The 44,033-nt window shown below is 67.4% G+C and carries 31 protein-coding genes, 3 tRNA genes, 1 other RNA gene and 1 pseudogene (1 of these 36 running past the window's edge); 4 read left to right on the plus strand and 32 right to left on the minus strand.

Annotated elements, in window-relative coordinates:
* Together Q5923_RS03675 and Q5923_RS03680 are read left to right on the plus strand one after the other, a co-directional pair.
* Positions 1-404, plus strand: the 3' end of a protein-coding gene (locus Q5923_RS03675; protein WP_303132214.1) for a hypothetical protein. It extends 562 nt beyond the left edge of the window; the window shows 404 of its 966 coding nt (coding positions 563-966); its start codon lies beyond the left edge, outside the window; the stop codon is at positions 402-404.
* Positions 405-454: 50 nt separating this feature from the next.
* Positions 455-529 (plus strand) — tRNA-Glu (locus Q5923_RS03680).
* Positions 530-842: 313 nt separating this feature from the next.
* Here the strand turns inward: Q5923_RS03680 and Q5923_RS03685 are convergent.
* The 14 genes from Q5923_RS03685 to glgB all read right to left on the minus strand — a co-directional run bounded on the left by Q5923_RS03685 (position 843) and on the right by glgB (position 23,841).
* Positions 843-1,862, minus strand: coding sequence for a transketolase family protein (locus Q5923_RS03685; protein WP_303132216.1), 1,020 nt, complete (start codon positions 1,860-1,862; stop codon positions 843-845).
* Entirely contained in the window at positions 1,855-3,546 is a 1,692-nt protein-coding gene (locus Q5923_RS03690; protein WP_303132218.1) for a UTRA domain-containing protein, read from the minus strand. Before Q5923_RS03690 ends, Q5923_RS03685 begins: the two co-directional genes overlap by 8 nt.
* 173 nt (positions 3,547-3,719) lie before the next feature.
* A tRNA-Leu gene (locus tag Q5923_RS03695) sits at positions 3,720-3,804 on the minus strand.
* A gap of 51 nt (positions 3,805-3,855) precedes the next feature.
* Positions 3,856-4,839 (minus strand): phosphatase, encoded by a 984-nt coding sequence (locus tag Q5923_RS03700; RefSeq protein WP_303132220.1) that lies wholly within the window; start codon positions 4,837-4,839, stop codon positions 3,856-3,858.
* Positions 4,827-5,285: a septum formation initiator family protein gene (locus tag Q5923_RS03705; protein WP_303132222.1), complete on the minus strand. Its 459-nt coding sequence runs from the start codon at positions 5,283-5,285 to the stop codon at positions 4,827-4,829. The genes Q5923_RS03700 and Q5923_RS03705 overlap by 13 nt, the downstream gene beginning before the upstream one ends.
* A 531-nt stretch (positions 5,286-5,816) precedes the next feature.
* The gene (mazG, locus tag Q5923_RS03710; RefSeq protein ID WP_303132224.1) at positions 5,817-6,707 is read right to left on the minus strand and encodes a nucleoside triphosphate pyrophosphohydrolase; all 891 of its coding nucleotides are present in this window, start codon (positions 6,705-6,707) and stop codon (positions 5,817-5,819) included.
* Positions 6,708-6,788: 81 nt separating this feature from the next.
* The gene (locus Q5923_RS03715; RefSeq protein ID WP_009278353.1) at positions 6,789-7,682 is read right to left on the minus strand and encodes a ChbG/HpnK family deacetylase; all 894 of its coding nucleotides are present in this window, start codon (positions 7,680-7,682) and stop codon (positions 6,789-6,791) included.
* Between the two features lie 329 nt (positions 7,683-8,011).
* Positions 8,012-11,476 carry a transcription-repair coupling factor gene (mfd, locus tag Q5923_RS03720; protein WP_303132227.1) on the minus strand — a complete coding sequence of 1,155 codons (3,465 nt, stop codon included), beginning with the start codon at positions 11,474-11,476 and terminating at the stop codon, positions 8,012-8,014.
* 473 nt (positions 11,477-11,949) lie between these two features.
* Positions 11,950-15,234 (minus strand): 4-alpha-glucanotransferase, encoded by a 3,285-nt coding sequence (locus Q5923_RS03725; protein ID WP_303132229.1) that lies wholly within the window; start codon positions 15,232-15,234, stop codon positions 11,950-11,952.
* 22 nt (positions 15,235-15,256) lie between these two features.
* Positions 15,257-16,732, minus strand: coding sequence for a glycogen synthase GlgA (glgA, locus tag Q5923_RS03730; protein WP_303132231.1), 1,476 nt, complete (start codon positions 16,730-16,732; stop codon positions 15,257-15,259).
* Between the two features lie 9 nt (positions 16,733-16,741).
* Entirely contained in the window at positions 16,742-17,836 is a 1,095-nt protein-coding gene (gene glgD, locus Q5923_RS03735; RefSeq protein WP_009278349.1) for a glucose-1-phosphate adenylyltransferase subunit GlgD, read from the minus strand.
* Between the two features lie 2 nt (positions 17,837-17,838).
* On the minus strand, positions 17,839-18,987 hold the full coding sequence (locus Q5923_RS03740) for a glucose-1-phosphate adenylyltransferase (protein WP_009278348.1): 1,149 nt from the start codon (positions 18,985-18,987) through the stop codon (positions 17,839-17,841).
* A gap of 31 nt (positions 18,988-19,018) precedes the next feature.
* Positions 19,019-21,448 (minus strand): glycogen/starch/alpha-glucan phosphorylase, encoded by a 2,430-nt coding sequence (locus Q5923_RS03745; protein WP_009278347.1) that lies wholly within the window; start codon positions 21,446-21,448, stop codon positions 19,019-19,021.
* 65 nt (positions 21,449-21,513) lie between these two features.
* The gene (glgB, locus tag Q5923_RS03750; protein WP_303132234.1) at positions 21,514-23,841 is read right to left on the minus strand and encodes a 1,4-alpha-glucan branching protein GlgB; all 2,328 of its coding nucleotides are present in this window, start codon (positions 23,839-23,841) and stop codon (positions 21,514-21,516) included.
* 310 nt (positions 23,842-24,151) lie between these two features.
* On the opposite strand from glgB, the gene nth reads away from it, so the two are divergent.
* Both nth and Q5923_RS09555 read left to right on the plus strand, forming a co-directional pair.
* Complete coding sequence (nth, locus tag Q5923_RS03755) at positions 24,152-24,844, plus strand: endonuclease III (RefSeq protein WP_303132236.1); 693 nt, start codon at positions 24,152-24,154, stop codon at positions 24,842-24,844.
* A gap of 51 nt (positions 24,845-24,895) precedes the next feature.
* Positions 24,896-25,168: pseudogene (locus Q5923_RS09555) on the plus strand (DUF6485 family protein); the annotation flags it as partial.
* Positions 25,169-25,296: 128 nt separating this feature from the next.
* On the opposite strand, the gene Q5923_RS03760 reads toward Q5923_RS09555, so the two are convergent.
* From Q5923_RS03760 to pgi, 18 genes are all read right to left on the minus strand, one after another.
* Complete coding sequence (locus Q5923_RS03760) at positions 25,297-26,148, minus strand: PLP-dependent transferase (RefSeq protein WP_009278344.1); 852 nt, start codon at positions 26,146-26,148, stop codon at positions 25,297-25,299.
* A gap of 182 nt (positions 26,149-26,330) precedes the next feature.
* A complete protein-coding gene (gene rbr, locus Q5923_RS03765; protein ID WP_009278343.1) occupies positions 26,331-26,876 on the minus strand; it encodes a rubrerythrin in 546 nt (181 codons plus the stop codon).
* Between the two features lie 87 nt (positions 26,877-26,963).
* The gene (locus tag Q5923_RS03770; RefSeq protein ID WP_303132240.1) at positions 26,964-27,869 is read right to left on the minus strand and encodes an adenine glycosylase; all 906 of its coding nucleotides are present in this window, start codon (positions 27,867-27,869) and stop codon (positions 26,964-26,966) included.
* On the minus strand, positions 27,859-28,341 hold the full coding sequence (locus Q5923_RS03775) for an Rrf2 family transcriptional regulator (protein ID WP_062531571.1): 483 nt from the start codon (positions 28,339-28,341) through the stop codon (positions 27,859-27,861). The genes Q5923_RS03770 and Q5923_RS03775 overlap by 11 nt, the downstream gene beginning before the upstream one ends.
* Before the next feature lie 47 nt (positions 28,342-28,388).
* Positions 28,389-29,087 (minus strand): HAD family phosphatase, encoded by a 699-nt coding sequence (locus Q5923_RS03780; RefSeq protein WP_303132243.1) that lies wholly within the window; start codon positions 29,085-29,087, stop codon positions 28,389-28,391.
* A 244-nt stretch (positions 29,088-29,331) separates the two neighbouring features.
* Positions 29,332-29,408, minus strand: a tRNA-Asp gene (locus Q5923_RS03785).
* Between the two features lie 157 nt (positions 29,409-29,565).
* Positions 29,566-30,408: a hypothetical protein gene (locus Q5923_RS03790; RefSeq protein ID WP_009278339.1), complete on the minus strand. Its 843-nt coding sequence runs from the start codon at positions 30,406-30,408 to the stop codon at positions 29,566-29,568.
* A 55-nt stretch (positions 30,409-30,463) separates the two neighbouring features.
* On the minus strand, positions 30,464-31,072 hold the full coding sequence (gene recR, locus Q5923_RS03795) for a recombination mediator RecR (RefSeq protein WP_009278338.1): 609 nt from the start codon (positions 31,070-31,072) through the stop codon (positions 30,464-30,466).
* A gap of 2 nt (positions 31,073-31,074) precedes the next feature.
* On the minus strand, positions 31,075-31,383 hold the full coding sequence (locus Q5923_RS03800; RefSeq protein WP_009278337.1) for a YbaB/EbfC family nucleoid-associated protein: 309 nt from the start codon (positions 31,381-31,383) through the stop codon (positions 31,075-31,077).
* Positions 31,384-31,509: 126 nt separating this feature from the next.
* Positions 31,510-33,930, minus strand: a complete 2,421-nt coding sequence (gene dnaX, locus Q5923_RS03805) for a DNA polymerase III subunit gamma/tau (protein WP_303132246.1) — start codon at positions 33,928-33,930, stop codon at positions 31,510-31,512.
* Between the two features lie 458 nt (positions 33,931-34,388).
* Entirely contained in the window at positions 34,389-34,880 is a 492-nt protein-coding gene (locus tag Q5923_RS03810) for a GtrA family protein (RefSeq protein WP_303132260.1), read from the minus strand.
* Between the two features lie 72 nt (positions 34,881-34,952).
* Entirely contained in the window at positions 34,953-37,415 is a 2,463-nt protein-coding gene (locus tag Q5923_RS03815; RefSeq protein ID WP_303132248.1) for a glycoside hydrolase family 3 C-terminal domain-containing protein, read from the minus strand.
* A 138-nt stretch (positions 37,416-37,553) separates the two neighbouring features.
* Positions 37,554-38,222, minus strand: a complete 669-nt coding sequence (locus Q5923_RS03820; RefSeq protein ID WP_303132250.1) for a DedA family protein — start codon at positions 38,220-38,222, stop codon at positions 37,554-37,556.
* A 124-nt stretch (positions 38,223-38,346) separates the two neighbouring features.
* Positions 38,347-38,442: signal recognition particle sRNA small type (ffs, locus tag Q5923_RS03825), an RNA gene on the minus strand.
* Between the two features lie 133 nt (positions 38,443-38,575).
* Positions 38,576-38,977: a hypothetical protein gene (locus Q5923_RS03830; protein ID WP_009278332.1), complete on the minus strand. Its 402-nt coding sequence runs from the start codon at positions 38,975-38,977 to the stop codon at positions 38,576-38,578.
* Positions 38,978-39,124: 147 nt separating this feature from the next.
* On the minus strand, positions 39,125-39,964 hold the full coding sequence (locus Q5923_RS03835; RefSeq protein ID WP_303132253.1) for a BspA family leucine-rich repeat surface protein: 840 nt from the start codon (positions 39,962-39,964) through the stop codon (positions 39,125-39,127).
* Positions 39,965-40,421: 457 nt separating this feature from the next.
* On the minus strand, positions 40,422-42,734 hold the full coding sequence (locus Q5923_RS03840; protein ID WP_303132255.1) for a C69 family dipeptidase: 2,313 nt from the start codon (positions 42,732-42,734) through the stop codon (positions 40,422-40,424).
* 239 nt (positions 42,735-42,973) lie between these two features.
* On the minus strand, positions 42,974-44,033 hold a 1,060-nt coding region (gene pgi, locus Q5923_RS03845; RefSeq protein ID WP_303132257.1), incomplete at its 5' end, for a glucose-6-phosphate isomerase.

Raw genomic sequence — 44,033 nt, forward strand, 5'->3', positions numbered from 1 at the left:
CGCGCCACACCAGCGCGCTCGCCCTGGCACGCCTGGAGGACGAGGAGGGCTTCGAGGCGCTCGACGCCAGGCTCGGTCGCAGGGGGGACTCCTGGTCGGCCCTCGGCAGGGTGATCCTCCTCTACAAGCTGGGACGCCTCGGTGCCGCGCGGCGCGCGCTCCTGGGCTACAGCCGCCTGAGCGAGGGGGCGGCCTATGCGCTGCTCCGCCCCGTGCTCAAGGAGACCTACATGCCCGACCGGCCCTGCGCGCAGCCCTACAGCTACGAGGAGGCGTCACTGGCCGTCCACGAGGCCGACCCCGTCATCGTGGACGTGCCCGACCTGCCCGCCTGGGCGGAGGACATCCCCGAAATCGAGGGCGCGGCGCGCGACTATGCGCGGAAGACCGGCTACGACTGGTAGACGGGGACGCGGAGGGGACGCGCCTGCGACTTTGCTATACTTTGGCCCGCGTCCCCATCGTCTAGCGGTCAGGACATCGCCCTTTCAAGGCGACGACACGAGTTCGAGTCTCGTTGGGGGCACCATCGCAAGCGAAGCGAGCCCGCCTGGCAGCTGCCGGCGGGCTCGACTTTTTGCGCCTCTGGTCACATTCCGGTTGCGGGAGGCTGGCGACGATGCAGTGCACCTCGAGGCTGCACCAGCGTCCATCCAGGCAAATTAGTGTACACAAACTTGGTGCATTATGGAAAAATCCCAGGTAACTAGTTGCAGTATTTTTGCATTTCCCAGTTTGTGTGCACTAATCGCACCGTCAGTCCCCCTCATCCGATGCCACCGAACGAGCCGCCGGCACCCTACAGCCCAACCAGCCGCGGGCGCGCCGTCAGGCCGCCGCCACTACAGCGACGCCAGGCGCCCGAGCACGGACGCCGCCACACCCTCGACGTCCAGGCCGCAAAGCGAGAGGACCCTCTCCCTCGTGTCGGCGGCCTGGTATGCGTCCGGCATGCCCAGCCTGAGCAGGGGCACGCCCAGGCCACGCTCGGCGAGGAGCTCCGAGACGGCTCCGCCCAGACCCCCCACCACGCTGTGCTCCTCGAGCGTCACCACCAGGCGCGCGCCGGCGACCTGCCGCAGCAGCGACTCCCCAGGGAGCGGCTTCACCATCAGCAGGTCGAGCACGCGCGCCTCGACGCCCCGTGTCGCCAAGGCCTCCGCGGCCCCCACCGCCGTCGCCGCGATGGTCCCGCTCGCAACCATCACGACGTCGGGGCTCTCCGCCCCACGCAGCGCGTCCAGTCCCTCGAGAGAGTCCACGCCGTCGGGATGCAGATTGGCCAGGGGCTCGCTCATGCGCACGTAGGCCGGACGCGGGTTGGCGGCAAGCCAGCGCAGCACCGCCGCGAACTCGGCGTTGTCCGCCGGACTCGCAACCACCATGCCGGGGATGCACCGCACGCAGGCGACGTCCTCCAGGGCCATGTGGCTCGCCCCCAGGATCGCCGAGTCGCAGCCGCAGCTCACGCCCACCAGCATCACCGGCGAGCGCATGATGCCCAGGTTCACGCGGATCTGGTCCAGGACGCGCGCCGTGATGAAGGTCGCATACGAAGGCGCGAAGGTGCAGAACCCCTCGTTGGCCAGGGCGGCCGCGACCTCGATTTGGTTCTGCTCGGCGATGCCGCACTGCACGAAGGCCTCGGGGCAGAGCTCGCGGAGGCCGCCCAGGTTGAGCCGGCGCCCGTAGTCGGACACCACGACGGAGAGCTCGTCGCCGCCACGGGCGAGCCCCTCCATCACCTCGCCGAAGACCGCCTTGTGAGACATGCCGGCGAAGCGCGCCGCCTCCTCGGGCGAGACCAGCATTCCGCCCTCGCCCCGGCCGCCTGCCAGCGCGCCAGCGCCTCTCTCACTCATCGCAGATCTCCCTCTCGCGGGCGTCCAGCTCCTCCATGGCACGCACGTACAGCTCGTCGTCCAGGGCGCAGTCGTGCCACTCCACCCTCATCTCGGCGAAGGAGAGGCCCTTGCCCTTCACCGTGCGCGCCACCACGACGCGAGGCCGGGCCGAGCGTGCCCTGAGGGCGGCGCGCAGGGCCATGACGTCGTGACCGTCCACCTCGCACACCTCGAAGCCAAAGGAGGCGAACTTGCGCTGGATGGGTCCGTTGTCCAGGATGTCTGAGGTCGACCCGTCCAGCTGCATCCCGTTGGCGTCCACGATCACGGTCAGGTTGTCGAGCCGCCTGAAGGCCGCGAACCCCGCCGACTCCCAGATGGACCCCTCGTCGCACTCGCCGTCGCCCACCACGCAGAAGACCCGCGAGTCCAGCCCCCGCCTCCTGAGCGCCAGGGCGAGCCCGGCGGCATAGCCCAGGCCCATGCCCAGGCTTCCGCCGGAGGTCTCGATCCCGCGGGCGGGGTCGCGGTGAGGGTGCTTGAACAGTACCGCCTCGGGACCGAAGAGCCCCCGGTCAAGGTCGTCCTGGCAGATGAGCCCCGCCTCGAGCATGGCCGGGTACAGGGCGATCGAGCAGTGCGCCTTCGACACCACGAGGCGGTCGCGCCGCTCCCAGGGGGTGCCGTCGCGACCCGTGCGCATCACGTCCCCAAGGAGCACGGCCACGAGCTCGGCCATGGAGAGGGCCCCGCCCATGTGGAAGGGGGTGTCCGAGTATCGGTGCGCGATCTGCGCCACGCCACGACGGACGCCGAGGGCGCCCAGCTCGAGCCTGCGGCGCAGCGCCCTCCCGTCGGCCGCGCCCACAGGGGGGATGCCCCCGCCCAGGAGCACCGCGCCGTCGTCCTGGAACGAGATGCCCGCCACGGACTGCCCCGGCCCCAGCCAGGTGAGGCTCCACTCTATGGGCGTGCCGTCCTCGAGCTGGATGTTCTGCTCCAGGACCAGGATGGGGTCTCCGTCGTCGCAGCCCAGATAGGCGGCGTGCTCCTCGTCCACGGGACAGGAGAGGTAACGCACGCTCGAGCGCAGGATCCTGCGGCCCGAGCAGCGCTCGACGGCGTCGAAGAGCGACTCGCGCGCGAAGTCCGCCTCGTCCAGGCCCGGGCAGGCGCAGAGGTTCGACCAGCTCTCCTGGCAGAGGAGGGGCGAGCCGCCCGACGAGCGCAGCCGACGCATGAAGAGCGCGGGGCTCGAGGGGGCGATGCCCAGCTCGCTGGCCACGCTGCGCGGTGCCTCCACGACCTCCTTGGCAAGCACCTCGGTAACGTAGGCCACGCCGCGCTCGTGCAGGAGGGTGGCAAACGAGAGGGGCCTCAGCACGCTGGGGCGGGCGAGGCCGCCCTCCGTGACGAAGGTGCCGCTCCCCTTGCGGCTGACGAGCAGCCCCTCCTCGACCAGGGTGCGGATGGCTCGCCGGACGGTGCCGCGGCTGAGGCCGTAGCGCGCCATGAGCTCGGACTCGGACGGGATGGCGTCGCCCTGCCGCCACTCCCTCGTGGCGATGGCCTGGCGGAGCGCCGAGGCGAGCTGCGCGTGCAGGGGGCCCTCCGAGGCGAGCACGGGCTGCGTCAGGCTGCAGCTGACGTCCGGCGCGGAGGGGTCGGGAAGCGTCGGAAAGCCAAAGCGCTGCTCTCTCACGGAATCCTCTTTCGCTTTGGTCCATGACATGGATAGGTCGAATACAGGACAACTACTGTACAGGTAACTTGTGTACAGGATAGTCCACGACGGCCAGAACCACGAAAAAGGAGGAGCTCCAGGCGAGAGGGACGGCGGCAGGGCGCTGCGCACGCCCGCACGCAGGCGATGGCTGGTAGGGGCGGTGGGGTTCGAACCCACAATCCTTGCGGCGAGGGATTTTAAGTCCCCTGCGTATGCCAATTCCGCCACGCCCCCGAAGGCCACGCGAACGCGGACCGCGACGCGATCCGCGCGACAAGGGAAATCTTAGCGCAGCGAGGCCAGGCGCGGACGCCAGCCCAGGGGGGATTCCTCGGCCGCGCGCACGGCCTCGGCACAGATAGCCAGGCCGAAGAGGAGGTCACTCTCGCTCACCGTGAGGCGTTCGAAGCCCGTGGCCGCCATGAGCTCCGCCACCGCCAGCGCCCCGCCCAGAATCACCCCGGCGCGCTTGGGCTGCAGGCCAGGCAGACCCGCCCTCTCGCCCAGGGAAAGCGCGGCGAGGCGCGCGGCAAGGGCCTCCACGTCGTCCCGACCCAGCTCGCGCAGGTGCACGCGCAGGGGGTCGTAGGGGGCAAGCGAGTCCCGCACGGCGACCAGGCTGGTGACGGTGCCGCCGGTGACCACCAGGCGACTGGCACGGTCGCGCAGGCCCTCGCCTTCGAACGCCGTCTCGAAGGGTCCGCGGCAGAACGCGCGGGCGGCAGCGACCTGGTCGTCGGACGCCGGGCCGTCCCCTGGCAGGAAGCGCTCGGTCACGCGGCGGCATCCCACGTCCACCGAGGTCACGGCCTCGAGGCGCAGGCCCCTCTCGCCCAGGCTGCCCACGGCGAGCTCGGTGGAGCCGCCGCCGTTGTCCGCCACCAGGATCCGCTCGTCGGGGAAGTCCTGCGCAACGCCCAGGAAGGTAAGCGAGCCCTCGACGCGGCCGGCGATGACCTCGGGCAGGAGGCCACGTGCGATGAGGTCGCCCTCGAGCTCGGCCGAGTTGGAGGCGTCCCGCGCGGCAGAGGTGAGCGTGCAGCAGACGACCCGCGCCGCGGCCTGTCGGGCGTTGGCGAGGTAGCGGTCCACGCAGTCGAGGACGCGCGCCCTGGCGGCATCGCCGATCCTGCCGGTTGCAGAGAGGCCCTCGCCCAGGTTGCATATGGTCGAGGTCTTGGCCATGCGCCTCACGCGGCCACCCTCGACGTCGCACACAGCGAGGCGCACGGTCACCGTGCCGACGTCGATGCAGGCTACTCGTCCCATACTGCCTCCGGGTCGTAGCCAAAGACGAAGTCGAGGGCCTTCGTGGGCCACGCCCGCGTGTCCTGGTACTCGACCGGGGCGGAGGGGTCGGCCTTCCCCTGGCCGTCCAAGCCCTCGACGGTCACGCTGGTCTCGCCCTCCTGGACGTACCCGCGCTTGCGCGCCTCGTCCTCGATGCCCTCCTTGGACGTCAGGCTCTTGAGGTCGCCCTGGAGAGAGTCGTTCTTCTCGCTCAGCTCGTCGTACCTCCTCTGCAGGTCCTCGCCGCTGCGACGCGCGGCGTAATAGCCCTTGACGGGACCATAGAGCGAGGCTGCCACGACGACCAGGACGACCAGGACGACAAGGGCCACCCTGTGCCCCAGCAGGCGGTTGCCCAGGCCGCGGGCCGAGTCGGCCACGTCGGCGGGGCTCAGCTCGCACAGGGCGGAGATTCGCCTCGCCAAGGCGGAGGGCTCCTCTTCGGAAGCTCGCGCCTCGTCGCGCGAGGCAGCGCGGGGCTGCATGCGAGACGGGCGCTCGTCGGCGGGCCTGGTCGCCCTGCCAGCTCCGCGCGCGCCACCGTCCCGGACGCCACGAACGGCCAGGGCGCCCGCGGAGACACGCCCCACGGTCGGCGGCACCTGGCTGGCGTCACGGCCCGCATCGCGCGGCTTCGAGCGACCCCCCTCCTGGCGGAGGGGCCTGGGATCGCGCGCGTGACCGCGCCTGCGCCCCGACGCCTTCGCATTATGACCGGAGGCGTCGCTGGCGCGACCCATGGGATTGGTGTCGCCTGGGTTCTGGGATATGGCCATGCTTGCCGTCGCTTCGTCTCAACTTCGTCTTTGGCAGCCGCGGCCGTCGGCCGCTCCCTCAGTTATATCAGAGGAGGGCGGTGACCCGTCCGCACGGGACGACGCTCCGCAAGCTTCGCAGACATCGCGTGAGGATGAGGCGCACGCGGCAACGGGGCGGCGGCACGCAGGGCGACGCCCCTACCTGCGGGCCGCGCGCTCCTCTCGCTTGACCTCGTCCCAAAGCTCGTTGAGGACTCGGGTGCCCAGTCCGTCGAGTGCGAGGGAGCGCTCGCGCGCAAGCTCCTCCATGCGCGCCCAGCGGCGACGGAACTTACGGTTGGACGCGGCGAGGGCCTCCTCGGCGTCTACGTGGGCGTGACGGGCCACGTTCACGAGCGAGAAGAGCAGGTCGCCGAACTCCTCCGTCGCCTCCCGGCTGCCCGGCTCCTCCGCCTCGAACTCGACGCGCTCGCTGGCGAACTGGTCCCACACGTCGGAGATGGACTCCCACTCGAAGCCCGCCTTGGCAGCGCGCTTCGAGATCTTCTGGCACTGCATGAGGGCGGGCAGGGAGCGGGGCACGGAGTCCAGGAGGCCCTCGGGCGCGGCGTCGGAGGAACGGCCCTCTCGCTCGGACCTCTTCACGTCGTCCCAGATGTCCAGCACCTTGCCTGCGGAGTCCACGGCGCCGACGGCTGCGGCGTCCCCGAAGACGTGGGGATGCCGACGGACGAGCTTCTCGTTGAGCTCGCGACAGACGTCGTCCACGTCAAAATCGCCCTCGTCCCGGGCGATCTGCGCGTGGAGGAGCACCTGCTCGAGCACGTCCCCGAGCTCCTCGCGCAGGTGGGGCATGTCGTCGGCGGCTATGGCGTCGACCGCCTCGTAGGCCTCCTCGATCATGTTGCGCGTGATGGAGGAGTGGGTCTGGACCTTGTCCCAGGGGCAGCCGTCGGGCTGGCGCAGTCGCCAGATGGTGCGCACGAGGCGATCGAACTCCGGATGTGACGCCGGCGCCCCGGGGCGGGTGGCCGTCTGGGCGTCCACCTCGTCGGCAAGCCTACTCAGGTCGCTCTGCTCCTCTGCCATGTCTCGCTCCCCGTGCCTCGTGGCCCACCGCTGTTTGTCAGTAATTGTGCTTCTGGTCTTCACATTCCGCATCAGTGCTGGTCACAGTCCAAATTTGTCTCTCAGTCGACGAGAGTCGTCGTCACACGAGACCGTACGGCCCTCCGCAAGGTCCCTCTCCCCTACGGACAGCTCCCCGAGGAGTCGACGTTCCGGACCGGCCTCCTTCAGGTCGCGGTAGTCGATGAGCCTCAGGTCGTCGCGCGACTCGAGCCAGGCGCGCAGGGCGGGGTCGACGAGCGCGTCGACCTCCTTCGTTCGGTCCGTGGTCAGGGAGCTGCTGTGCAGGATGAAGTCGTCCAGGTAGCCGGGATGGCAGACGAAGACGACCGTCTCGCCGTCCGCCATGGACTCGACCGTCTGCCTAATGGCTGCGGCGGGATCGTAGTCGGGGCTCATGCTGCGCATGACCATGCGCACGGGCGTCCCACCGCAGTCCACGGTCGCGGCCGGATCGAAGGAGACCGGCTGCTCGAGCAGGCCATGCGTGCGCGCGACGTGCGAGACCGCCCGATCGAGGTTGGGCGAGAGGACCGCGTGCGCCTCGAAGTAGTCGGGGTCCCTGCCCGTGAGCTCGCGGAAGCGGGAGAGCTGCGCCTCGAGTTCGACCACCGCCTCCTCGTAGGTGACGAAGTCCTCCCCGCGCTGGTAGCTGGCGCGGTACTCGCGACTACTCCTGAAGTTGCCGTCTGGCCCGAGGAGGCTGGGAACGAGAGACGCGTCCGCGACTGGCACACCCAGGCAGACGTTGCTGTGCTGCCCCAGGGCCACGTCGGCACCGGAGTCGCGCAGCCACGCAAGCCCCCGCTCTGTCTCGGGCATGTTGGGCATGACGCCCACGGAGCGAGCGAGCCCCTCGGCCGCGCTGCGCACGAGCCCGACGTTGACCGCATAGGAGTATCCCAGGTCGTCCGCACGAATCAGCAGCTGCTTCATGGAGGCTCCTCTCGCCCGTTGATTCAACGAGCATACTCCCGCAGGGAGCACGACAGCCCGCAAGTCATGGCCTCACGAAGAGCGGCCGACGACCCCGCCAAGCTTGTCGGTACTTCCTTGGGAAAAAAGTACCGACAAACTCGTGGTGGCAGCCCACTCGGACCAGAAATCTTCCGTTTGTCGGCACATTTCGAGGCGAGAGGTACCGACAAACCGCAGCCGGCGGCAGCCCTTGCCCCTCGACGGCAGCCCTTGCCCCTCGGCGGCGGCCCTTGCCCCTCGGCGGCGGCCCTACAGCCCTGCCGCCCACTGCGGCATGCCCCTCTCCCCTACTCGCCCTCGTCGTCCCCGCCCACGGCCTCGAGCACCCGCAGGGCCACGGGCAGCAGCTCCTCCTTGCCCGTTCGGAAGGGGTAGCTGAGCTTCCTGCTCTTGGGATACACGATCGCCCGCTCGGCCTTGAGCTTGGCCGCCGCCGAGCGTGGAACCTCGATCCCCTGGTAGGTGATGCGTCCGTTTGCCAGGGAGATGCTCGTCACGCCCAGCCTCTGGCAACGGATGCGCACCCGCGCCCGGTCGAAGAGGTTCCTGCCGGCAAGCGGCAGGGCGCCATGATCCTCCTCGAGTTCCTGCTGCAGGGCGTCCACGTCCGCGAGCTCCGCCGCCACGGCCAGCCTGCGGTAGGCCAGCACGCGCCTGTCCACCTCGGGCAGGTACTCCTCCGCCAGGTAGAAGTCCGCCGGCAGGTTGATGTTGACCTCCGCCTGCGAGACGTCGGCAGCCTCCCCGCGCGCCTCGCTCACCGCCTCGCCGAGCATCTGCGTGAAGAGGTCGAAGCCCACGCTGGAGAGGTTGCCGTGCTGCTCGCCGCCCATGAGCGACCCGGCGCCGCGGATCTCGAGGTCGCGCATGGCGATGCGCATGCCGCTGCCCAGGTCCTGGTACTCGTTGATGGCCGTGAGGCGGTCCGTCGCCTCGGGCGTGAGGGGCATCTCGCCCGGGAACATGAAGTAGGCGTAGGCCTGGACGTGGCCGCGGCCCACGCGACCCTTGAGCTGGTAGAGTTGGGCCAGGCCCAGGCGCTGGGAGTCCTCGATGATCAGCGTGTTGGTGTGCGGGTTGTCGATGCCGCTCTCGATGATGGTCGTGGCCACGAGCACGTCTATCTCGCGCTCGCTGAACTCCATCATCACGTCCTCGACCTGGGCTGCGCTCATCTGACCGTGCGCCACGCCCACGCGCGCCTCGGGGGCCGCCTCCTGAACGCGCGCGACGGCGTCCTCGATGGTGGTCACGCGGTTGCTCACGTAGTAGACCTGGCCCTTGCGCTCAAGCTCGCCGCGGATCGCGTCGCTCACCACGTCGGGGTCCCACTCCCCCACCGTGACCTTGACGGGCAGGCGCCCCGGTGGGGGCGTGAGGATGAGGCTCATGTCGCGCACGCCGCTCATGGCCATCTGCATCGTGCGCGGGATGGGCGTGGCGCTGAGCGTCAGCACGTCCACCTGCTCGCGCATGTTCTTGAGCTGCTCCTTGTGCTGGACGCCGAAGCGCTGCTCCTCGTCGATAATCACGAGCCCCAGGTCATGCGGGTTGACGTCGGCGGAGAGCAGGCGATGCGTGCCGATGAGCACGTCCACCGTACCTTCCGCGAAGCCCTCGAGCGCCTGGCGCTGCTGGGCCGGCGTCACGAAGCGCGAGAGCACGCGCACGTCGAGGTCGAAGGGAGAGAAGCGCGCGAAGAAGGTCTCGAAGTGCTGCTGCGCCAGGATGGTGGTGGGGCACAGCACCATGACCTGGCGGTCGTCCTGGCAGCACTTGAAGGCGGCACGCAGGGCGACCTCGGTCTTGCCGAAGCCCACGTCGCCGCAGAGCAGCCGGTCCATGGGCTGCGACGACTCCATGTCGGCCTTGATGTCCGCGATGGCGCTGGCCTGGTCGGGCGTCACGTCGTAGGGGAAGCTTGCCTCCATGTCCTGTTGGGCGGGCCCGTCGGGCGCGAAGGCGTGACCCTGCACCGCGGAGCGTCGCGTGTAGAGGTCGACCAGGTCGAAGGCGAGCTTCTTCGCGCTCCTGCGGGCCTTTCCCGTGGCGCGCGACCAGTCGGCGGTGTTGAGGCGGGTGAGGCGCGGGCTCGAGCCGTCGGGGCCCACATAGCGCGTCAGGCGGTCGACCTGCTCGAGGGGAACATAGAGCTTGTCCTGGCCCGCGTACTCGAGCAGGAAGTAGTCGCGCTCGCGGCCGCCCACCTCCTGGCGCACGATCTGGCTGAACAGGGCTATGCCATGCGTGGAGTGGACCACGTAGTCCCCGGGCTTGAAGGGAAAGCTCACGCTGGTGGGGTCCACGCGGCGCGCCCTGCGGCCGCGCTTCGCCATCCGCGACGTCAGGTCAGACACCGAGAGCACGGCCAGGCGCGCCGAGGGCACCACGATGCCCGCGGGCACGGGGGCGTCGAAGAAGGTGACCATGTTCCGGGCCAGGGGGGCGGTCCTCTCGCCTGCGTCTGGCGACGTCACGGGGGTGGAGTTCTCGGGAGCAGTGGCAAGCGACTCCACCAGGGGGATCGAATCGTCCGTGAACGAGAGCTCGAGCGCCTCGCGAGCCGCGCGGTCCGGCACGGCGAAGACCACTGACATGTCGTCGTTGAGCAGCTGACGGACGCGGCCCAGGAGCTTGGAGTCCGAGCCGGCGATGGCGGGCTGTCGCACCTCGAGCTCCGCCAGGGCCGAGCCGCCCACCCGCTGGATGGAGCTCAGCGACAGGCGCTGCTGACTGCCGAAGTCGAGCTCGCGGGGAGAGGTGAAGAGGCCCTCGAGGGGCACGCGCGCGGCGTTGGCCAGGGCCGTCGCCTCGTCGTTCGCGCGCTGGCAGTCGTCGAAGAGAGCGCGGGGCTCCGCCAGGACGACCAGGGCGTCCCGGCAGACGTGCTCGATGGGCGAGGCGCTCGAGCCGTAGAGCTCCACCAGATAGCGGTCGAGCGTGGGGTCGGCCGAGCCCTGGCGGATGAGCTCGAGGTCCGCCGCGACCTTCGAGCTCTCCTGCGCGCGGCGGAAGAGCGCGTGTCCCGCGGCCTCGATGGTCCTGGGGGTCAGGGCGATCTCCCTGCAGGGAGAGACGCGCACCTCCCGGAGCTCGCCGATGGTCTGTCCCGTGGAGGGGAGCATGCGTCGCACGCGGTCCACCTCGTCGCCGAAGAACTCGATGCGCACGGGCGAGCTGGCCTGGGCGGGGAAGACGTCCACGGCATCGCCATGGACGTGGAAGCTGCCCGGCACGCCCACGTCGCCGGAGTCTCCGGCGTCCGCATAGCCCATGGAGACCAGGAGCCTGCCCACGTCCTCGAACTCGAGCTCGTCTCCCACGGCGAAGCTGGCGGAGGCGAAGTAGCCCGAGCCCACGGGGGGCACGCGCCGCAGGAGGGCGTGCGCGCTCGCCACGACCACGCAGGGCTCGCCGGCGCTCAGGCGGGCGATGGCGTTGCAGCGGGCGCCCACCACGGCGTCGTCGGCCGGCTTGTCGGACCAGGGCCAGTCCCGGCGCTCGGGGTAGCGGCTCACCAGCTCGCCCCCCAGCCATGCCGAGAGGGCGCGGGCGGTGCGGTCGGCGGCCTCCTCGCCAGAGACGACCAGGAGGCAGGGTCGTGGGTCGCGCACCCAGAGCGAGGCGGCCACGAGGGGGCGTGCGCTCTGGGCCACGCCTAGGGTGGCGTCGCGTCCCGCGTCCAGCTCGCGCAGGAGGGGGGCGAGCTCGGGCGCTCCGAGGAGCTGCTGGGAGACGCGGTTGATGAACATGAGGGACTCCTCTCGGGGATTCTCCCCGCAATATTGGTGGTACGGAGGCGCGGGAACGCTGCGAGACGTTCGAGCCGCGTCCGCAGTTCGCCAGAGCGTCGAACGCGTCTCGCTCGCCCGCCAAAGTGCCCGGCGCGTCGCAGTTCTTCTCCAAAGCGCCCGGCACGTCTCGCTCGCCCGCCAAAGCGCCCGGCGCGTCGCAGTTCTTCTCCAAAACGTCCAACGCGTCTGTCGCGATTTTCTCACCTGGGCTTTTGTGGTGAGCCCAGACGCGTTGGGCGCGCTCGCGGCCGATCCAGACGCGTTGGGCGCGCTCGCGACCGATTCGGACGCGTTGGACGTACTCGCGACCGATCCAGACTCGTTGGACGGGCTCGCGGCAAACACGGACGCACCAGGCGCGCCCGTCGCGGGAGACAGGCGAGAGGGACGCCACCACGCCGGCAGCGCCCCTCCGGGACATGCGGCCACGACTATGCGCGGCCGCTCCTCTCGGCCAACTCCTTGAGCAGCTCGGCGGACGCCTCGACGTCGGCCTGCCGAGCCTGCCAGCTCCAGTTGCCCTCAGCGACGCCGGGCACGTTCATGCGCGAGCCGTCGTCCAGCATGAGGACGTCCTGCAGCGGAACCATCACCACCTCGGCGTCGGTGTCCAGGCACTCGTCCAGGAGTCCCCTCGCCATCGACTGGCCGCGCACCACGAAGCCCTGCCCGTCCGGGTCGTCCACCTCGAAGCTCTCCTGGCACCAGCCCAGGAGCGTGCTGGTGTCGTGCGTCGAGCTGTAGACGACCTTCTCGGGCTTGGGGTAGTAGCCCTGACGCACGTCCTCGTCGCTGAACTGGATCACGTCCATGCCCGGGAAGCCCGTGGCCGCGACCAGCGCGCGAACGGCCGGCGTGATGGTGCCCAGGTCCTCCGCGACGAAGGGAAGCTGCCCGAAGCGACGGCGCGCCGCGTCGAAGAGCTCGATCCCGGGCCCAAAGTTCCAGGCGCCGTCCAGGGCGCCCTTGCCCTGGGGGATGGTGTAGTAGGACGAGAAGCCCAGGAAGTGGTCCAGGCGCACGTAGTCATAGAGCTCGAAGGCGCGCTGGAAGCGGCGCATCCACCATGAGTAGCCGTCCTTGCGCAGGAAGTCCCAGTCGTAGGTGGGGTTGCCCCAGAGCTGCCCGCCCTTGGCGAAGCCGTCGGGCGGGGTGCCAGCCTGGAGCGCAGGGTATCCCCTCTCGTCCAGCTTGAAGACCTGCCGCTCCGCCCAGACGTCGGAGGAGTCGGCCGAGACGTACATGGGCATGTCCCCCACGAGCTTGATGCCGTGCTCCCGGGCATAGCGGTGCATGTCGTCCCACTGGCGCTGGAACTCGTACTGCGTGGCGCACTCGCGCATCACGGCATGGACGAGCTCCGGGTCCTTGCCGAGCGACGGATCCCACGTGCGGTAGCGCTTCGGCCACTCCTGCCAGGGGACCTCTCCCAGCTTCTCCTTGATGGCGCGGAAGGTCGCATAGGGGATCAGCCAGTCCTCGTTCTTCTCGATGAAGCGACGGTAGCTTGCCGTGCCCTCGAAGTCGGACCTGAAGCTGGTGTGCTCGCCCTCGACGCCCCACATGAGGGAGCGGTTGCCCGCGAAGGCCGAGAGGCCGGCGTACGGGGAGCCGAAGCCGTCGGTGGGATTGACCGGGAGCACCTGCCAGTAGCGCTGGTGCGCCGCGGCAAGGTAGTCGACGAAGCGCCGACAGGGCTCGCCCAGGGTCCCGGGCTGCCCCGGGTGGTCCCGGTTGGGAATCGAGGTGACGTGCGCCAGCACGCCCATGCCACGGTGCATGGGGGCCTGCAGGCGAACCCGCTTGTGGAAGTACAGGACCGAGGTGCCCAGCGGCCAGAGGAAGACCTCCGCCTCGCCGTCCTCGACCTTGGGCACGCGCCCGGACACGACGTCGTCCACGCGCTCGCCACGCATGGGCACGCGGACGCTATGGGAGCTTGAGAGGCTGGCGTTCGCGAGGACGCAGACCACCTCGTCGCCGTCCGTGCGCCAGAAGCCGAAGACGTCGTCGTTGAGCGCGAAGGACTCGAAGTCACCGTTCACGAAGACGGGCAGGGACTTGCGCACCGCGATGGCGTTGCGGTAGATGGTGGCGCAGTTCTTGTCCTCGTGGCCCCAGGGGAAGGCGGCGCGGTTGTATGGGTCGGAGTAGCCCTCCATGCCCGCCTCGTCACCGTAGTAGATGCAGGGCACGCCAGGCAGAGTCATCTGCAGGAGCGCCGCGACCCATAGCCTGCTCACGGCGAGGCTGCGATGGTTCTGGTCCAGGCGGAAGCGGTAGCGCTCCTCATCGCTCATGCCCGAGGGGTCTGGCGCGTCACCCAGGATGGTGAGCAGGCGCGCCCGGTCGTGGCTACCCAGGAGGTTAAGTGCGGAGTAGAAGGCGGTGCGGGGATAGTTCTCGCGCAGAGCCTCGAGCGACTCCGCCAGCTGACGCGCGCCGATCTTGTTGGTGAGAAAGTCCTCCAGGCCGGACCTGAGGGGATAGTTCATGGTCCCATCCAGCTCCGAGCCCTGGAAGTAGCGGCGAAGCTTGCCGTACGCCACCTTGTGGGAGGCGTCCTCCCAGACCTCACCCAAAAGCAGGGCGTCGGGAGACTCGGCGAGCTCGGCGCTCTTGATGTCCTCGATGAACTCGTCCGAGAGCTCGTCGGCGACGTCGAGCCTCCAGCCGCGCGCCCCGGCCCGGAGCCACTTGCGGATCACGCCGCCGCGGCCGCAGACGAAGTCGCGGTACTCGGGGTTCTCCTGGTTGAGGTCGGGCAGGTCCTTGACCCCCCACCAGCTCGAGCAGCTACCGTCCTCGTTGAACCTGAACCAGTCGCGGTAGCGGGAGCGGTCGCCGGAGCTGGCCCCCTTGCCACCGTAGTTGCCGAAGGCGTCGAAGTACTTCGAGTCGCGGCCGGCATGGTTGAACACGCCGTCCAGGATGACGGAGATGCCCCTCTCGCCCGCGTCCCTGCAGAGGCGCCTGAAGCTCTTGAGGTCGCCCAGCATCGGGTCGACCTTGAGGTAGTCCGCCGTATCGTAGCGGTGGCTGGAGGCCGCCTCGAAGATCGGGTTGAGGTAGAGGGCCGTCACGCCCAGGGCCTTGAGGTAGTCGAGCTTCTCGCGCACGCCCTCGAGCGTCCCGCCGTAGAAGTCCCATGCGGCGATGGAGCCGTCCTCGTTGCGCTGGTAGCGCGGATACTCGTCCCAGTCCTCGACCAGCCTGCGCTCCGGCCCCCTGCGAGGCTTGTCGAGCGCGTCGTGGACGCGTCCCTCCCAGTCCGAGCCGCGACGGAAGCGGTCGGGGAATATCTGGTACACGATGCCACCGGTGTACCAGTCGGGGAAGCTGGTGCGCTGCTGCTCGTACACGGTGATCTGGAACGAGGGGGGCTCCCCGTACGAGAACGCGCCCTCGCCGCAGGAGCGCTCGCCCGTCGCGCCATAGCGCCAAACGTCGCCGTTCGCGGCGGTGACCCTGAAGGAGTACCAGATGACCTCGGGCTCCTCGGGAATTATGGTCACGGAGAAGCGCAGGTGGTCACCCACCTGGCTCCGGTCCATGTCGAAGACGCGCTCGCCCTTCTCGTCCACCCAGACGCGCAGCTGCGCCGTCGCCTCCGGCTCGTCCCAGACGTCCAGACACAGCGCGACGGAGCCGCCCACGGGGGCGGCTCCGAACGGGTCTCTGTAACGGACGTCAGAGCTGATGTGCCTTGCCCTCACGTGCTCCGCCTATCTCTTGTGCTCAGCGGGCGATCTCTGGGTGTAGGTCGTGATAGATGCCCATGTACTCGTCCGCAGCCCGGCTCCAGCTGAAGTCGGTTTCCATGGCCTGCCGCTGTAGCTTAGCCCAAGCCTCCTGATCAGTCCAGAAGAGCTCGCAGGCAGAGAGGAGCGTGTTGGCCATCTCGTCGGCGTTCATGTTGGCGAAGCGGAATCCGGTGCCCTCGCCCGTGAACTTGTTGTAGGCCTCGACGCTGTCCTGGAGCCCGCCCGTCTCGCGCACGACGGGAAGCGTGCCGTAGCGCATGGCGATCATCTGGGAGAGTCCGCAGGGCTCGAACTCCGAGGGCATGAGCAGGATGTCGCCGCCGGAGTACATGCGGTGGCTCAGGGCGTTGTCGAAGGCGATGCGCGCGCTCATCTGGTCGCCGTAGGTCCAGTCGAAGTAGCGGAAGGCGTCCTCCTGGTCCCTGTCTCCGGTGCCCAGGATGGCCACCTGCACGCCCCGCTCCATCAGGCGGCTCATGGCGTAGCGCACCAGGCCGAGGCCCTTCTGGTTGGTGAGTCGGCCGATCATGACGACGAGGGGTCGGGTGGGATCCTCGGCCAGTCCGAGCTCCTGCTGGAGGAGGCGCTTGTCCTCCGCCTTGCCTGACATGTCGTCCACGGAGTACTTGTGGTTGATGAGCTCGTCGGTGGCGGGGTTCCAGGCGTCGACGTCGATGCCGTTGAGGATGCCGCGCAGCGATGCGGAGCGACGGCGGAATATGCCGTCCATGCCCTCGCCGTAGAAGGGCATCTGAAGCTCGCTGGCATAGCTCGGGCTCACCGTCGTGATGATGTCCGAGTAGCAGAGGGCACCCTTCATGTAGTTGATGGAGTCGCGGTCGCAGTAGAGCTGGCCCGCGGCCGTGGGGTTGTCGGCCAGGCCCAGGACGTCCTCGAGGACCTTGTCGGAGTATTGCCCCTGGAACTTGACGTTGTGCACGGTGAAGATGGTCTTCACGTTGCGGCAGGCCTCGGACGCCTGGTAGAACTCGCGGATGAAGACCGGGGCGAGCGCCGTCTGCCAGTCGTTGCAGTGCAGCACGTCGCACTGGAGCTCGGGCAGGAGCTCTATGGCCTCGCAGATCGCCTTCGAGAAGAAGGCGAAGCGCTCGCCGTCGTCGAAGTAGCCATAGGCCGCGTCACGCTTGAAGTAGGCCTCGTTGTCCACGAAGTAGAAGTCGACGCCGTGGTAGGTGAGCTTCTCTATGCCGCAGTAGACGCTGCGCCAGGCAAGGGGCACGTAGAAGTCCGCCACGTGGACCATCTGCTCCTGGTACTCCTGCGGGATGAAGGAGTACTTGGGCAGGATGACGGATGCCTTGGCGCCCGCCCGCCTGAGCTCGGCGGGGAGGGAGCCGGCGACGTCACCCAGGCCGCCCGTCTTCACGAACGGGACGGCCTCGGCTGCCGCGAAGAGCACCCGGATCTTTCTTCTGACCTGATCGGGCATGGCAATCACCTATTCAGCCGCCTTTTCCTTGATGAAGAGGGCATCCGGGGTACCCCTGAGCTCGGTACCCGCGGGAACGACGTTGTTGCGGTCGACGATCGCGTTCTCCACGCGCGCGCCGGCCTTGATGACGCAGGACTGCATGACGATGGAGTTGTTGACGGTGGCGCCGCTCTCGACGATGACGCTGCGGCCGAGGATCGAGTTGGACACGGAGCCGTAGATGCGGCAGCTGCCCGACACGCGGCTGTTGGTGACGCGCGAGCCGGTCTCGAACTTGGCGGGGGCGTTGTCATGGGCCTTCGTGCGGATGGGACGGTCCTTGGGGAAGAGCTCCTCGGTGGTCTGGGGGTCGAGGAGGTCCATGTTGGACTCGAAGTAGGCGTCCTTGTTGAAGATGGCCGCCACGTAGCCCTCGTAGTTGTAGGTCTGCACGTTGACGCGGGCGTAGTCGCCCGCCATGGCCTCGAAGAGATCAAGGTAGTCGGTGGCCTTGTACCACTCGAGCATCTGGAGGAGCAGGTCGCGGCCGACGACGAAGCAGTCGATGAAGGCCGTGTCGCCGAAGACGACTCCGTGCTTGACGCCCTTGACGCGGGTGCCGTCCACGTTGAAGCCCGTCACGTCGACGTCCTTCTTGGTGGCGGTCTTGGTGATGACGGTCACGTCGGCGCCGCTCTTGCGGTGAGCGTCCGTCACCTCGCCGTAGTCCATGTTGTAGACGAAGCTTGCGGACGAGACGACCACCAGGTCGCTCTTGCTGCGCTCGAGGAAGACCTTGTTGTGCTCGAGGTCGCGCAGCAGGAAGCGGGACCCGGTGCGCGAGGTTCCGAAGGCCGACCCGGGCAGGATGAACAGGCCGCCCTTCTTGCGGTTGAGGTCCCAGTCGCGTCCCGAGCCGACGTGGTCGATCAGCGAGCGGTAGTTGTAGGGCATGATCATGCCGACGGTGCGGATGCCACAGTTGACCATGTTGGAGAGCGCGAAGTCGACGACGCGGTAGCGGCCCAGGTAGGGCATGGACGCCACGGGCCTTGACTCCGAGAGCACGCTCGGATACTTCGTGGAGTAGTTGGCGGTGATGAGTCCGGTGAGCTTCTCCATGGCTACTCCTCCCCCTTTCCAACAACCACGTCATTCCCGATGACCGCGGTGTCCCTGGTCTGATCGACGCTTCCGAGCACGACGTCCTCCTCGACGACGGAGTTCTCGCCCAGGATGGCGCGGACCACGTGGGCCCCGGCCTTCACGCTGGCGCCGGGAAGGAGGACGGAGTCCTCGACGATGGCGCGCTCGCCCACAAAGCTGTCCGTCGAGAGGATCGAGTGGGCCGCCTTGCCGTAGATGCGGCTGCCGTTGCCCACCAGGCAGTCGTCGATGGAGCCGTTGGCACCCACGTACGCGGGCGGCCTGGTCGAGGCGTTGCTCATGATGGGGGCCTTGACGTCGAACAGGTCAAAGTCGGGGTTGGCGCCCAGGAGGTCCATGCTCGTCTCGTGGTAGCTCGAGATGGTGCCCACGTCACGCCAGAAGCCGTTGTACTCGTAGGTGTAGAGGCGCTTGCCGTCGGCCAGCAGCTTCGGGATGATGTCGTTCCCGAAGTCGTGCTCGGAGGTGCTGTCCACCGCGTCGGCGGTCAGGGTGTCCACCAGCAGCCTGGCGTTGAAGATGTAGATGCCCATCGAGGCGAGGTTGCTGTCGGGCTTGTTGGGCTTCTCGGTGAACTTGACGATGCGCTCGTCCTCGTCCTGGGTGATGATGCCGAAGCGGGAGGCCTCCTCCCAGGGCACGGGCATGACGGCTACGGTGAGGTCCGCCTCGTGGCGCTTGTGGTTCTCGAGCATGGCCTGGTAGTCCATGCTGTAGAGCTGGTCGCCCGAGAGGATGAGCACGTACTCGGGGTCGTTCTGCTCGATGAACCCGATGTTCTGGGTCACGGCGTCGGCCGTGCCGGCATACCAGGCTCCGCCGGTCTGGGTCGCGTAGGGGGGCAAGATGGACACGCCACCGTCGCTCTCGTCCAGGTTCCAGGCGCCGCCGGTGCCCAGGTAGGAGTGGAGCAGGTAGGGCCTGTACTGCGTGAGCACGCCGACCGTGTCAATCCCCGAGTTCGCGCAGTTTGACAGCGCGAAGTCGATGATGCGGTACTTGCCTCCAAACGAGACCGCGGGCTTGGCCACGTCCTTGGTGAGGACGCCGAGCCTACTGCCCTGTCCGCCGGCAAGAAGCATCGCTATGCATTCCTTCTTGCTCATGAAGCTCCCCTTTCGTTTCTGCGCTGCTGATTTACCCACCAATATGCCAAATGTCCTTGGCGTATTCCCCAATGGTTCGGTCGCTGGAGAAATAACCCGAGCGAGCAGTGTTCAGGACGGCCGCGTGGTTCCACACGACCCGGTCGGCGTAGCGGGAGGTGAGCTCCTCCCAGGCGCTGACGTAGGAGTAGAAGTCCTTCAGCACGAGGTCGTGGTCGTTGTTGACCATGAGCTCGTCGCGGACGCTCTCGAAGTTACCCGAGAGGTGCGCGAGGGTGCCGTCGGTCAGCTCGTCCACGATGCGGCCCAGGCGCTGGCGGTCGGCGTTGTAGAGGTCCCACGCCCAGTACTGGCCGCCGGCGCGGAGCTCGTCGACCTCCTCGGTGCGCAGGCCGAAGATCTTGATGTGGTCCTCGCCCACGAGCTTGCAGATCTCTACGTTGGCGCCGTCGTAGGTGCCCAGGGTGATGGCGCCGTTCATCATCAGCTTCATGTTGGAGGTACCGGAAGCCTCCGAGCCCGCCCAGCTGATCTGCTCGGAGATCTCGGCCGCGGGGTAGATGAGCTGCGCACTCGAGACCGCGAAGTTGGGGACGAAGGCGACGCGGATCTTGTCGTTGACGCGGGCGTCGCCGTTGATCGCCTCGGCGACCGAGTTGATCAGGCGGATGACCTCCTTGGCGAAGGTGTAGCTCTGCGCCGCCTTGCCAGAGAAGATGAAGGCCGTGGGCGTGGGGTCGAAGCTGGGGTCGCTCAGGATTCGGTTGTAGATGTCCATGATCTTGAAGACGTTGAGCAGCTGGCGCTTGTAGGCGTGGAAGCGCTTGACCTGCACGTCGAAGACCATAGAGGTGTCCAGCACCACGCCGGTCGTGCGCTTGACGTAGTCGGCCAGGCGCTGCTTGTCCCACCTCTTCGCCTTCTCGAACTCCTCCAGGAAGGAGGGGTCGTCGGCGTAGGGCTCGAGCTTGGACAGCTGGTTGGCGTCGCTCAGCCAGCCGTCGCCTATGGCGTTGCAGACGAGCTTCGCGTAGGGCGGGTTGGCATTGCCCAGGAAGCGGCGATGGCTGATGCCGTTTGTCTTGTTGTTGAACTTCTCGGGCGTGAGCTCGTAGAAGCCGTGCAGGGTCGTCGCCTCGAGGATGCCCGTGTGCAGGGCGGACACGCCGTTGACCGAGTGCGAGAAGATGACCGAGAGGTTGGCCATGCGAACCTGGCCGTCCCACAGAATGGCCGTCTGGTGCAGAATCTCCTGCCAGTTGGCGCGGTCGTGGGGGAAGTCCTCGCGGTAGCGGCGGTCAATCTCCTCGATGAACATGTAGGTGCGCGGAAGCAGCGAGCGGAAGGTGTTGATGGGCCACTTCTCGAGCGCCTCGGGCATGACCGTGTGGTTGGTGTAGCTGATGGTCTCGCGGGCGATCTTGAAGGCGAGGTCGAAGTCGACGCCCTTGTCGTCCACCAGGATGCGCATGAGCTCGGGGCCGCACATCGCGGGGTGCGTGTCGTTGGTGTGGACCGAGACGTGCTTGCCCAGGTTCTCCCAGTCGGGACCGTGCTTCTTCTCGTAGCTGCGCAGGATGGTCTGGAGCCCGGCGCTGACGAAGAGGTGCTCCTGCTTGAGGCGCAGGATGCGCCCGTGCTCGCCGGAGTCGTTGGGATACAGGATCTGCGAGATCGCCTCGACGTCGGAGCGGAACTTCATCGCCTTGGCGTAGTCTCCCGCGTTGAAGGCGTCGAGGTCGAAGTCCTCCTCTGCGGGCTCCGCGCTCCAGAGGCGCAGGTTGTTCACGGTCTTCCCGCCGTAGCCCACGATGGGCACGTCATAGGGGACCGCCTTCACCAGGTCGCCGCCCTCCTGGGTGAACCAGAAGCGGCCGTTCTCCTCGTGGCGCACGACGTGCCCGCCAAACTGCACGACAACGGCGCTCTCGTTCTTGCGGGTCTCCCAGGGGAAGCCATGCTCCAGCCAGTTGTCCATCTTCTCGACCTGGCGGCCGCCCTCGATCTCCTGGCGGAAGAGGCCGTAACGGTAGCGCATGCCGTTGCCGTTGCCGTTGATGCCCAGCGCGGCCATGGAGTCGAGGAAGCAGGCGGCGAGTCGGCCGAGGCCGCCGTTGCCGAGGCCCGGGTCGGCCTCCTGCTCGACCATCGTGTCGAGCGAGATCCCCAGCTCGGCGCAGCCCTCCTTGACGATGTCGCGGATGCCCAGGTTGAGCAGGTAGTTGTCGAGCAGGGGCCCGAGCAGGAACTCGAGCGAGAAGTAGTACACCTCGCGGCCGTCGCGCTCCTGGCCCGCGTCGAGGTTCCTGGTCTTGTTGGCGATGAGGGAGCCGAGCACGTAGTAGCGCTCCTGGTCGCTCATGTCCTCGAACTTCTTGCTGAAGCTGCTCTCGCAGGCCTCGCGATACTTGCTCACGAAGTCGGCCTTGTCCTTGAAGATCCTCTTGATGCTGTCTGCCATGTCCATCCTCTGTATGGGTTCGTCGCGGCGGGACCCTAGCCCGCGCGCCTGGCTCGCTCCCTACGCTACGCCTTCTTGGAGGCTGCCCTCCGCGGGGCCTTCTTTGCCGCAGGCTCCGCCTTCTTCGCCGCCGTCGACCTGCCCTTTGCGGGCGAGACGGGAGCGGCCTTCGCGCTCGCGGCGCTCGGCTTCGCCGCAGGCTTGGCTTTGGCTGCTGGCTTGGTCTTGGCTGTAGGCTTGGCCTTCGTCGCGGGCTTCTCCTTGGCTGCGGGCTTGGCCTTCGTCGCGGGCTCCTTCTTTGTTGCCGCCGGCTTCGACTTCGCGGCCGGGGCCTCCCTCTTTGCGGCGGCCGCCGCAGCTGCCTTGGGGGCCTCGGCCTTCTCCGCCGCCTTCATGGCGGGCTTGGCGCTCGCCTCGGACTTGACGGCGGCCTTCTTCGCCTTGGCGGGCAGGGGCCCGTCGTAGCGCAGCACCAGGCCTGCCAGCGGCGGAAGCCTGAGCTCGATGGACTGGTCGCGCATGTTCCAGGGCTCGTCCTCGCTCTCGAAGCGCACTTCCTCGTTGGTCACGCCGGAGCCGCCGAAGGCCTGCGCGTCGGAGTTGAACGCCTCCACCCAGTAGCCCGGCTTGGGGAGGCCAACCCTGAACTGCTCGCGGGTGTTGACGTCGAAGTTGATGAGGACCACCAGGTCGTCCTTCGGGTCCTTGCCATGACGGACGAACGAGATGACCGACTGGTCGCTGTTGTCGGCGTCAATCCACTCGAAGCCCTGCGCGTCGTAGGCGTGCTCCCAGAGCGCGGGCTGCTCGCCGTAGAAGCGGTTGAGCGCCGAGATGTAGTACTGCTGGTGCGCATGGCTCTCGTACTGGTCAGCCAGGAAGTACTGGATGCCCTCGTAGTAGCGCCACTCGATGAACTGGGCTATCTCGTTGCCCATGAAGTTGAGCTTGCCGCCCGCGTGGGTCATCTGGTAGAAGGCCAGGGCGCGCATGCCGGCGAACTGGCGCCAGTAGTCACCGGGCTGACGGGTGATGAGCGAGCACTTGCCGTGCACGACCTCGTCGTGGCTCAGGGGCAGCACGAAGTTCTCGTTGAACTGGTACATGGTCGAAAAGGTCAGCAGCCTGTGGTTGCCCGGCCGGAAGGGGAAATCGGTCTGGCAGTAGTGCAGGGTGTCGTTCATCCAGCCCATGTCCCACTTGAAGTGGAAGCCCAGGCCGCCGTCGGATGAGGGATAGGTGACCAGGGGCCAGGCCGTGGACTCCTCGGCGATCATCATGACGTCCGGGTGGTACTTGCCCACCGTGTCGTTGCAGTCCTGGATGAACTGGATGGAGGCGAAGTCCTCCTCGGTGCCCTTCTCGTTGAACTTCTTCTGGCGCGGGTCGTCGATGCCGAAGTTGAGGTAGAGCATGCTGGTGACGCCATCCATGCGCACGCCGTCGGCGTGGTACTCGCCCACCCAGTAGAGCAGGTTGGACACGAGGAAGGTCTTCACCTCCCCGCGCGCCAGGTCGAACTTGAAGGTGCCCCAGTTGGGATGCTCCTCCTTCTCGTACAGCTTGTCGCCGTTGAAGTGGACCAGGCCGTGCTCGTCACGGCAGAAGCCGCCCGGCACCCAGTCGAGGATGACGCCGATGCCGGCCTGGTGGCAGGCGTCGACGAAGTGCTTGAACTGGCGGGGGTTGCCATAGCGCGAGGTGGGCGCGTAATAGCCCGTCACCTGGTAGCCCCAGGACCCGTCGAAGGGATGCTCCATGACGGGTAGGACCTCGATGTGCGAGTAGCCCATCTTGCTCACGTACTCGACCAGCTCGTCAGAGAGCTCGTCGTAGCTCAGGTACGAGCCGCTGTGCTCGTCCGAGTCGGGGTCGCCGTTGCCGGCCAGCCCGTCGTCATGGCGCTTCCAGCTGCCAAGGTGGACCTCGAAGATGTTGAGGGGGGAGCCCAGCATGTCGCGCTTGGCACGCCCCGCCATGTAGGCGTCGTCAGACCACTCGTAGCCCGAGATGTCGGCCAGGCGAGAGGCGGTCCCCGGGGGGCACTCGGCATGGAAGGCGTAGGGGTCCGCCTTGTAGAGCAGGTCGCCCCTCTTCGTCCTCACGAGGTACTTGTAGAGCTGGCCCTCCTCGGCACCGGGGACGAACCCCTGCCACACGCCGCCGCTGGCAGTCTCTTCCAGGGGGCTCGCGTCGGGTTCCCAGCCGTTGAACTCTCCGATGACGCTCACGCCCAGCACGTCGGGAGCCCAGACGGCAAAGTGGAAGCCACGCCTTCCGTCCTCGGTGCATGGGTGCGCGCCCATCTTCTCGTAGCTGCGATACCAGTGGCCCTCAGCCAACATGTAGAGGTCGTCTTTGCTAATGGTCAGGTCAGGAGTGCGGACGTTCATATCTTCCTCCAGCTTCTTCAGCCTGTGCCGCGCCTTGCGGGGGGCAGTACCGAGAAATCTTCACAAGACGCCTATATATTCTAGGCCATAGCCTGGGTCGGCACCCATGGCTGCTTTGCCAAATCTGCAAGCGTGGCCAATATTTTGCGAGCCGACGGATATTGGGCGGCCACCATTTTGCAGGCCGATAGATATCGGGCGCCACCCCCCCTGGGGCAGGACGGCCGGCGGGCCGGCAGTTCGTCGCTGCGACCCCGCAGGCGCGTCCCTCTCGCCTAGAATGCGCTTAGCAAGGCGAAGGGAGAGGAACATGCCCCGTGAGTCGAAGCGCTCCAAGCGCGAGCGCGGCATCGAGGTCTGCCGCCGCATGGGAGATCTGTACCCCGACGTGAGGAGCGCCCTGGACTTCGACGGCCCCTTCACGCTGGTGATCTGCGTTCTGCTCTCGGCCCAGACGACGGACGTGGCCGTGAACAAGGTGACGCCCGAGCTCTTCCGCCGCTGGCCCACGCCTGAGGCCATGGCGGCGGCGGAGGTCCTCGAGGTGGAGGACGTGATTCACTCCCTGGGCTTCTACCACACCAAGGCCCGCCACTGCGTGGAGTGCGCCCAGGCAATCGTCGCCAGCTTCGGCGGCGAGGTGCCAGGCACGATGGAGGAGCTCGTGACGCTCCCCGGCGTGGGGCGCAAGACGGCCAACATCGTGCTCAACAAGGCCTTCGGCGTGGTGGACGGCATCGCCGTGGACACCCACGTGTACCGCATCGCCTCCCGGCTCAGGCTGGTCGACGCGCCGACCCCCGCACAGGCCGAGCCGCAGCTGCTCGACGTGCTGCCCCGCGAACTCTGGGGGCCCGTCAACGAGCAGTGGATCCACTTCGGACGCGAGACCTGCACCTCGCAGCGCCCCAAGTGCGACGCCTGCGCCCTGGTCGACCTCTGCCCTAGCGCCTTCAAGGCAAACGGCAAGCCCAACGCCAGGCCACGCCGTCGGAGTAGCTAGCATCAGCCATAGGGAGGGAGACGCCATGGCGGAGGAGCCAAGGGGCACTTCTGCAGTTGTGGGGACATCCGCTGCCCCCACAACCCCAACAATCCCAAGAACCTCGCTCGCGGCCTTGGCTGCGATGCCTGCATCAGGAAGAACCTGGCACTGGGCGAGGTTCCCACCTGCATCTTCAAGAACCTGGGCTCGATTGAGGGCTGGGACGACTTCTCCGTCGAGGGCTTCGCGCGCTTCGTGGCGGGACATCCACGGAGCCCCGAGGAGCGCGAGCGCTGCGCGAGGGTGGCGGCGGAGTTCGAGGCCGCGCACGCGGAGGGCTAGGCGCGCAGGCGCAGCCCTTCAAGATAAGACGTCCGCATGCGCCAAAGGACTCCCGGGCCGGCGGGTCGCTGCCGGTCCGAGGGCCTCGAATCATCTCGTGAGACGCCCCTCTCGCCCAGAGGGAGGCCTTATGCCGCAGCGAGCGCTTGGTCGAGGTCTGCGATGATGTCGTCCACGTTCTCGATGCCCACCGAGAGGCGGACGAGGTCCTCCGAGAGGTGCGCCGCCTTCAGCTGCTCGGCGCTGAGCTGCGAATGGGTGGTCGACGCGGGATGGATGATCAGCGACTTGGCGTCGCCCACGTTGGCGAGGTGCGTGAACAGCCTCACGTTGTCCACCACCCTTAGCCCCGCCTCGCGGCCGCCCTTGACACCGAAGACCAGCGCACCGCCAAAGCCGCCGTGCAGCAGGCGCGAGGCCGTCTCGTGGCTGGGGTCGCCCTCGAGACCCGAATAACGCACCCAAGAGACCTTGGGGTGCCCCTCCAAGAAGCGCGCCACCGCGAGGGCGTTCTGGCTGTGGCGCTCGACGCGCAGGGAGAGCGTCTCGATGCCAATGCCGATGAGCTGCGCCGCGTAGGGCGAGAGGGTCGGCCCGAAGTCTCGCAGCTTGTTGGCCAGCACACGGGTCGAGAAGGGGGCGGCAGGGGCGGCGTCCGCGAAGACCACGCCATGGTAGGAGGGATCGGGGTCGGTAAGCGTGGCAAACTTGTGCGGTGTCGAGCTCCAGTCGAAGCGTCCCGTATCCACGACCGCACCGCCCAGCGTCGCGCCGTGACCGCCGATCCACTTGGTGAGCGACTCGATCACCACCGCGGCACCGTCCTCTGCAGACCGGTAGAGATAGGGGGTCGCGAAGGTGTTGTCCACGAAGACCGGTAGGGGCTCGGACAGCGAGGAGGCCGCATCGACGAGAGCGGGAGAGAAGAGGGAGTCGCACGACCTGCGGGAAATCGACGGCCAGAATCGTCGCGGAAGCACGGAGGCTCCGCCCTCGCCCCCAGGGCCGGGGAGTCTCGAAGCGCGCGGGCATGGGACGTGGAGGCTTTTCCACATGACGCCCACGCCCTCGGCGCAGCCACCTACAAGGAAAGGGCCCGTCCCCCGATGGGAGACGGGCCCTTTGAAAGCTGTCGCGACACGATGCCGACGAGGCCGCGTCCTTAGTAGTTGACGGACTGCTCCTCGAAGTAGCTCTGCGGGTGGTTGCAGACGGGGCAGACCTTGGGTGCGGTGGCGCCGACGTGCAGGTGGCCGCAGTTCAGGCACTTCCAGACCTTGACGCCCGGACGGTCGAAGACCTCGCCCTTCTCGACGCGCTCGACAAGCTTGTTGTAGCGCTCCTCATGGGCCTTCTCGACGGCGCCGACCATCTTGAACTTGGCGGCGATCTCCTTGAAGCCCTCCTCCTCGGCGGTCTTCGCGAAGCCCTCGTACATGTCGGTCCACTCGTAGTTCTCGCCGGCGGCGGCATCCTTGAGGTTGGTCACGGTGTCGGGGACGTCCCCCTCGTGGAGGTACTTGAACCAGAGCTTGGCATGCTCCTTCTCGTTGCCGGAGGTCTCGGTGAAGATGTTCGAGATCTGGACGTAGCCCTCCTTCTTGGCCTTGCTGGCGTAGTACTCGTACTTGGTGTGAGCCTGGCTCTCGCCGGCAAACGCACTCTCGAGGTTCTTCTTGGTCTGCGAGCTCTCGAAGTCAACTGCCATGTGAACTCCTCTCCGAAGATGCGTGCGGGCCCCTCCCGCACGACGTCTCAAAGCAGCCGCGATAGGCGACTGCTTTGATGGTAGCACTCAGACGTGCCAAATGTCCCCTGAACTATGGCAAAAGCCCTCTCGCTCGAGCTCTTCGAGGAGCTCGAGCACCTCGCCTTGGGCCAGCTCGGCCCTGCCGGCCTCCGACTCGACGCGGCTCAGCTCTTCGGCCAGCACCCCGCATCCAACTCCGACCGCATGGTCGTCGGCATGAGCCAGCAGGATGCGCACGAGCTCGGCGCGCTTCTGGCGGTGCGATCCCTCGAATCTGGACTGCCGCACGTGAGCCGCCGACCGACGCGAGGGGTTGGGAAGGACCCGCTTGAGATGGGCGCCGTAGTCCAGGAGGGCGTAGTACCAGCTGCGTGGCGAGTCGTCGGGAAGCGAGGCGTCCGGGGGGCAGCACGCCTCCACCAATGGGACGAGGTCCCGGTCTCGCACCCCCACCTCCTCTGCGAGGAGCTCGTGCAGGAAGACCGAGCGCACGTTGGTCTCGAGGTAGACGCCTGGAAGGTCGAAGGCGAAGGCCCTGATGCCCGCCGCGGTCGCCGGACCTATGCCAGGCAGCGCCACGAGCTCCGCGTACGAGCGCGGCATCTCTCCACCGGCGTCGCTCACGGCCTGAGCGGCACGCCAGAGCGAGAGAGCGCGCCGATTGTAGCCCATGCCCTGCCACTCCTCCAGCACGTCGACCGAGCTCGAGGCAGCAAGCGCGTCGGGGGTCGGGAAGCGCTCGCACCAGCACTGCCAGCGACCGTCCACGCGGCTCACCTGCGTCTGCTGGAGCATGACCTCAGAGACCCAGATCTGGTAGGGGTCGCGGGTGCGACGCCAGGGCAGGTCGCGGTACAGCTCGGCCCCCCTCGCCCTGACCCGCTCCCTGAACGAGGCGAGCCCGTCACCGAGCTCGCCCTCCCACTCCAGGCGGGCGGCGCTACTCGTCATCGGAAGCCAGGACCCTGGGACCCACGACCTCGAAGCCCTGGCCCCCCGCCAGCACGGGGTGCTTGTGCTCGGCGACGACCTCATAGAGGGTCACCGAGGAGAAGTAGTCGCGCAGGATGCGCTCCGCCTCGCACCAGATCGGGTTGAAGTGGCAGGACGGCATGAAGGGACAGGGTCCGCCGTCGTCCCCGTTGGTGTCGCAGCTCGAGACCTGGATCGGCCCCTGGATGGCCTCAACCACCGTGCGCACCGTGGTCGCCTTGGGATCGACCGCGAGGCGCATGCCCCCATGCGAGCCACGCGTGCTGTCTATGATTCCGGCACGCACGAGGTCGTGCTGGATCGAGCGGGCGAACGAGTAGGGCACGCTGTTGTTCTCGGCTGCGACCCGAACCGAGACGATGTCGCCATCCGCGCGCACCAGCTCGGAGAGCATGCGCAGCGCGTAATCGGTCTTCCGTGAAATATCCACCTGTGTACCTCCCCTGCGAGCCTCGCGGCGTCCCCATCGCGCGCGGCCTACTTCCAGTCGAGCACCTCCCAGTCGCGGCGCTTGGCCGCATGCTTCAGCGTCTTGCCCGGGCTCACCGCGTAGGGCTTCTGAGAGGCGGAGAGCAGGTCCTCGTCGGAGTGGTGGTCCCCGTACGCATAGGCGATGACCCACCTGCCCGACCCCACGTGCTCGTCTGCCCATCGCTCCACGGCGCGGGTCTTCTCGGGCCCCGCTATGACAGGGCCCGCGACCTGGCCCGTATAACGACCTTGGGCGTCCACCTGCATGTCCGTGGCGACGAGGCCATCGACGCCCAGGTGGTCCGCCGCCTCGCGGGCGATGTCCAGGAAGGTGGCCGAGACGAGCAACGTGACGCAGCCCTCGTCCTTGCACTTCCGCACCTCGGCCATGGCTGCGGGACGGTAGCGCGGCAGTAGGACCTCGTCGTGGAAGGAGCGCATCAGGGCAGATATCTCCTCAGGACTCCGCTCGTCGAGGGCGTCGAAGATGACCTCCCGGGCCTCCTCCTGGCGCTGCGGGAGATGGAGCACGTAGCGTGCCCCCCACCAGCCCAGGCGCAGAGCCTGCGAGATCGAGAGGTAGCCACGGGCGAAGAGGTAGCGCGAGAAGAGCGAGCCCGACTGCCCGCTAATCGAGGTACCGTCGAAGTCGAAGACGGCCAGCCTCACCAACTCGTCGTCCTGTCGCCTTTCACCTGCAGCCACCAGAGCCAGCCCCCAATAGACGGTCAGGGGCCCGTCGGCCCCGGCACCAAAGCCCTCTAATTGTATGACATAAGTGCCAATTTTTGTCCCCCGCCCCACGGCTGCGGGACGAGGCGAGAGGGACGGTGGGTCCGACGGTCCGTGGCCCCGTGCGCATGGCCACGGACCGTGCAGCCGGGGCCAGCCCTTGCCGCCCTTCTCCCATAAGAAAAAAGCCCCGGAGACCGGGGCTTGAAGTCGCAAATGGCGGGATATGCGGGACTTGAACCCGCGACCTCCGACGTGACAGGCCGGCGCTCTAACCAGCTGAGCTAATACCCCGTTCACCAGGTGCGGGAGCTATTCTACACAGAAGCGCTTCGCCTTGTCCAGTGGCCCTGTGAAAAAAGTTCCCTCCACCATTCATGCACAAGCCTTACCTGTTTTGGCGCCTCCTTCGGGGCATCACCGACATGCGCCCGCATCGGCGTTCGGTGCACTAGCCCAGGGGGACGACCACCAGCCTGCCGTCACTCGTGTGGAGCCTCAGGCTGCTCCCCTGGAGCTCCACCGACTCTATGGATCCCTCGCCCCTCACCGCGTTGCCGTCGGCATCGGTCACCTGGGTCTCGACCGATCCGCCCCCAATCTGGTAGGCAAGGAGGTCCCAGCTGCCGTCGAGGTTCTCGGGCACGATCAGGGCGCCGTTGTAGAGGACCAGCTGGACAGGTACCCCGTCGAGCTCGAAGTAGACCGTCTGGGAGCTCCCGCCCTCAGGCCAGCTCACCAGCGCGTACTTGCCGCTGCTCTGCTTGCGCAGGGCAAAGGTCGTCCCGCGGTTGGTGATCGTCCCGTCCGCCTGGGTCTGGCCCTGCGCCTGCTCCTGCCGCGTCGCCGCGCTCCTGGAGGACGAGAGGGCCCTCCAGAAGAGGAAGCCGCCCAGGGCGAGCACCACGGCGACGGCCACCCCGAGGCCCACGAAGAGCTTGCGGCTGGTCTTGTAGCGTGCCTCTCGCCTTTGGACCGAGGGCTTGTGTGAGCCCTGCAGGCGCATCTCGTCGCCCAGGCCTATGCGCGTCCACGACGAGGTGGAATCTGCCGAGATCTTGGAGACGTTCTGCCTCGTCTCGACCGTCGCCCCCTGCCCAGCGGATATGCGCTGGAAGGAGCCCGTCTGGGCGGGGTCCACGCCAATGGGGCGCGGGGCGTCCTGCTCGGCGCTGGCGGAGTCGGGCTCCAGCTCATAGCCGTCGCGGGGGACGTAGCGACGCGCTGCGGGCTGGGCGTTGCCGGCAGAGTGCTTACCGTGACGGGGGGCGGCCCCGCTCGTGTGTTGTGACATGACAGACCTCCTCGCTCTGGCGTGCATCGTAGCGCACCGGTGCCGCAAGTTGTCGCTACAGCACCCGGCGGGCCTCAATGGCCCGCCCAAGGGTCACCTCGTCGGCGTATTCGAGGTCGCCGCCCACGGGCAGGCCGCTCGCGAGGCGCGAGACCTCGACCCCCAGCGGGCGTATGACGCGCGAGAGGTAGGTGGCGGTCGTCTCGCCCTCCACGTCCGGGTTGGTGGCCAGGATCACCTCGCTGACGGAGTCGTCGGCTAGGCGCTGGAGGAGCTCCTTCACGTGCAGCTGGTCCGGGCCGACCTTGTCCATGGGAGAGATGACACCCCCCAGCACGTGGTAGAGGCCATGGTAGACGCCGGTCTTCTCGATGGCGGTGACGTCGCGGGGCTCGCTCACCACGCAGATGCTCGCGCGGTCGCGCGAGCCGTCGGAGCAGACGTCACAGGTGTCGCGCGTCGCGTAGCTGAAGCAGATGGGGCAGAAGTGGACCTGGTGCTTGACCTGCACGATCGCGTCGGAGAGGCGTCGTGCCGTCTCCGCGTCGGACTCGAGCAGGTAGTAGGCGATGCGCTGGGCCGACTTGGGACCGATGCCCGGAAGCCGTCCCAGCTCGTCGAGGAGCCTCTGGAGGGCCCGGCCGTCGTTTGCCTCTCTCGGCATGCCTAGAACAGCCCTGGGATGCTCATGCCGCCCGTCACGCCCGAGAGCTGCTGGTTCGCTGCGGACTGCGCGGCAGAGAGGCACTCGTTCACGGCCGCGACGATGCTGTCCTGCAGCATCTCGACGTCCTCGGGGTCCATTGCCTCGGGGTCGATGGTGATGGAGTCGATGTGCATGTCGGCGGTTCCGCTGACCTTGACCATGCCGCCGCCCGCAGAGGCGGACACCTGGATGTCGCCCAGGCGGTCCTGTGCCTTGGCGAGCTCCTGCTGCATCTTCTGGGCCTGCTTCATCATCTGCTGCATGTTCACGGGACGTATCCTTTCATGGGCGCGCCGGGGCGCGGTCCGTTCGTGGTCGTGCCGCGGCGCTCGGGCCGCCCTCACATGGTAGCCGCGTCGGGCGGGGGCTCCCCTGGGCAGGGGGCGAATCCCCAACTACTCCGCCGCTCCCCCAGAGCCGTCGGGACGCTCGACGCGAGCCGAGACGCCGTCGCCGAAGACGTCGGTGAGCATGTCCAGGATGTCTTTCTGCTCGGGGGTGAACATCTCCCTGGGCTCCCTGGGGGCGGTCCCCGCAGCCGGCTTGGGCTTGGGCGCCGCTGCGGGAGCCGGGCTTGGGGCTGGCTCCCGCCTGGGCGCTGGCTTCGGCTGGCTGGACCCGGGGGCACCCGCCTGACCGGCGGTCTGCGCGGGCGCCACGGCCGACGGGGAAACCACGGGTCCCGTCTGGGAGACTGGCCCCTGGGGCGGCAGGGGTGCGGACGAAGCGGCCGCCGGGGCCTGGTCGGCGTCCTCTCCATACGCGAAGGCGGACGCATCGTCGTAGGGTACGGCCTCGTCTTCCCAGGGGGCCGCATAGCTCGGCCGTGCGGGCCGGGAGGGCGCCGCCGGGGCGGGAATCGCGGACGCCGAGGTCAGCTGCATGGCTTGAGCGCTGGGTGCGGCAGGCGCCGGCACCGGCGTGGGAGACGGCGCCTGAGCACGCACGGGAGCCGGCGCTGCGGCGGGAGGCTCGGCGCGGAGCTTGCGCGCTATGTCCGCACCAACCAGGCTGGACTCGGCAAAGACGAGCCTCCTGTGCCCAAAGACCTCCTCCACGGCAGTCCCGACCACCGAGCGGACGTCGTCGCGCTCGAGCATCTTGACCGAGAATCCGGAGCCCTTGGGCAGGTTGACCTGAAGGACCTCGCCGTCGTCCTTGAGGGCGGAGGACTGCAGGAGCAGGGAGCCGCGCGGGGGGTCGGAGGCGAGAAGGCCGTCGCACACCTGCTGCCAACGGCGCTGGAGCTCTCCCCCATCCGTGACCGCGGGGAAGGCGTGCGCCACAAGTCCCACGGTCGACGAGCTGGGCCGAGTGGGGGTAGCGGCCTGCGTCGGCCGCGCGGGGATGGGCTCCGGGTTCGTCGGTGCCGCCTGAACGGAGGCCGGCGCTGCTGCAGGCTTCGGCCTGGACGACACGTTTGGCTGGGCCGGGGCAGGGACGGCGGCCGACGCCGGCTGTGCCGCGGGCGATGGGGCGGATGCGGGAAGCTTCGTAATCCCGGGCTGGGCGGGAGCCGCCTGCACTGGCTGCGCGGGCCTCTCGCCCGTGGGAACGGACGACCGGACGGGGGCCGCCGGCGTCGTCGGCACGGGCCTCTCGCCTGTCGGCGCAGGCACCTGGACGGGGGCCACCGGCACGGGGGCGGCCACGGCACCCGCCGTCAGCTCCGCCACCCGCCGCTCGAGCTCGGCCATGCGGTCCGCGAGCGCGTCCAGCGTGAGGTCGGACTTGGGCCGCGCGATCCGGGTGAGCGCCACCTCGAGTACGAGCCTCTGGTTGGTGGCGGTCCTCATCTCCCTCGAGGCGTCCCCCATGATGCCGAGCGCGCGCGACAGTCGGTCCGGCGACCCGAAGGCAGCCGCCTCCTCGTCCAGAGCGCGCATCTCGTCCTCCGACAGGTCGACGACTCCGAGCCTCGCCCCGACGGCAGCGACCACATAGCAGTCGCGCAGTCGCGCGGCCAGCTCGCGGGAGAACTGCAGCAGGTCTCGCCCGGCGTCAACCAGAGTCGCCACCTCGCCAAAGAGCGCGGCGACGTCACGCCTTGCCAATGCGAGCGAGGTCTGCGCGAGCTGCGCACCCGACACCTCGCCCAGGAGGTCGCGCGCCGCCTCGGCCGAGACCTGTCCCCCGCCGAAGACCGAGAGCTGCTCCAGGGTGGAGAGCGCGTCTCGCATGCCCCCACGGGCGTGACGGACGACCAGCTCGAGGGCAGCCGGGTCGTAGCCAAAGCCCTCCTGCTGGCACACCTTCTGGAGCTGGTGCAGGATGTCCTCGTGGGCGATGGCATGGAAGTCGAAGCGCTGGACGCGGCTCAGGATGGTGGCGGGAATCTTCTGCGGGTCGGTGGTGCAGAGCACGAAGACCACGTGGCTGGGGGGCTCCTCGAGGGTCTTGAGCAGCGCGTTGAACGCCGCCGTCGTGAGCATGTGGACCTCGTCGATGATGTAGAGCTTGTAGCGGCCACGGACCGGCGCGTAGCCGACGCTGTTGATGATCTCCTCGCGCACGTTGTCGACGCCGGTGCGTGAGGCCGCGTCGAGCTCGTAAACGTCGGGATGCTCCCCGGCCGCGATGAGCCTGCACTGCTCGCAGCTACCATCGGGCAGCTGGCCTGCGCCCCTCTCGCACATGAGCGCCTTGGCGAGCAGGCGGGCCATGGTGGTCTTGCCCGTCCCGCGCGGGCCGCAGAAGAGGTAGGCGTGGCTCTGTCTGCCCTCGAGCACCGCGCGCTCCAGGGTGCCCACCACATGCTGCTGCCCCACCACGTCCGCAAAGGTCTGCGGGCGATACTTTCTATACAGGGATTCCATCTGACCTCCGCGCCTCTTGTCCGAGCCACAAGTATAGCCGCGCGGGGGCACGGTCATGTATGCCCCGGCCCGCGCGGGCGCCCCCGACTGCAGCGGCCCGCATTGAAGGCCCCGGAGCGGCGCGGGCGGTCCACGACTTGCGCCCCCTCCCCGTTCTCTATGCCTCCTCCTGACGTTCTCTATGCCTTCTCATGAAACTGCTGTCGTTCTCTATGCCGATTGCTGAAACGCACGCCGTTCTCTATGCCTTCTCCTGAGCTCGACCAAAATCTACCTGGGCTTTTGTCGAACGGCTTCAGGAAAATGCATAGAGAACGCAGGGGCGAGAGGAGCGCGATGACTTGGGTGCTGCGCAAGAGGACATGCGATGACGCACCTCGCGACCGGCGCGATTCGGGGCACAGCCCCGTGGCGCGAGCGACACAGGCCCCCACCTCACGGCCGGCGCGACACAGGCCCTACCTCGCGGCCGGCGCGATCCAGAACTTGAGCAGGGGGAAGCTCACCACCACGGCAAGGAGCGTGTTCACCACCGACGCCACCGTTGCCGCAAGCCCGCTGGACAGACCCAGCGAATTGACGCAGAAGTCCTGCACGTAGCCCGGAAGCACGAGGTTCACGACCACGATCAGCACGGCCAGCACGGCGTACTTGGGACCAGACTGTGCGAAGTCCGCGTCAGACCTGAAGACCAACCTCATCTGGACGAAGAAGTTCACCACCTGGGCGGCCACCTCGGCGACCAGGAAGGTGACAAAGGCGCCAAGTCCGCCGCCCGAAGACGGGTAGTTGAAGATGAGGAAGTGGAACTCGGTCGTGAGGCAAGCGAACACCGCTGTCCCCACCCAGGTGCAGGCGAAGCGCGTGGCCGTGGAGATATTGGACAGCAGGTTGAACAGGATGAACTGCCAGAGGCCCTCGTTCTTCCTCGTCCATTCCCCGAAGCCCATGAGCACGTCCCCTCTCGTCCGTCCACTCCGCTTGCGCCAGCTTACTTCCTCTTTTCGCCGACGGCCGCGCCGCTAGGTGACTTCCCTTGCCAGTCGACCGGCTTGAACCGCATTGCGAACCATGTTCGCGACGATGCCCACCAGCATGCGAAGCAGCCCGATGACCCAAAACCCCTTCGCCTCCATCACCAGGCCGTCGACGGCGGCCATGGAGAAGACCCCTCCGGCGTTCTTGGCAAGCGCCCTCAGGGGCATGTTCCAGATGAACAGCACGTTGAGGTTCGGCACGCCGCGGCGCTCCCCCGCCCTGCGCAGGAGGTTGAAAATGGACCAGAGCAGCCAAAGGAGCGGGCTGCGCCCGTGGATGAGGTCGCAGAAGCAGGTGTTGCGATCGATGGTGGCGCGCTCCTGCGGAATCGGCCGGCCAAGAAGCGCCGCGAACTCTGCGTCAGTGACCTCCTTGACCCTACCCGTCTCGTAGGAACGCAGGTCAAGGCCCTCATAGGGATTCTTGGCACCCGTTCCCGCAAGCTCGACCTGCGCCCTCAGGCGAATGTCCTCGCAGGAGGCTCCCACGCGCAGCTCGTAGACGCCCCCCTCGATCTCCCAGGACCCGGTCCCCACGTCGAAGTATCGGAAGGCCTTGTCATCCAGGGCAATGGTCACGCCCTTGGTCTCGCCAGGTTCCAGGAAGACCTTGGCGAAGCCCTTGAGCTCCTGCTCCGGACGGAACACCTCCCGCTTCGGCTTTGACACGTAGAGCTGCACGACCTCTGCACCAGCGCGTCTGCCGACGTTGGTGACGCTCAGGGTCACGACGTCCGCGGCAACCCTGGGCCGGGAGTATTCGAAGCGGGTGTACGAGAGGCCGTAGCCGAAGGGGAAGGCAACGGGCACGCCCGCGGTCTGGTAGTAGCGGTAGCCGACGTAGGGCCCCTCGCGATATGCGGCGACGTGACCCCCTGCGGGGAAGGTCTTGGCGGTCGGCGTGTCCGCGAGGCGCCTCGCCCAGCTCTCGGACAACTTTCCCGAGGGGTTCACGCGACCGCAGACCACGTCCAGCGCCGCGCTTGCCCCGGCCTGGCCCCCCAGGCAGAGGTAGGCGAGCGCGCGGGCGTCGTCCGCCCAGTCGCACTCGACCGGCGCGCCACCCGAAAGCAGCACCACGACGTTGGGGTTCGCCGACGAAAGCCGACGGAGCAGCTCCACCTGGTTCTGATTGACCCGCATGTCGTCACGGTCCATGCCCTCGGACTCGACCAGCTCGTCCAGCCCCATGCAAAGCAGGACGACCTCGGCCCGACGCGCGAGGTCGATCGCTGCGGCGGCCTTGGCGTCATCCTTGCCACCATGGCGCTCGTACCCCGGCTCGAAGCCCACGAGCTCGAGGCCGGAGCACCCGACGCACCCGAGCAGCGTATCGAGCCTGGTGGGGTTCACCAGGCTCGAGCCCGCGCCCTGGTAGCGAGGGACGCTTGCGAAGTCGCCGACGAGCGCGACCCTCGTGCCCGTGGCAAGGGGCAGGATGGGTCCGCCTTGTTCCGTGGCCTCGTTCTTGAGGAGCACGATGGAGTTGGCGGCGACGTCACGTGCGATGGCATGATGGTCCCCGACGTCGAAGGCGTCATCGGCCGAGGCGGTTGCGGCGCAGGTGGGCAGAATGACGCCAAGAGCCTCCCTCACGCGCTCGTCCACGACCGACTCCTCCAAGCGGCCGTCTCGCACGGCGGCAGTGAGCTCCCGCACGGGCGAGAGGCCAGGGTCGGGCATCTCGAAGGTCGATCCCGCGCGCACGCCCGCGACGTGGTCGTTGGAGCCGCCCCAGTCGGTGACCACCGCCCCGTCGAAGCCCCACTCACCGCGAAGGACGTCGGTGAGAAGCCCGACGCTTTCGTTGGCGTAGGTGCCGTTGACGAGGTTGTACGAGCTCATGATGCACTTGGGGCCACTCTCGCGCACCACGATCTCGAACGCCGTGAGGTAGAGCTCGCGCAGGGTGCGCTCGTCGAGGACGGAGTCCGACGCCTGCCGCCTCGTCTCCTGGCTGTTCGCGGCAAAGTGCTTCGGGCAGGCGGCGACGCCGGTCGACTGGATGCCGCGCACGTAGGCCGCAGCCATCTTGCCGGCGAGGTAGGGGTCCTCGGAGAAGTACTCGAAGTCGCGGCCGCAGAGGGGACTCCGCTTGATGCAGAGCCCGGGTCCCAGCACCACGTTCACCCCCTGGGCCAGACACTCCTCGCCCAGGGCGCGGCCAAGGGCCTCTCCCATGCCCGGGTCCCAGCTGTTGGCGACGGTGGCCGCCGTGGGGAAGCACGTTGCGGGCCTGCTGCCACCTATGCCCAGGTGATTGGCTCCCTCCGCCTGGAGGCGCAAGCCATGGGGGCCATCCGAGAACTGCATGGCAGGAATGCCGTATCGAGGCATTGCACGCGTGGTGAACGCGGAGCCCCCTGAGAGCAGGGCGCTCTTCTGTTCCAACGTCATGCGGCCCAGCGTCTCTTCGATCCTTCGAGCAAGCTCGTCTGATGTGCCCACGCAACCTCCCCGCACAACGGAATCCCCTCTCCCCACGACTTTAGCGGTAGGAGGGAGAAGGCGCGGCGGGTAGGTCGAGATGCCGGCGGGCGAGGTCCAGGCGCCCCACATGGCCGGCCGAGGCAATCGGATGCGGCCCTACGCCGCGTGCCCACCATCGCGGCGGCTGCCCTTGCCCATGCGGCTCCTCACGAGGCCCACCACGGTGGGCACGAGCGAGACCAGGACAATCCCCACGATGAGCAGCTCGAAGTGCCTCTGCACGAAGGGAATGCCGCCGAAGAAGTATCCGAGCAGGGTGAAGAGGGTGGACCAGGTGATGCCGCCCAGCACGTTGAACAGCACGAAGTTGCGCCAGTGCATGCCGCCCACGCCTGCCAGGAAGGGCACGAAGGTGCGGATGAAGGGGAAGAAGCGCCCCAGGAAGATGGCGAGGTGCCCCCACTTGTCGAGGAAGGCCTCGGTCTTCTCCACGCGCTCCGGCGTCATGGCCTTCACCTTGCCCGAGGCGATGATGCGACGGCCGAAGAAGTGCCCGATCATGAAGTTGCACTGGTCACCCAGGATTGCCGCCGCCCACACGACCCCCAACAGCCAGACGATGTCGAAGCCGCCGCCGTTGGCGAAGAACCCCGAGGCGAAGAGGAGCGAGTCACCTGGCAGGAAGGGGAAGAAGACCACGCCGGTCTCGATGAAGACGATCAGGAAGACGAAACCGTAGGCGGCGAACGGACCCATGGCAATCCAGCTGGCGATGGCGGCACGCGGATCGCGCAGCAGCTCGGCGATGAAGCTTACGAAGCCCATGCTATTCTCCCAGTCCTTCGGCGCAAACCCGCAGGAGCGGGTGCCAGCATGTCAGCCAGGGAACGGCGCCCCAGATAACAAAGGCGCTCCCGGTCACGAGGTGGCCATGGAGCGCCCTGGAGCGCGCTCGGCGGGAACGGGTGCCCGCCAGAGGCCCCTTATGGCTGCTGCCTTCCGACCCTGACCAGGTTCGAGGTGTGACGTCACCCGAACCCGCCCAACGCGCTTGCGGGATAACTCTACCAAAGTCGCACGTGGGGCGTGCCGCTCACACCAAACGGCCACGAGCGTGACGACGAGGCCCGGGCCACCCAAGGCAGCCCGGGCCCTCGAAGTCGAGAGGGACGCGCGCCCTAGGCCTTGACGCCGTACCAACCGACGTTCTCGTTGCGCCAGCCGAGCCTGACCAGGCCGTCGCGCTCCCCGGCGTTGACCGTGTAGTGATGCGACCCCGCCTTGGCGTTGGGGTTGTAGAGACGGAAGAGCGCCTGCCCCTTGGCGTCGTCGGAGTACCAGCCTATCCCCTCGTACCTCCAGCCAAGGCTCACGAGCTTGTCCCGCTCGGCCTTGCTCGTGGTGTAGTGGTGGTCGCCGGCGTTCTTGTTGTAGAGGCGGAAGACCGGGGTGCCGGACTTGGTCGGAGCGACCCAGGCCACGCCCTCGTAGCGCCAGCCGGCCCTCACGAGGCCGTCGCGCTCGCCTGTGCTCGCGGTGTAGAAGTGCTCACCGCTGTTGGGATTGTAGAGGCGGTGCATGGCCTGGGCCTGGACGGCCTGCTTGCCGGACTTGGGACTCGGCTTTGGGTTCTGGTTGGGCTTGGGGTCGGCCTTAGGCTTGGCGGCGCCACCGTTATTGGGCTTGCTGGGCTTTGTGGGAGTCTTGCCCTGCTCGCCGCCCTTGCCCTAGGGCTTGGGGTCGGCAGGCTTGCCGGAGTCCTGCTTGGGGTCGGCAGGCTTCGGGTCTGCGGGCTTGCCCCCCTCGTTCTTGGGCGTCGAGCCCTGACCCTGCGGCTTTTCCTCGGGGACGGGCTTCTCCTCCCCCTTGCTGCGGTAGGTGTCGGCCATGCCGCTGCGCTGGGACTTGATCTGGTCGTTCGTGTACCAGCGGGAGTCCTTGACGGACCACCAGCCACGCTCGTCCGGGGAGCTGGGGAGCTCGTCCAGCACGGCAGGACGGAAGCCCTTCCCCACCTTCCACTCGACCAGGCCGGCGACGTCTCTGAACACATGCCGGGCCTCGGCCACGGCACCCATGTCAACCGCAGAAAGGTCGAGGGCAGAAAGCCGCGAGTCTCCCGCAAACATGGCATCCATGCCCCACAGCTCCGTGCCAAAGGTCTTGGGCAGCCTCAGGTCGGCAAGGGCATAGCACTCGGAGACCAGGGCGTTGGCAACCCTCACGCTCCTGAAGTCCAGCGATGAGAGGTCGAGGGACGTCAGCGAAGAGCAGGCGTAGAACATGTGGTCGACACTTTGAACCTTGGAGGTGTCAATGCCGCCCAGCTCGACCGAGAGCAGCTCGGAGCAACCCTCGAAGAGGCTGGCGAGCCTGATGGTCGAGGACGTGTCGAGACAGCTGAGGTCCGCGACCTTGAGTCCCTTGAGGTTGAGGAGCTCGCTCGAGTCCTCTGGTGCCTTGACGCCGGACCTGATGCTTATGGCGACGACCCTCTTGGTCACGTTTTCAGGAATCGCGTGGACCGACTCCATCACGCCAGAGACGCCGTCGGTCGGAAAGACCACGAGCTCCCCCCCTGTCGTCCAACGTGTAGGAGCAGCCCTCGCCAAAGGTTCCCTCGACCGTCTTCGCCACGACGGACGTGGAAAGGAGGATGGAAGCGGCCAGCGCGAAGGCCGCGATGACGGACGCCAGAAGCACTCGGCCCACGTCCTTGATGTGTAGCCCTGTCGTCCGCCTTGCGGGATTCGGGGGCATGCCCGTGTCTCTCTCCTGTCTGTTGTAGATTCTGACGTTCATTCAATAGTTCCGAACCGGATATAAAACCGTGGGGGAGCCGGCAGAGAGCATATTACCTGGGCAAACGCTCGACACAATACCGCTGGGCTGATGCGCGCAGTTGTGGATATTTCTCCATGAGCGAGAAGGGCGCGCGGTCGTCGCGGATGGCTCTTCCCGCACAAGCAGGGGCGGGTCCCGCAAGCTGCGAGGCCCGCCCCGAAGAGACGACTTGGCGAGAGGCTACCCTGCCTTCACGCCATACCAGCCGATGCCCTCGTCCCTCCAGCCGAGCTTGACGAGGGCGTCATGCTCGCCCTGGCTCGTCGTGTAGTGGTGGGAGCCAGACGTGGCGTTGGGGTTGTAGAGGCGCAACAGGGGCTCTCCCTGGGCGTCGTCGGAGTACCAGCCGATGCCCTCGTCTCTCCAGCCGAGGGCCACGAGCGCGTCCCTCTCGTCCTTGCTGGCGGTGTAGTGGTGGTCGCCCGCGTTGGGGTTGTAGACGCGGTAGACCGGGGTGTCGGACTTCAGGGGCGCGGACCAGCCGGTTCCCTCGTAGCGCCATCCGGCAGACACCACGGAGAGGCACTCGTCGAGGCTCGCAGTGTAGAAGTGCTCACCGCTGTTGGGGTTATAGAGGCGGTACATGGTCCCGACGGGCTGCTCGACGACGGGCTCGCTCACGGTCACCGTGACGACGTCGGACTCGGCGGTCAGGCCCTCCGCGTTGGAGACGACGACCTTGTACTTGGTCTCGCCGACGGTGCTGGTCTGGGGTACGTAGGTGTCGGAGCTGCCCACGTTGCTCCAGTTGCTGCCGTCCGTTGACTTCATCCACTGGTAGCTCAGGGGCGAGCCCGTGCGGCTGTCTGCCGCGACAGAGAGCGCGACCGCACCGCTGCCCTGCTCGTAGCTCGCAGACGTGGGCTGCTGGGTGATGGCGGGAGGGATCACCTTGGAGGCGTAGGACAGTGCGCCGTCGAGGTCGCTAGACTCGAAGGGCTCGGAGAAGTCCCCTGCCTTGACGTAGTCGCGAAGCTCCGTGCGCAGCGCCTGCATCTTCTCGAACACTTGGGTCGAGACGACGTCGAAGGCCTCGTTGGCAAAGTGACCGCGCTCGCCCTCGGGAAGGGACCGCATGTACTCGTCGACGATGCCGTGCTGGTCGTTGATCTGGGTCTGGACGACCTTGAGGTAGTCGGCGACGCCGGCGGCGCAGGCCTTGCGGTTGTTGTACGTCAGGGTGTTGATGTCCATCATGACGTAGTCCATGGTGTCGTCGTCCGCATCAGTAAGAGCGGTCTCGACGCTGTCGATGGACTCCTTCTTCCCCACATGGCTCAAATTGATGGTCTCGAAGTTGTCATAGATTCCCGGAACCTCGGTGAGAAGCGCCGAGTAGCTGGGCAGGTAGACGCTGAACTCCGTGCGAGAGAGAGCCTCCCACTGGATGGTGGCGATATCTGGGCTCATCCCCCTGCGAGTCTGGAAGATGTGGGACTCGATTGTCCGGTTGTTCCCAATGGCATAGAGCTTGCTGTTCTCGTTGGCGTTGAACTGCGTGCCCTCGCCGCGGGCCGCAAGGGAACGCTGTGCGTCATAGAGGGAGTAGTCACTGCGACCAGGAGTAAAGAAGAGGAGACGTGCCTCGGGGCTGACACCGCTCACCCTGCCGGAGGTATCGACCTCGAAGGTACCGTCGGTGAGGGGATTGCCGAAGTAGGAGCGACCCTGTGCATAGCGCGTGTTCTGACCCGCGCCAGACTCGGTCTCGCCGTAGGAGCTGGCGACGTCCATGCCACCGTCCGCGAAGGTCACGTAGGTGCCGGCCTTCTTTGCGGTCTCCTCGAGGCCCTCCGAATGCAGACATACGCTCTTGTCGGCCAGGTCGACCTTGAACTGCAGGTTGCCCATGTTGGGATTGATTGAAGCAACGTCGTCAGAGATCTTGATGGCGATCCACTGGTGTCCCGAGAGCTGCTGGAAGTTCCAGACCTCGTTGGCGTCGCCCACCCAGATCTGGTTGCAGTCCTGGGCGCCGTACTTGTCCATGACGTCGCCGAGTATCTCCACTCCCTCACGGGCAGTGGCGGCCTCACCGAGCACGACGTCCGCGATGTTGTACTCGCCCAGGCCCTCTTTCGTCTTTGGATCGACCGCTTCGACCTTGCTGTTGAAGTCGGTGGTGAGCGTGGCGGAGCAGGTCACGCCCTTCTCGTTGATGCCTGCTTCGGCATAGGGTGGTGCCAGCTCTCCCCAGTCCGCCTGGGCATCGCGCACGAAGGTGTAGCGGTAGGTCTTCCCCACCGTCCGATTGAAGGCACTCTCTTCCGAGGTGTAGGTCTTGCCATCGGTGGCTTCCTGGACCCCGAAAATCTTCACGTGGCGCGACGCATAGTCTTCTGCGCGGCCGTACAGCACGTCACCCGAGGCGGTGAGCTTGGGACCGATGTAGACCTGAGTGCACGCCAGTGCCTGGACCGGCGTCGCCATGGCAATCGAGGCGGCTGCCATCGAAGCCACGGCGAACCTCTTGAGCAGGTTGCTCCTGTGCATGAGCGCGGCTCCCTTCTTCAGCGGTCCCCCGACAGGCCAGGGACCAACCAACTAGACCACTCTTCCGCAGCGTAAACGAAACAAAGCTGAAACAGTCATTAACGATTTGCTTCTCCTGCTGAAGGGACAAAAAAGCCCGCCGGACGTGTGCCGGCGGGCCAAGGGAGGACCCTGCGAATATGAAGGGGCGCCCTCTCACCATCGGACATGGAGGCGAGAGGGACGCCCTCGCTGGGCTACTACTTCCTATGAGCGCGATAGTAGGCGATGAGCGCCTTGGTGCTGGCGTCCTGGCCCTGGAGCGCCTCGTCGTCGTGGAAGGCGGGCGTGATCTGCTTGGCGAGCTGCTTGCCCAGCTCGACGCCCCACTGGTCGAAGGAGTCGATGCCCCAGACCGTCCCCTCGACGAAGGTGATGTGCTCGTACAGGGCGATGAGCTCGCCCAGTGCGTGCGGCGTCAGCGCCTCTCCGAAGATCGAGGTCGTGGGACGGTTGCCCGTGAAGCAGCGGGCGGGCACGATCTCTTCGGGCGTGCCCTCGGCGCGCACCTCCTCGGCCGTCTTGCCAAATGCGAGTGCCTTGGTCTGCGCGAGGAAGTTGCCCAGGAAGAGCTCGTGCACGTCCTGGTCCCCGTCCTTGGTGGGGTTGGGGGTGTTGGCGAAGGCGATGAAGTCCGCCGGAATCATGCGGGTGCCCTGGTGGATGAGCTGGTAGAAGGCGTGCTGGCCGTTGGTTCCCGGCTCGCCCCAGAAGATCTCGCCAGTGTCGGAGGTGACGGGGCTCCCGTCCCAGCGCACGCCCTTGCCGTTGGACTCCATGGTGAGCTGCTGCAGGTAGGCCGGGAAGCGGTGCAGGTACTGGCAGTACGGCAGCACGGCGTGCGTCGGGGCGCCGAAGAAGTTGACGTACCAGACGTTCATGAGGCCCATGAGCGCGACGACGTTCTCCTCGAGTGGGGTCTGCCCGAAATACTCGTCGATCGCACGGAAGCCGGCGAGGAACTCAGCGAAGCGCTCGGGGCCGAGCACGACGATCAGCGAGAGGCCCACGGCGGAGTCGACGGAGTAGCGGCCACCGACCCAGCTCCAGAAACCGAAGGCGTTCTCGGGATCGATCCCGAAGTCGGCGACGAGGTCGAGCGCGGTGGACACGGCGACGAAGTGCTTCTTGATCGCCTCGGCGTCCTGCTCGGCGGAGCCATCGACGGCGCCGGCCGCCTTGAGGGCGTCGAGCATCCACGTGCGGACCTCGCGGGCGTTGGTGAGGGTCTCGAGCGTGGTGAAGGTCTTGGAGACGATG

Source organism: uncultured Olsenella sp., assembly GCF_959602185.1.
Classification (GTDB): domain Bacteria; phylum Actinomycetota; class Coriobacteriia; order Coriobacteriales; family Atopobiaceae; genus Olsenella_I; species Olsenella_I phocaeensis.

Excerpts from the sequence above, each read along its gene's own strand:
- Q5923_RS03840 (WP_303132255.1), bottom strand. The coding sequence starts at position 42,734 with ATGCACAGGAGCAACCTGCTCAAGAGGTTCGCCGTGGCTTCGATGGCA.
- Q5923_RS03700 (WP_303132220.1), bottom strand. The coding sequence starts at position 4,839 with ATGGGACGAGTAGCCTGCATCGACGTCGGCACGGTGACCGTGCGCCTC.
- Q5923_RS03820 (WP_303132250.1), bottom strand. The coding sequence starts at position 38,222 with ATGGGCTTCGTAAGCTTCATCGCCGAGCTGCTGCGCGATCCGCGTGCC.
- recR (WP_009278338.1), bottom strand. The coding sequence starts at position 31,072 with ATGCCGAGAGAGGCAAACGACGGCCGGGCCCTCCAGAGGCTCCTCGAC.
- glgB (WP_303132234.1), bottom strand. The coding sequence starts at position 23,841 with ATGAACGTCCGCACTCCTGACCTGACCATTAGCAAAGACGACCTCTAC.
- Q5923_RS03790 (WP_009278339.1), bottom strand. The coding sequence starts at position 30,408 with ATGTCACAACACACGAGCGGGGCCGCCCCCCGTCACGGTAAGCACTCT.
- dnaX (WP_303132246.1), bottom strand. The coding sequence starts at position 33,930 with ATGGAATCCCTGTATAGAAAGTATCGCCCGCAGACCTTTGCGGACGTG.
- rbr (WP_009278343.1), bottom strand. The coding sequence starts at position 26,876 with ATGGCAGTTGACTTCGAGAGCTCGCAGACCAAGAAGAACCTCGAGAGT.
- Q5923_RS03740 (WP_009278348.1), bottom strand. The coding sequence starts at position 18,987 with ATGAGCAAGAAGGAATGCATAGCGATGCTTCTTGCCGGCGGACAGGGC.
- Q5923_RS03685 (WP_303132216.1), bottom strand. The coding sequence starts at position 1,862 with ATGAGTGAGAGAGGCGCTGGCGCGCTGGCAGGCGGCCGGGGCGAGGGC.
- glgA (WP_303132231.1), bottom strand. The coding sequence starts at position 16,732 with ATGCCCGATCAGGTCAGAAGAAAGATCCGGGTGCTCTTCGCGGCAGCC.
- glgD (WP_009278349.1), bottom strand. The coding sequence starts at position 17,836 with ATGGAGAAGCTCACCGGACTCATCACCGCCAACTACTCCACGAAGTAT.
- Q5923_RS03810 (WP_303132260.1), bottom strand. The coding sequence starts at position 34,880 with ATGGGCTTCGGGGAATGGACGAGGAAGAACGAGGGCCTCTGGCAGTTC.
- Q5923_RS03715 (WP_009278353.1), bottom strand. The coding sequence starts at position 7,682 with ATGAAGCAGCTGCTGATTCGTGCGGACGACCTGGGATACTCCTATGCG.
- Q5923_RS03745 (WP_009278347.1), bottom strand. The coding sequence starts at position 21,448 with ATGGCAGACAGCATCAAGAGGATCTTCAAGGACAAGGCCGACTTCGTG.
- mfd (WP_303132227.1), bottom strand. The coding sequence starts at position 11,476 with ATGTTCATCAACCGCGTCTCCCAGCAGCTCCTCGGAGCGCCCGAGCTC.
- Q5923_RS03830 (WP_009278332.1), bottom strand. The coding sequence starts at position 38,977 with ATGCACCGCCTCTACAATCCCAACAGCGGTGAGCACTTCTACACCGCG.
- mazG (WP_303132224.1), bottom strand. The coding sequence starts at position 6,707 with ATGGCAGAGGAGCAGAGCGACCTGAGTAGGCTTGCCGACGAGGTGGAC.
- nth (WP_303132236.1), top strand. The coding sequence starts at position 24,152 with ATGCCCCGTGAGTCGAAGCGCTCCAAGCGCGAGCGCGGCATCGAGGTC.
- Q5923_RS03770 (WP_303132240.1), bottom strand. The coding sequence starts at position 27,869 with ATGACGAGTAGCGCCGCCCGCCTGGAGTGGGAGGGCGAGCTCGGTGAC.